Origin of the sequence: Pseudomonas sp. ICMP 10191, from assembly GCF_001467335.1 — a bacterium.
GTDB lineage: Bacteria > Pseudomonadota > Gammaproteobacteria > Pseudomonadales > Pseudomonadaceae > Aquipseudomonas > Aquipseudomonas cerasi.
The window spans coordinates 1-46,200 of sequence record NZ_LKGW01000120.1 but is presented as its reverse complement, the minus strand read 5'-3'; the positions used below and the strand labels follow the sequence as shown (position 1 = coordinate 46,200).

Genomic DNA, 46,200 nt, shown 5'->3' with positions numbered 1-46,200 from the left:
TTCATCGTTGCGCAATCTCGTAAAACAATAGAGCCAGCTACGCTAGATGAGTTGCCCGGACGGTTACGACACTTCCACCTTATCAGCCGCATTAGCGACAGCCATGCTGGCCAAGGTAAGCACCCCAAGGTTCGGGTACCATTTCATAAGTTGCTCCCTTATTGTCGTGTGATAACTTCGATCAATCCTGACAACGGTTTTATACCGTCGCTTAGCATGAATATCTTGTCGGGCTCGCTCAAAAACCAAGCGAATGAGCCCCAAGCAAGACCGCTAATGGTCTTCTTAAAACCTGGTGACTGACGGTCCGCATAGGCCGTGACGAATGCTACGCTCGATCGTTTGAACCCACCTTTATCCGTGAGCGAGAATAAAGCCTCTTGTCTGCGTTCTGTAATAGCACCGTCGGTGGCCACTACCTCAACGAACACGATGAGCGGATGAACAGGTCCCAAGTCAACCAGGATCAAGTCAGGTAAGTTTTTTTGCGCTTCAATATCCAGGCCTATGCTGGAAGCCATGCGCAAATCCTGCATAGCCACCTTGTTGCTGGACTCGCTCAGCCAGAGAACAACAGGTTTCGCCAGAAACTGCTTTGCGAAGACCTCTACCACCGCCCGGGATATTTCCGAACTGGGGCCAGGGGCTAACGTACGGGTCTCACCGTTGGGGAAACTGACCAGAACCCCTTCCTTGTCAGTTCCTCCAAGGCGCATCAGAGAAATCCTAGCCAGCGCTCCTTTGTTCAGGTGCTCCTTCTGCCAACCCAGGATGGCGGATGCCAATTCGTCCCCATTCAAGGATGGGGCAAATAGCGCAGCGAGCCCATTTCTGAGCGCATAACGCGGAGCGCCCGCAGTCGTGGAAACGGTTCTGTCCTCAATGACTGCACCAACGGCGATCAGCCCCTCGCGCAAGGTTTCATCGCGAATGGGTTCGCGTGTGTTGTCGGCGTACCATCGCTTACCAGGAATGGTAAAATTGCGCTTTCGCAAATTGGACCTGTAGTTATGACGCGCTTCGTCACTGCCGTCCGCTGCTTGCTGATCCGTCATGCGATAAACGTGCACCGGCCCCAATAAAACGCCAGATCCCTCGACTGCTCCGATATAGAGCATTGTGAATACAGTGCTGGCTGCCAGCTCGCGCGTGCAATACGTTCTATTGGGCGTCCCTTCCGGGAAAATTAGCGGTAGGCGTTCGGCGACTAAGTCCCTTGCTACATAAGGTGGCAGCACTACCTATCCCCTTCAAACAATTTAGTGCAAGCGGCTTCGATTATCTGACGATCAGCCCCTGCATTTACCAAACGAGTCAGTTCGCCTAGGTCGTCTGGTGCGGGCAACGGTAGCGATTCCAGCTCGTAGGCCGAAACGGCAACCGAGCCGCTGACACAGCGAAATGCGCGATCTGCAGCCCCACTATTAATAAAGGCAGCCAGTACCTCTGCACTGACCTCCGGCACCTCGCTGATCGGCCGGATCATATTGATATGATTTTCGATAACGACACCTCCGTGTGTCTTCAAGAACTCGGCAGGTAACGCGGCAGCGATTAGTCGCCGGCTCTGCTCTTTGGCGGTGGTTCGCTGCAAGAGCACGCATGGTTTGGTCGTGACCATCCACCCGTCACTGGCTTGCAGCTCGAAGTAGGGCGCGTGGTTACGCTTTTCCGCACGAAATATGAAATGGCCATCCGTAGTAATGGCTTCGGCCCAAATGAGCGGTAACCGCTTGCTGCTTGGACGGTGTGCCAGTTGGCTCTTGTATCGATTCCATACAAGCGGACCGGTGCTCACCGTATAGCCCCAATCGGCCAGGCGGTGCGGCATTTGCGTCAAACGCTTCACCAATGCGCCTTGTTGGGCAGTACGGGGCAAAAGCCATGGCAACGAAGGATCAGCAGGAAACTCAATCACACCGGTTTGGTGGATCGCCAGGCCATCTGTTATCGGTGAAATTTCTGCCACCACCACCGGTGCACCAGCGGCACCGCGCCGGTAAGTGGCCAATGCAGTTTCCTGCAGCACATCATCGAACATGCCTTTGCGCACAGTGACAAAATCGATGGATAGCGGTGGTGCTGATCGCCCAAGCAAAGCCCGTAGGTTTTTAAAATAGACACCAGCAAGAAAGGAGGTCGGCGTAACGTAGGCGATCACCCCACCCAGTTTGGTATGACGCAACGCTAAATCAGTAAACAGTCCGTAAAGGTTAGCGTGGCCATAGAGCGAACGTTTGTAACGATCCCGTGTTTCTGTATCGAGTTTTGCTCGGCCATAGGGAGGATTCCCTATTACCAAATCGAAACGATCTCTCCCAGGGCTTCGACGCAACGAATCACAGACGGTAACCATCACCGGCAGCCGTCTGCCTGCGATGCGGCTCACTGGGAGTACCACCGCATCCAAAGTAACCTGCGTAAGCCAAGCGCCGAAGGGATCGATCTCGTACCCGCGTAGACGGTTACCGATGCTTTGCATCAGCAGCTTTGAACTACAGCCCTTCGCTTCATTGATGATTCGCTGGGCGATAGGCACAAGAAAAGCGCCTCCCCCGCAGGCAGGATCCAACACACGGCATGTTGCCCAGTCTATGCCCGCTGTTGTCACTTGTTCGATCAATCGGGCAGTCAAAACAGGGGGCGTGTAAAAAACTCCATAGGTCCCGCGGTGCCCTGCAGGAAGCATCCCCGTGTAGGTGAGTCCTATTTGATAGGCGGCTGTCTCAGCATCAAAGCTCGCGGCAATGCGACCAATAGTCTCCGCCAGCGCAGCAGCGGATTGGGGGAGAACCTCTACAGTAAAAGGCTGTAGCGGCACTCTTAGCTCTGGAGGTACGATGTCAATGCCGGTCAGCTCATCCCACCAACTCTCGATCAGACGAACACCGAAAGCTCGTGCCAAAGCTAACTGGTGCTCGATCGGAAAAGTATTGGCTAAAGCACGGGCCATGGCGCGTGCGGAGGCCAGCATTTGAGTCGGAGACTCCGTCGTCGTAAGACCTACCTGGCGTATGAGTTTTGCCTGTGCCATTTGAGCGATGTCTCCCTTATCTACGCGGCAAATATTCTACAGTAGATAGCTTTGTCTACGTTGGATAAAACCTAGATCACTTAGCCTTTACAACCCACAGGTGATCGAGGCGTGTCGTGTAGCTCTGGCTCATTTGTTCACGGCGCATCCCCCAATCCGGAACGACTGGTACTGATCCTGTACGCAGCGTCCCGCGTCCCCACTTGCCGTTGATCATGTCCAAAGTAGCCATCAGTCGATCTGAACTCGCCGGCTGATTGATGGTGAACAGATCGTCGGTGAATTCGCCTGGCTGGCAGATATCCATCAGCAAGACTTCGGCTTTGCTGTACCTGAAGCCTGGTCGAAAAATCCGCGAAACCGCCTCTGTCGCGAACTGGGTCATCACCCTCACATCGTTGGTGGGGTAGGGCAGCTGGACCAGAGCGCCGTTTGCATACTTGGCTTCGTCAGGATTGAACATGCCGGTGCGAATGCTCACCCGGATCTTTTTACACACCGATCCCTGAGCGCGTAATTTTTCAGAGGCACGCATCATGTAGGTGGCCACCGCCTCTTTGATCGGCCCCAGCTCGGTCAGCCGCTTACCAAACATTCTGCTGCAGCAGATCTCCTGACGTGGAGGTTCGAATTCGTCCAACTCCAGGCACGCGGTGCCCGCCAACTCGCGTGCCGTTTTCTCGATCACAACACTGAATGTTTTGCGCAGCATCGAAGGATCGGCCATGGCCAAGTCCTTGGCCGACAGAATCTGCATGCCCTCCAGGTGCGCTTTCATCTTTCGACCTATGCCCCAGACCTCTCCGACAGAAGTATTACGCAGTACCCAATCGCGTTTTACAGGGTCACAGATGTCAACGACCCCGCCGGTGTGCGCCTGAAGACGCTTTGCCATGTGGTTGGCCAGCTTGGCCAGTGTCTTAGTCGGTGCAATCCCCACCCCCACGGGAATGCCGGTACAGCGGTAGACTTTGGATCGAATTGACCTTCCCAACTCGGTCAGATTGCCAGGCATGCCGGTCAGGTCTGCAAACGCCTCATCGATGCTATAAACCTCAACAGCAGGGACCATGGATTCAATGATGGCCATCACGCGCTGGCTTAAGTCGCCATAGAGCGAAAAATTACTGCTGAACGCCTGGATTCCGTGCCGGCGCAAAATATCTTTGATCTGAAAATAAGGCGCGCCCATTTTCACGTAGGGTTTTGCATCGTAGCTGCGGGCAATAACGCAGCCATCGTTATTGCTGAGCACCACAATGGGGATCTTGGCCAAGTCAGGTCGGAAAACGCGCTCACAGCTGGCGTAGAACGAATTGCAATCGACCAGGCCAAAGACCGGCGCTGGCTTGTTACTCAAAGCTTGTGACGCCATGTCGCACAACGCCCCATATCGACAGCTCTTCACCTTCCAGGATATGCCGAGGCGGATAGGCGGGGTTGGCTGACTTCAACACCACATGATCGCCCTGCAGGATGAGGATTTTGCACATCGGCTCATTGTTCAGTGCCGCAATCACGATGCTGCCACTGGACGGTTTTCGCGAACGATCTACGACCACCAAGCTGTCATGAAAAATCTTCGCACCTTCCATGCTGTCACCATCGATCTTGGCCACGTAGATGTGAGGCGCACGCAAGTCCATCAGCCGGTCGAATGAAAAGTCCTGCTCGATGTGATCCGCTGCTGGATTAGGAAAACCGGCAGGGATTTTAAAGGTGTAGAGCGGGATGACCTTTCCGGACTCGCACAACCGACCGAGTATTTTGACGTTCATGACGCGAACCTGACTGAAAACAGAGTTAACTGTATGGACGTACAGTTAACGGCGCGGTGCGGTTTCCCGTCAACTCAAGCCGACCAACAGCACATAAGCCGTTCTCTGATCGCACTGAACTCATTCAACCACGCCCTATCATGAACAATCGTCATGTTCTGTTTTTAAGGGCTCTCCAGCTTGCGGCCCCTGCGTGACCGCAGATATCTGATGTACACCGGACTGCACACCCGTAGCGCAGCGATTTGCAGCCCGGGCCGGAGCGGGTTTGGGGGTAGTTGAATCGACTTGGCCATGTGCACCAGAGACAGCCATAGCAGGCTGACGGGTGACCCTGAGAACGCTCACAGTGGATGGTTGAGAGACTTCAGTGAGAATGTGCATGTAGCAGGCCACCGTTCTCACCGAAACGCCGGCGAGTGTCGCAATGGCAGAACGTACCAATGCCTTGCCCTGGTCTTGAAGCTGCCTGCACGCGGCACGGATCTTCGATTCTGTGGCTTTGTGCCGCAGCTCATTGGTGCGCTTCGCAGCCAGGCTCTGCCGCTCGGTGAGCGACAAGCTGCCATCGAGCTGCATTGCGCCTCGATGGCAACGACGATCACCGGTGTACCGATCCCACGTCCAGCGACCTACGGATTTGACCGTGGCGCGTATCGAAGACAGCGGCAGGTTTTCCGAAAAGCCCTGTTTTTGAAAGCTGTTGTGGTTGTACGCATACGCATCGAGCGAGCGCATGAAAGACTCAAACGACCCCAGCTCGCGCTCGCGATTGACGATGCTGTACGCAAAATAACGCAGCTGCTCGAACAGGATGCAGTGCCGCGAATGGCTGACCTGGTCAAGTTTGGGACCAGTGGCCCATGGCTTGACGGTCAGCTCTACCGCGCTCGCCAGTTCGCCCAGTTCATAGACGTGGCTGTGGAATTCAGTCGTCTCCCACCAGGGGTGACCAGGTGTTTTGGCCACAGGGCCACCGTGGTAGTCCACGTCCGCGTCGAGGCGAGCGGCAAACGCGGCATAGATCGCTTTCATGTACTGAATCGGCTTGGCTCGGGCGTTCTCGGTGGTGCACACGGACGGCACGGCATAGAACAATTGGGAATGGCCGCTTTTTCGGTTACGCACCATCAGGTTCGGCGCGGGCAACCCGGCATCGTCCCAGGCCAGGGCATTGGCGTGGTCCAGGTCGAACACCAGCCAGGACACCATGCCGGGGCGATTGACCTGCATATAGGGATAACGAAGCGCGTACTCACGAGGGCGAACGCGGGACGCGGTTTTATCGTCACTGCATCGCGCCATGTACGGCGCTTCCAGCAATAACCGATTGAGCGCTGTGCCGTCTTCGAAGAAACGGGTCGGTGGCATGTGGGTGCTGGTGGCCAGCGGATCGGCGTTGGCCGTGGGTGAGGTCGCAAGGACAAGACTGATCGCGTTGTCGTGGCTCATGCTTCACCGCCTTGGCCAGCAGGTTGGCCGACGGCGTGAAAGGGTGTGACGCAAGGGATCAACCGGGGGGGCAGGGTGCTGTCATCGAGGACGCGCAGCCGCTGAAAAATCTTTTCCATAAGTCCACCGTTCAGCGGTGAACTGAAGGCTTCACTTTTGACGGCTTGCACAAAGCCGCAGTGAACGCCATAATCAGCTCACGTTATGTGTGTTGGACAGGTCTCCTTCTCTCGAAAAAAGCAAGGCCTGTTCAAGTTTTTCCAAAAAGCCCCGCCGGCAAGCGGGGCTTTTTGGTTTCTGCTATTTGGCTAAATCGTTAGAAATTTTCCCGTCTACGCTCATTCGAGCATGAAAAATATGGCATCCCAGCAACTGTGGGCAGGCAAAGTGCGTGAACACTACCACCCGAGTTCCCCATCCGCAATGAAAATGCCATTTTTTACAGCTGATATTGCACAGATTTTTGTCATATTGCGAATGGCCATAGGCCTTGCAGTACGTGGCTCTCAGCAATATAAGTGAAGTAATTTATGCAACTGAAATAACTTACGTAAGTTAGGCCACTTACTCGTCTTCCGTAAAATCGGTGATGGGTTCAGCATTCGATGCATTCTCTAGCAACGCAATCAGATCGGCCTTATCCAGCTCCTGGAGGGCCATAATCCCAGCCCGAATCACATCGGATCGAGATATGCGGAAGGTCCGTGGCAATAGAGAAATCTTATCTATCTGCCTGTTGACGTCTTTGGACAGGGAAAAAGTAGTACGTACGAATGTAGAAGCTTTTTTACGCTTGCGCTTAGGCTCGGGCGTGGCACTAACGGGCGCTGCAGATATGAAAGCCAGCGCTGCTTCGTCGTTGGCCTCCGAAGACGGGGAGACCTGCTCAGGCTTACGAATCAAATCTTTCAATCCCATTTTGCAGCCCCCCAAAGCTCTGCTGCCAACGTCTCTATCTCTTCTTTAGCACGTGCGTCAGAGTTGCTCTCCAAGACCGAACAACCGTCTTCATCCGCATCGTCGTAGACATTGCGAGCTGTAGTAATCGCGTCAAGAGGTTGAATGCCGAAGGAGCGGCATGCTTCTTTGGCATCCAATATCCGCTGTATCTGGCTAGGAAGGGCAGGGCATTGGGTTATCACTGCACGCACGTTCAATGCTGGGTTCACTGCAGTAGCCAGTCGTGCCAGGTTATCGACCTTTGGAAGGGTCTTGAGATCTCGCCGCTTGGGCCGGAAAGGGATCAACATATGAGTTGCTACCGTCATAGCTGACCGCAGTGCCTCCGAATCAGATCCTCCAGCATCGACCACAATTTGCCTGTACCGGCCCCGAAGGTCTGTCAGCGTTTGACGAATATTGCCGTGTGCTTGCACAACAGGAATCGCAGGGAGGTCTCCCTGTGCAGAGCGTTCAGCAGCCCAGTCTGCGGTTGTGCCCTGAGGGTCGGCATCTAGAAGCAGGACGTCACCTCCGCGAGCCTGCAGCCAGACGGCCAGGTTTTGAGCCAGACAGCTTTTACCGCTACCGCCTTTTTCACCACCTAAAAGTAAGATCATGAACTGCCCTTGATACTGATTATTGAAGTGACATAACTTACATAAGTTATGGAAAATTTGCTACGAGGAATCTACTGAGTCGCCTGGAAGGGACCCACCTCCACACAAGGAGGTGGGTTCTCTCTCGGTTCAATCCACACTCATACCATCATCTTCATCCGGGGATGACAGATCCGGAGTGCCGGCGGCCATGGCCTGGCCCTTGGGCGTGGTCTCGGCCACTTCCCGTTCAGGCGCGACCGGCTGCGCTGACCATTCGCGGCGGTTGACCGTTTTGTCCGTGACAGTGCCGTCCTCTTCGATGACCTGCACCACTACAGGCTGGGTGCCCAGGTCTTGCAAACGTACCTGGTCGCCTTGCTTCAGATCTGCGTCGCTCATGGCCTCTTCCAGCCCTACGCCCCACACCGTGCGGGGCTTACCGCCCTCGGGCTTGAGCGTCACGAAGTAACTCATCTGGTTGTCGTCATTGTGCTGATAAGGTGCTTCCCCATGCTCGATAAGCGTGCCCTCGATGACTTTGCTCCTGGACGGGGCTGTCTGGCCCGTTGCTGCTTGAGGTGTCGGAAACAGACGCTCTTCCACCTCATTGACTATCTGGGCAGCCATCGCCGTGAGGTGGTCCAGGTCATCGACCGACTGAGGCGAGTTTTCGACTTGCTTGTAAGCGGCGACGATGCTGGCTTTGAACGCTTCGCGGTAGCTGTCGTTTTCCATGTAAGCCGTCAGCAGGGCAGCCGCTTCTGGGGTCTTGTCATCCGTCGCAATGACCCAGATGGCATGGTCTTCACCTCGCAAGCCCATGACCGTATCAGAGGCCCTGACATCCGCTTCGGACATCGGAAAATCACGACGCCATTGCGCTTCAAGCCGGACCAGCTCGCTTGGGCTCTGCAGGTCAGGGTCGTTGGCCAGCGCAGGCTTCGCGGCTTCTGGGCTCACCGGTTCAGGCACGGCGTCTGAAGGCGTCGGCACATTGGCCTGCGCTTCAGACGTTGCTGGTGCTGCGGAATTCGCAGCCGGTTGCGCACGCTGCGCCTGCCATTGTGCAAATGCCTGGTCGCCCTTGGGCTGGCCGCGTTCTGGAATGCCCAGGGTGATCGCCACCGTCTCCACGAACGCAATGCGCTCCGGCTCGGGAACACTATCGAGCTGGGTGGCCAGCGCCTGGCTAACCTGGTCAGCCGTTTTTCCTTGGCCATACAGCGCTTCGATAGGCACGGTAACGCCTAGGCGATCCGCCTGGTCCCGCACGTCCCGTGTGGCGTCATCAACGTGCCTAGGCAAGTCGGTGGCAGGACCAATGCTCTGGCCATCACGTTCGATGTCCAGCTCTGCACGGCGGTCAGCCAGGCTTTGATTCATGGCCTTGTCGGTGAAATGCACGTCCAGGCCATTCTTGGCCACCGCCTCGATCACCAGCTTTTTGAATTCGGCAGTGCCGTTGATCGTCAGTGTGCTGCCAAACCTTTCCCGGGCCAGCTGGAGGGCTACGGACACCCCGGCTTCGGTGATGCCCGTGCGGCGCATGGAAATGGTGGTACCCGTGTCGACAAACAAAGTCTTGTCGGTCTGTTTGTCCAGGTAATGCACGTTCTGACTGAACTTGGCCTTGCGCGTGTAAAGATCCTTGGCGCTGAGGTCGCGGGCCCGCTCACTGGCGGCGACTGGATCAACCTGTTTGGCGAAGCGATCCATGACCCGCTTCACCCGTTCGCGCACGCCTTCGGGGGCAGGTCCCCTCGCGCCGCTAATGCTGAAGCCTGGGTCTTCTTTTTCAACGTCTAAGAGATTGCGTATAGCTGCACTGCCCATGAGATTTACCTCGATGTTGGGTTTCGGGTTGTGGAACTGTTCACGCGCTTTGAGCCGCTCGAACGTCAGCACGGAAACCAGCTGCGCCTTGTCCTGGCGGGTTAAGCGTTGATCGGAGAACACGGCGCGCCTGAGCGCGAAATACTGCTGATCAATCCGGCGTATGGCCCGGCGGTGGGCCGGAGCGATCTGGTTGTGCTGCGCCTGCCGCGTGAAATACGCGGCCACCGTGGAGGCGTGTTTGTTAACGGTCAGGGCCTTGATCGAAGCACGCTTGAACACCAGCGCCTTGTCTGCAGGTCGCTTGAGCGGATCGAACAGCATCCGGGCGCGCTGCTCGATGTCAGCCACCGTCGCGACCCGGTGCGGGTTCTTGGCGTAAGGCGGGACAGCACCAGGCCTCCATTGACGGGGAGGGTGGGGCTTGCCTGAACTCCGGGGCCTGCGTCCGGCAGTAGATTGGACAGGCGTTGTCGTCGCAGCCCTCGCCTGGGGCAACTGGTCGGCCACCTGTAGGTGGCTGGATGATCGATAGAACACCAGCGCGTTGTCAGAAGGCCGCTTGAGCGGGTCAAACAGGCGTCGGCCCCGCTCCTCGATGTCAGCGATGGTGGCGACACGGTGGGGGTTCTGGGCATAAGGCGGGACTACACGTCCAGCTCGTACTCGGGTGTTTCGGGGTTTTCCAGCTCCGGCTCGTCGTCGGCCTGTTGCGCCTGCAGGCGTTGCTGTTCCCTTTGTTTCCTGAGAAACGGCGGCAGGTTGGCTTCCTCCTCTTCCTCGCTCAGCTGTGGACCCGGCCCGCCTTCCTCGTCCTCCTCCTGGTACAGATGATCGCAATCCAGAATCTCCTCCTGGTTGCGACTGTCCCACGTGAACGTGTGCATCACTGGGCAGTAACACCGCACCGTCACGGCTTCGGGTCGGTCCGGCTTGCCGGTGATCTGCCACATGGCTGACGGACAGGTCTTGCACGCCATCGGCAGATGCCGCAATGCGTCGCCCTGTAGTTTCAGCAGGACTTCGCTGGTGATCTCTCTGTCGTTGCCCGGTGTGTACGGTTTCATAATCTTCTCCATGTGCTCGGTAGAAATTGGCTTCGCGCTCAGCGAGTAGCCGAACACGGTCTTCAGGGGATGCTTCGGAATAGGTTTTGCGAAACTTGGGAGTGGCCTTGTTGACGTATTTGATTTCCCTTGCACGCTGCGGCCAGGCGAGCAAGCGTTCCTGGATGACGCTGGCTTCAAGCGGTGGTTTTTTCAGTTCACGCCGGACAATAAAGTCATCCTGAAAGATGGTGTCTTTAAGGTTCGTGCCCTTTGCGTCACCCGGCAATTTGACCGAAATGTATTCGTTGTCCTTGCCTTCATTACGGATGCGTGTTTCACCGTGCTCAGCTACCAGGGCATAAAAATCGGCGCGTGAATTTACGCCGCGCTCAATGACCTGCTTAACCAGCTGCTGTTTGAACTGGCGGTTCTTGCCGTAAAAGTCGTCGCCCTTGTAACGTGACAAAACACTGGCCGCATCGGTAATGTCCGCACGCACATTCTCACGCGGTGAAGACAGACCGTACTTCTGGTTAATGTGCTCCTGAAAAGCTTCAAAATACTTCTCATGATTCTTATAAACATCGACCGGATTGGCCTCGTTGCCGCTCAGCAGGTTGATACGCGGAATGATGATATGAATGTGAGGCTTGCGGTCAATCACCTCGCCGGTTTTCCTATCAGTGACCGTCTTCATTTTTGGCAAGTGCGCTTCGGCATACAGATTGAACTCTTCAGGCTTGTACGCATGCATAAAGAAGTTCTTGAAGTCGGTCGTCACTGCCTTGAGCAATTCAGGTGACACTGTGTCCTCTTTGAAGCTTAGCGTGAACGTAAGGTAGCGATCTTGGCCATGGTCCGGGATACTTTCATAGATAGCTCTAGTAACACTGAGCTGCCCCTCAATGATCAAACGATGGTCCAATTCATCACGTGTAAACTCTCGGCCCGACTTGTTACCTTGTTCTAAATACTCCTGCGCCCCGGTGTTATAGCCACTGACTCTAATCAGCATATTCAATACCTGCTAATAAAATCGTTTCGATGACCACCAGCGCTTCATACCATTTGTCTCTCACACTGTCGGTAATGAGGCCCCTGTCACTGGCTGATTTAGCGATATAAGCCAACTGCGAAATGTTATTACCGGCTTTATTGACGATGAATACTATTCTTCTCCTAAACCCGGTAAACTCTCTGAATACTGGAGTTGGATTTAAAATCAGCTCTCTAAAAAAGGTTGATGCAGAACAGCCCGCCCGTTTGATCATGTCATCGAACTGGGTCATTTCGTCTTGGGTGAGTCGAAACCGGATGATATGAACTTTTTTGCCAGATACGTTAGGTGAACCACGGTTGCCGTTATGGACTGGCCTTGCCGGTTTTGGCGGGTCAGTCTCGGACAACACGGTGAGCAACAGTTGTTGAATAGCATTCAGCTTATTAAGCCAGTGGAGATACTGCTTTTGATAAACGGTGCCGTTGTAAGGTGCCGAGTTTGCGGAATAGGCAACTCGGTTTAGAGCATGTCCGGACTTTTCGAATACCTGCTGCATCCGCTTTTTATCGATTGCGGACCGCTCGAAGGTAGGCGAACGGCTGATCACCAGGTCACGAAAGAATCGGGCTGGCTTCAGGCCGGATTGAGCTATGTCCTCGGCAAACCGAGCGAACTGTTCGTCCGTGAAACGGCATGACACTGGGCACGACTTGTTCACTTTTTCGGCCACAAGATCACCTCCTGGGGGCACCTGGAATGACGACAACCAACAACGACAACAACAACGCTTTCCCGCTCTGCGGGGTTTCAAAGGGGTATCCCCTTTGGCACGTCGATTGGCTACGAAAAAGGCGAAGCTCTTTTTTGTAGACAATCGGTAACGTGCCTGTTTAGCGAATTCGAGATAGGGGGTCAGCAGGGCGAACCCACGGGTTACATCAGAATTGCATCAAAAATGCTTGGTATTACGTCAAGAATGCTTGGCATTGCGTTTTTCTACATCAGTGTTACGCTCGAATACGACAGATTTACATCAGAATTACATCACTTTGTACGCAGCAAGGGGCAAATCGTGGCTCAAGAAACCGAAAACCGGCGTGAGGCGTTGGCAGAATTGGCCCAGGACAGCAAAGCCAGGTCCTACACTGCGCAAATCCGCGACCTGTATGACGTGATCGAAAACGCCCTCGACTCAGGTGTAAGCAGGACGGTGATCCACCAAAAACTGGTTGATACCGGACTTGCAGTCAGCCTTCGTCACTTCGACCAGGCGCTGTACCGAATCCGTAAGAGTCATAAACGAGCCGGACAGGTTAAACACCCCCTACCTGAAAAGAGCGATAGCGCAGCGGTCGAAAAACCCGCATTGCTGGATGGCGAAAAAACCACGCCAAGAGCCAACATCAGGCAAAGCATGAAGCAGATCAGGGAGGAGGTGGAAAACACGAACTGGGCTCAAGTCATCAGTGACGCGAACAGAACTTCCAAGCCATGACAGTGGTATGGTTATTGGCTCGGTAGTTACTGCGCGAACTGTTTTTTGATGGCAGACGGTAGCGTATCAATGACCGCCTGCTGTTTTTTGTATTCGTGGTAGAACCATCGATTGGTTTCATTAACGTCCTGAGCCTTAATCGCTACCCAACCCATTGCACACACTACCGCGATGCTCACGGCCACAAATCCCGACAAGACGATGTAATTGAACCGTGAAGCCTGTGTGTCACGGAAGTTACCGGATAAAACACTTACTCGCTTTTCCAAGTCATCGATTTTGATTGCTGCGCGCTGCAAAGCAGGTTCGAACACTCGCTCTAAACTCTGGTGAATGGCCGTGGACATTTCCAAAGCAACGTCCACACCTGCTTTGGCGGCAGTCGCTTGAATGACTTCCTTTGTCGTTTCTTGCAAAAGCAAGGCGGTATCTTCCGCATCCTCTACAGCGTCGGCCACAATATCCAGAGAATCCCTCATCGATAGCTCAAGCAACTGCGGTATGCGTTTTACATCATCGTGCAAACGACCGACATCGCTCAGAAGCTCAATGATCAGAGCATCACGCGCAGTAGTTGGGACAGCTTCATGTTCACTCATTTGATCACCTCAATGCCAAACAGCGCTGTGAACACCGCATCAAGCTTGCGATTGACGCCTTTACACAAGAGCTTCAGTCCGTACATGTCAGACCAACGATCACGCTCTTGTGCGCTAGCGTCTTTGTCCTTAAGAAGTGCTTTGTAGTCGATGTCATCGTCCATGACGCTTTGCATTGAAATGCGGTGGATAGACAGAGCGTCAAATAATTCTGATTCGAACACGGCACATTCTGGATTCAACGTGAATGCACCGGCGCGCTGGTGATAAGCAAAGATAATCGGAAACTCTGCATTAACATCCTTTTTGACACGATTGAACAATACAAGAATCTTTTCAGGAGGTACGCCCAGAGAGGCCAGGCTGCCGATCATGCTGACTGTTTCTTTTTGCTCCTTGGTGCCCGAGGTGACTGGAATCACGAAGTAGTCGACTTCTTCATGAGCCTCGTCAAACTCCTCCAGGTTGGCCATGAAGTCTTCCACATTGGACGCTCCGACATCAATGATGGCCTGATCCTCAAGCATGAGTCGTTTGAACAGCTCACGGAATGCGTTGCCGCGCAGCTTCTCTACATCCAGGCCAAGGTTCTCGGCCGTTTCGTTGATGGACTCGATGGCATAGAGCGGAGCGCCGCCCATACGTGGCCACAGCAGGTTGGCAGCGATGGTAGTTTTGCCTACGGTGCCGGTGTAGTTAATGACGACGACTTTCTTTTTAAACCAACTGATCGCTTTCATTTGGGTATTCCTTGAATAGAGGGGTTAGCACCGGGTAATTACTACCTGGTGTGCTTGATCTGAAATGTGAGTTGGCCGGGAGGTTTGAACACCAAGGGCGCGGCCCTTGTCATCTCGCAACGGCCGCGTTGACCTCGGGAGCGCGGGGTGGTGAAGCTACCCCACACTCCCAAGGTGAGCCTTTTCTGTACAGGGGTTCGTCAAGTGTTCGCTGCGCCCGTGCTTCCGTTCGCCGCGACGATAAAGCGCGTCACGACGAGCCGGGAGCGCGGCACCTGACGTGGGCAAGATCGCTGTATGGGTGGTTCAGACCAGCATCCAGTTGAACCGGTAGGGGTCCATGAAGGGGATCTTGTCATCACCGCCGTCAAAATCCCCAGCGGGTTGCGGTTCGGGCGCTTTGGCCTGTGCCTGCTTACCTGATGCACGTGGCGGTTTCGGTGCGGCTTTGCCCCTGCCGGACGGTTTTTCTGGTGCCGTCTGCTGGGGAGCTTGCTGCCGAGAGGGTTCCTGGTGATCACTGCCACCGCTGCCGTGGCCGATCTGCTCTTGCGAGGAATCGCCCTGTGGACGGCCACCCAGCAACTGCATCGTGCCCTGCATGTCCACGACGATTTCCGTGGTGTAGCGCTTAATACCGTCTTTCTCCCATTCGCGGGTTTGCAGCTTGCCCTCGATGTAGACCTGCGAGCCCTTACGCAGGTATTCACCAGCGATTTCAGCCACCTTGCCAAACAGCGACACGCGGTGCCATTCGGTCTTTTCGACCTTCTGCCCGCTCTGCTTGTCAGTCCACTGCTCGCTGGTGGCCAGGCTCAGGTTGGTCACCGCAGTGCCGTTGGGCAGGTAACGACAGTCAGGGTCTTGTCCGCAGGTGCCTACCAGGATCACTTTATTGATGCCACGCGCCATGATTGCGCTCCTTCTTCAATGAGTGCTTAAAGGGATGTGAGGGAGTGTTACGAGACCTATGGACTTACCAAAAGGCGTCCATGGCGATACGTTCGAAGCCTGCCAATTGCGCTTCGTGTTCCTCATGAAAACGCTCGTAGCGATCCATGTGTTCTTCGCAGAACCGCTCCAGGGCGTCGGGTTGAAGGCGTGGCGAATAGATCAGCGCCGGTTCGGCGTCATCGTCCACGAACTGCTCGGTGCCATCGGGAAACATCAGACGGCCCACACCACCAAGCAAGATTTCAACGGCAGTGGTGTAGGGGGCGTTTTTGCTGGCGTCGGGATCAAAATGGATTGTCGTGTTCAACAGCTCGCGGCCCCGGGCCGAAGACTGCGCAGCAGGGGCCAATATCAAGGCTGTTGTGCCGTCTGCCGACAACTCAAACTCGGCGAAACAGGTGTCGCAATCCACTGGACGCCAAGTCATTTCCCACTTCCTGACGTTGACGATATCGACAGTTGCGGGGGTCTCGCAGTTGGGGCAGTGCGCAGTCATCGTGTCACCAGGTGGCCACTGAGCAACACGTTCGGTAAAGGTCTGTGCAAGCCAATCAGCGTCTGCGGTCAGGATGGTGACTTCGTCGAATGGGGCTATCAGCAGCGCCTTGATGATCTTGGCCACCCAATTCGGATGTTTCGCCATTTGTGCCTGAGCGTCTGCAAGTGCCTTGCGGCCCAATGCCACCGCTTCAAGGTCGTTGCTTGGAATCGAAGCTGTTACGGCTACAGCCTGGGCCTGAAGCGCTTCAAGGGCGGCATACGCTCCCTTGGGTAATTTCTCGTCTGACATAGCAAATGCCTCCGTTGAGGAGAGGGGTCATGCGCGCGTGGGTTTGCGGCTGAATACGAATTCCAGCTTGGCTTCGTGATTGAGCTTCAGGGCCGCTTCAAAGGACTTGCCGGTTTTCTTGCTGTGAAAACCCTTCAGTACGCCGGTCTTGCCATTCGTCAGCAGCGCCTCGATCTGGCCAGGCGACAGCATCTTGCCGCTGACTTCCGGATGGAACTTGAAGGCGCAGGCGCGACAGCCGATCACTCGCGGGGTAACAGCCAGTTCACCCCCACACATGGGGCACTGGGCGTTCAGGCTGTCCAGCACCGGCTTACCGTCGCCTTGCACGTTGCCCAGGTCGATGTTCTGCACCTGGTCTGCAATGAAGGACTCCAGCTCGTCCAGGAACGCGTCGACGGTCAGTTCACCGGCCTCGATCATCTGCTGCTGTTCATGCCAGAGCGCGGTCATGTCCGGCGTCGTCGCAATCGCTGGCAACGCGGCGATGAACTCCAGACCCAACGGGGTGGGGATCAGTTTTTTCTTCTCTACCGCGTAGAAACCCCGCTCCTGCAGCTTGGCCAGCATCGCGGCGCGAGTCGCCGGGGTGCCGATGCCGCCGTTCTCGCCTTTCTTGCCCTGGTCGCGGTCGATCAGCAGCTGCTTGATGCGCGGGTCTTTCACATACTTGGCCACGCGCTGCAGATCCTTGAGCAACGTTGCTTCGGTGTAGAGCGGCAGGGGCTTGGTCTTTTCCTTGGCCACCGTAATGCCGTCGCATACCCCGGCGTCACCGACTTTCATATCCGCCAGCGCATCGAAGGGGCTCGCAACCTCGGCCGCGTCCGATGCGTCTTCGTCTTGCTCGTTTTCTTCAGTGACCTGCGCCGTCCAACCGGGCTGCGTCACTTTGGTGGAGCGCGCAACGAAGGTGTGGCCGTTCACGCCAAAACGTACTTCGGCACTGAGGTAACGTTTTTCGGGCAAGAACTGCGCGACGTAGCGTTTGACGATGGCCAGGTACACGGCGCGTTCTTCGTCACTCAGCTGGGCAATGTCGATCTTCACTGCCGTTGGGATGATCGCGGTGTGCGCCGAAACCTTGCTGTCGTCGAAAGCCCGGCTTTTGCGTTCCGAATTTACTTCGGTGAACATCCCGGCTAGATCCGGCAGTGCCTGGCTAAGCAGGCTCAAGGTCTCCGGAGCCTCGGCAAATTGTTCGTCGGACAGGTAACTGCAATCGGAACGGTTGTAGGTGATGGCCTTGTACTTCTCGCGCAGTGCCTGGGTCAGTGCCAGAGTCTTTTCAGCATCGATGCTATGGGTCTTGCTCATAAACACCTGCAGGTCGAGCAACGCGAACGGCAAGGGTGCCGGGGTTTGCTTCTCCTCCACACGGGCCTCGATCACGTTCGCTGGTTTCTGCCGGCACGCGTCGGCTACCTGCGTTGCATACGCCTCGTCGATGATGCGGTTCTTGTCATCAATCGGGGCATCCGCAGCCACCACGAGGCGAGCCTGGGGACGACTGCCACCAACGGCCAGGCTTGCCGCAATCGTGTAGTAAAACGCACTGGCGTGACTCTTGTTGGCCAGATAGCGATTCACGATCAGCCCCAGGATCGGGGTCTGCACGCGGCCCACTGACAACACGCTTTTGACGCCCTTGGCCCTACCGGCCAGGGTGCAGGCTCGGGTCATATTGAACCCGTAGAGCTGGTCACCAATGCTGCGGGCCAGTGCCTTCTGGAACAGGCCGTAAAACTCGGTGTTGTCGCGCAGGCCGTCCAACGCTTTGCGGGCAGCATTAGCGTTCATGTCGTTGATCAGGATGCGTTTGACCGGCGCGGTGTTGCCGAAATGCACCAGGACCTCGTCGACCAGCAGTTGGCCTTCGTCGTCCGGATCTCCGGCGTGAACGATTTCCGAAGCGCGACCGATCAGCTGCTGGACGATGCTCAGCTGGTCCTTGGTGCGTGCGATGGGCTGGTACTTGGCCGGACGCAGCTTCAGGGGCAGGTCGGCCTGAACCCAGTTTTTATAATCGGGGTTGTGAGCCTCGGGCGGGACCAGTTCGAGCAGGTGGCCCACGCACCAGGTGACGATATCGTTGCTGCCGCACTCGAAATAGCCGTCCTTGCGTATGACGGTGCCCAGCGCTTCGGCAATGACTTGGCCTAAGGCAGGCTTTTCCGCAATGAATACTCGCATGGTGTTCTCCTTGTCAGGATCTGGGGCTTAGCCCCGGACCTTGCCGAACTTGTCGTTGATTTTTTGGGTGTAGCTCTGATCAGCACCAGGGCAGCTGTTGAGGTAGTCCTGGCGCGCCGTGGCGGTCTGGCTCCATTTGATGTTCCCGTGCTTCTTGACCAGGATGCTGAAGTAGTCCTGTTCGGCGCTGCGGCATTCGCTGCCACCGCTGTTGCCGGTGAACTTGCCGTAGAGGCAAAGCACGGACTTGCACGGGTCACCGGCGAAGGCTGAGCCACTGCCCATCAGGCACACTGCGAACAGCGCGCAGACCCGCGTTTTGCCGCGACCAGGCACGGCGTTGCCAGCGGCCTGACCCTTGCGGTCAGCCGTTTTGCTGTAGGTATTCATGTTTTGCTCCTGCAGACGCTTGGGTGCGCCGGTGGGGGGACTACATCGGTTCGGAGGTGTCGTCAGCCTGCACAGGCTCTGGATCTGGCTCGACCTCAACTGGCTGTGCCTTGTCCGCTTCGGCCTGAGCCACTTCGGACGCTTTGTCTTTGGGATTCCAGCGCTGCCGTTGTTCGGCCTGCATGGGCTTGGTGTCGGCCACCGCGACCTTGGCTTCGACGGTGCGCACCGGCACGGTGAGCGCGTCGATCTTGGAGGCATCCCCCACGGGCAAGGGCGGCGGCGGCAGCTTTTCTCGCGACCTGAACACCTCTTCCTCGTAGTAAAAAATCTTGCGAGCCAAAATCTTCAGGGCGGGCGTGGTTTTGGTTCCCTGTACGAAGATCAACTCCTTGTCATAAGGCAGCTCGTTGATGTCTTGGGGCAGCATCAAGGGCCGGGGCTGTTCGCTGTAGCTGTCTGTTTGCCCTTGAGCCCCAACCTGATGCTTCTGCCTGTTCAATGACTGGTTATGGACGCGCACGGTGGTATTACCCAAGCGCCTGCTGTACTCCTCGGCCAGCTTAATATCACCAGGGGCGAACACGATTTCATTGTGAATCGCCTTCATGATGGCGTTGGCAGCTTCCTCACCATAGATAGCCCGCAGCTGATCCTTACCCTGGAAAATGAAGAAGAACCTCAGCCCCGCGCCTCGGGTCAAGGCGGGCGCAGTCTCCAAGATTTCAATACGGCCCATGATGGCCAGCTCATCCATCAAAAGGGCCAGCTGGTACTTGTACCGAAGCGTGCCGTCTGCACAGTGCCCGCCTTGCTCCGGTATGACTTTGGAATTGAGCCGTATGGCCTGAGTGAAAAACAGGTTCATCAGCGGGCCATACTTCTTCAGCGAACCCTCGGTGACACTGAAGTACGCAGTCATCTTTTCTTCACGGGCTTTGGACAGGTCGATATCATCCCCTGACACGGCCCAGGCCACCGTCTTCTCGGCATACACCGACAACACGTCGCGCACGATGTCCACGGTGGTGGACCAACCGCTGCTCTTGTTTTTCGAGGCCTCGAATACACCATTAAGCTCGCGAAGGGCTTCAAAGGAGAGCGCATTAGGGCCGGTGCTGCGCAGCTCGATGATCTGCTGAGCCCACGTCCCCATCCCTGTCCCCAATGAGCCAATTTCGTAAGCCTGGGGCAACGTGAAGGGCATGTCCGGCGTTTCCATCAAGTACAGCAGCATGGCGGTGAAGACGTTGCCCGCCTTGTTGTACCACTCCTGGTTCTTGGGGTTGTCGGAGACGAACAGCACCCTGGCGATGGTGCGAATCTCCCCCAGCCGGTAGAGCGGATCGCGGTTGATTGCGCTCAGGGGGTTCCAGCGGTGCGTCTCCAGACGCTCAGGTGAAAAGCGGTAGACCTTGTGACCAGCTGATGCACGAAACCCCGAGGTGATTTCCCAGTTTTCAAATTTCGGATCGTTGACCACCATGGAATCGGGGTAGCTGAGCAGGTTGGGGATCACAGCCCCGACCCCTTTCCCGGTGCCAGGTGGTGCGGCCAGCATCACGAACTGTTGCCCGTAGCTGGCCAGAAAAGAATCCTCCGTGGGGTGCTTGCCAAGCAGGAACGCGGGGTGTTCATCGATCCGTTTTTGGGGATTGCTTGGGCTGATGCGCTTGGATTTAGCTCGGGCCATCAGCGGACACCTGCTCGACGCTCAATCGCCTGGGCGTCGAGGCTTTGTTGCAGGGCGATGGCCACCTGCTGATTGGCCTGGATCTGCCTGAGCGATGCACTGATCTGATCGAGCTGGGCGAGTGCGATACAAATGCCCAGCCAAGCTGCAATGACAAAGACGACGCCCAGCGCAATGGGCAAGGGCAAACCCAGAAAGAGAAGGGGTTTCGATTCTTTTGATTGTTCCATTGGGAATCTCCTGCAAGGTGCTTCCGGACACAGCTCGGCCCCAGGCGGCTGATAGCCGTCTGCGTGGCAGTGCATGGAAAGGGTTGGTAAGGGCGGGTGTATCAGGCGGTGATGTGGGTGCAATGCCCTACTTGCTGGTGTTCTTGTATTCGCCTTGGTACTCGAACTGACGCAGCTCGCGGTTGTTGGCAAAGCGGGCATCACCGTGCAGCGAGGTCTTGGGCTTCAAACGCACGAAAAGGGCCATAAGCGTGATGCCGACCGGCAGGAAGGTGAGGGCAGCGGTCACACACCATGACCACGGCACGTACAGCATCCGCCGGTCGTTCCAGGCCAGCTTGCGGGCTTCCCATAGTGTGTCCCAAGCCAAGCCAGCGAAGTGACCTTGGGTCAGGTGCAGATACATAGCACCCCCTGCGTACAGCCCGATCACGAAGCACACAGCCATCATGAACACGATTGATAACGAGACTTTCCACCACATGGCGTTCTCCTAGGCTGCGCGTTGACGCTGGCCATTGAGCAGGGCCAGCTTGTGTTCAGGCTCGTAATGCACTTCCTCGATGTAGGTGTTTTCCATGTACACCACCACGTCGAATGAGGTGCGCACCAGGCGCTCGATGTACGCGTAATCCAGGCCGAGTCCGATTGGTGACTGCTTCACCAGGCCGCACACACGTGCATAGCCCGCTTCACTGTCATTGGCGTGCGCAGTGGTCACGGTGCCCTTGGTGCCGGTGTTCAGAATCTCGATGTAGTGCCACACCTCATCACCAGTCAGCTCGGCCAAAAACAGGTGGTCAGGCTTCATCCGCATCGCGCTGGCCACCAGGGCTTTGGGCGTCACCACATGGCCATAGAGCAAATGCACATGGTTAGGGTGGAAGGGCATGGGGTCCTCCAGTATTTCCTGGATCGTGATCATGCGGCGGTTAACCGGAAACATGTCGATCAGCGACTTGCCGTAAGTGGTTTTACCCGAGCCCGGCCCGCCAAAAATGATGATGTTCTGGCGATTAGCGATGGCGATTTCCATGAATCGGTGCCACTCGCCGGCTGCGTGGGCTTCCTGCATGTCGCGCTGCCAGGCTTTCAGGGTCAGTATCGGTGAAGCGATGGCCTTGGCCCGGTCATAGCGACCGCTGTTGACGTAATCCATATGGGTGAAGCGATCCAAAGAGGGTTTTCGAAACGTCATCGACAGGGTGCCCTCTTCGCACGCCGGGGCCATGACGATCTGGCCCCGCTCCCCGCCAGGTAATTTCACAGTGTGAATAGGTGAGTGAGGAGCCAGTACGCGGTATCTCAGCGCACAGAGCGCATTGGCCAGCCGCCAGCACAGGTTGTAGGTGAGCCAAGGCGCTTCTTCGTGTTCCCAGCCGTTTGGACCGTCCACCCACAACTCGTAAGGCCGGTTGATGGCCACGTCCTTGGTGCCCTGACGATTTAGGCGCTCGGTGGCACCTGCCTGGTCGAGGAAGTCCAGAACCAGGGTGTCTTCGGTGAGTCCTTGCTCTTCAGTCATGAATACTCCTTAGCGGTTCTCGAAAACCGATGAAAAGTCGATGTCTCGGGCCACGATGACGGTGATGACCGTACCTGGCAGCAGATGCGCGGTGTCCGGAATGTTGATGGTGCTGTCCAGCGCCTTGTTGGCCATGCTCTCCACGTTCTGCTCGCTGTTGTTCACCGTGTAACCTCCAGACCCCGAGCTTTTCTGCGTCGTGTTGGACGCTGCCTGGAGCGCGTCCTGGATGAACGACAACATCACTGCACCGCCAAAGCGCTGCATGTAGTGACGATCAATCCAGGCTTCGGTCCCGCTGGCTCCCATGGGGCCTGCACCCAGGCTGTCAATCTTGGCCCGCACACCCGCTTGGGTTTCTATTTCGGTCCAGGTAGTGAACACGCTGGTTTCGCCTGGCCCAACCTCAACCGTCTGTTCACCGGTGAGCTTGTCACCCGCTGCCGCTATCACCGTGGAGCCATCAGCGGAATACAACGGATCGGTAAGACGACAATCCACCATCCCTGGGTGGGTACTGATGATTTCGGTATACAGCGCGCAGCGCGTGTAGGTGTTGTGGCTGACCAGGTACTTGCGGTTCGGTGCCAGGTACGCCTTGGCCGGGACAAAGGTGGTACCGCCCAGATTGCTCAGGCTGCTGCGTTTTCTGCTGGACGATTCACCACCCAGACCGCTGCTCGATCCGCCCTGAATGTCGGCCAGCATTGAAGGCGGCAGGTATGGCTGCTCGCCGGACGGCTGTTGCGGCTGAGGATTCCCAGCACCAGTACCCTGCGCGTCTTCCGAGGTCACCAACATTTCACGTCCCAGTTTGCGTTGCCGGGGGGTCTGTTCCACGGGCGTGTTCTGGCCGGACGCGCCGGGCGGTGGCGGCGCACTACCGGCATGGTCCTGACCGGTTTTTCCGCGCTCGGCATCCTCCTTATCCTTTTGCTCCTTGGCCAATCGCTCTCTTTCCGCTCGGGCTCGCCTTTCCTCTTCGGCTTTGTCAGCGGCCAGTTTGGCTTCCCGTGCCTTTTTCATGCTGTCGTCACTGCCCAGATTCACGTCCAGGGTCGCGTCCTTCTTGACGTTGGTTTCATCGACCTCGGAGCCGGTGGTTTTCATCTGGGAAATGGTGAAGTACCAGAGCCCGCCTATGCCCAGAAGACCAACCAACACGAGCCCAGCCAGGCCAAGGTAGAGTGTCTTCTTGTTCTGGGCATCGCCTGTGCGTTTGGCCCGCACGTCAAAAGCCCCACGGGCCTGGGTGCTGGCAGGCTCGGAGGCCGGTTTCTGTTCCGGGGCGGCTGCTGATTCGGGCGGCCCGATGCTATCCGGCCCTTGAGTGTTCTCCGGAGCCTGGTCGTTGTCATTGTTCTGCATGCTTAAGCTCCCGAATCTCGCCGGTGGTGGTTCCGTTGAAGTTGTACCCCGTGTTCACCTGGGCAGTAGGCCGGGCCTCTACAAGCAGACCGTTCAGGCGAAACCGAAACAATCGGCTGACCCCATGCACCACGATCACGTTCTGTTCGTTGTGCATGTCGGCCACGGTTTCGGTGCCATCGGGCAGTACCTGGTACAGCACCGGGCGCGGTCCGTTGCCGGTGAAGCGGAAGCAGGTCAGCATGCCGTTGTCCCAGCCCTCATACGGCCCTATGGACTTGCTATCTGCGTTCGAGCGCTTTTGATAGGGGCCGTTTTGCACCGGGCCGTCGCATGGGTTGCCGGGATCACGGCGAGCCGCAACAGCCTTTTTCGGCGGCTCGGGGTAGGTGAAGCGCAGCAGATACGTCGAGTCCTGGGTGCGCTCGACCAGCTTCAGCTCAATCAAATAGGTACGCCGATTGGTGTTAATGGTCAGGTTCGTATCAGGTTCCTGATCGGTGATCGGCTTGAGCGAGACCATGTTGCCCGCCTTGTTGGGGCCAATTGACCAGGCTTTCGGATCGCCCGAGACCATCAGCCCGGTGTCCTGATTGATCGTCTCGTTGGATTGGAGCTGGACGAGCGCTCCACGGCCAACCGTCGCTTGCACCCTGTACACCTCGTCAGGCGAATAAATGGCCGTCTGTACACGGCGGTCCAGTGCCGAGCCAGTGCCCATGCTCTCAGCAGAGGCGTGCAGGCCTGACGTCAGAAGCAACAAGGCGGTGAAGCCTGAAGCGGCTTTATTTACCATTGGACACCCCCACTTCTTGGGTCATTGTGTAGGCCTTGATCCCGAAGCCACGGGGGTTCAGCCACTGATCACCGGCTTTTTTCGCAGGGTTTTTGTAGTCGTAGGTCACTGTGGCCACCCAGGTGACCGGGTGCAGCTGGGGATCGGGGACGCCATTGCGGTCCAGCACGGTTTTAGTAATCCGCACCTGGGCGGTGCCTTCCCGATCTTTACGATCAAGGAAATTGATATTGTTGATATCCGTGCGTATTTGCCGGTTGGTCCCCAGCACTTCCAGATAGCCCTTGGAGGACAATTGGAAGTTGCGGTACTCGGTAAAGGTCTCGTCATAGGACATCAACTTGACCATGGCGTAATTGGCATCGTTACTCGAAAAGTTGTAGCTCTCGCGGAAACGCGTGTACGCGGAAAGCCAGAACTCGTCATCGATCTGCTCCTGTGGCTTGCCTTTGTCGTCGGCCCACACCACATCCGTGTAACCGGAATTTCTGTCGACCCGTACCAGGCCAAGTTGCACGGTCTTGAGCGGGGTCAAGCCCATCACGGCAGCAACTGACATGACGGCAATAGCCCCGAACACATAATTCAACCGCGTTGCTCGTTTGGTCTTGGCCTTTTCATCGGCGGCGATGCTCTTTTCAAAGTACCGAGCTGCATGAATCCAAGCCTGTTCAACCAGGCTGATTTCTTGTGCGGTGGCCGCGTCGATGCTGGTACGGGCGGCCAGTTGCCGCTCCTGCTCGATAACATCCTCTTTGGATTTGCGAAGCTTCTTCATAAGTCACCTAAACCTGGACAAACACGTGCTGCGCGGATCAGTTCGCGGAGCATTTGGAATCGTTGGGCGGGGCCTCGCCAGGCTTTGCCGGGGAGGCGTTTGCCGGACGCTTTGGAGGGGTGGTCTTGAGCGACTGGGCCTTGGGCGCAGGGCTCGCTTCTGGCAGCACCCGGCCAGGCACGGGAGCAGGCTTTGCCACGGGGGCAGCGCGAGGCGCAGGGGCATGGGTGAAGGGCATGTCTTCCCATTGCCCTTCCGGTTCGGACAGTTTGGGTGCAGAGCCACACCCTGACAGCAGGGCAGCCGAAAGCAGCCCGCTCAAAGCAAGTTTGAAATTCATATTGGAGTACCTGAGAGAAGCGAGGGTGTTGCGATTAGTGAGAGGGCGTAGCCGGTAAAGCGATGTGTTATTTGATGTTGTTGCGTCCCCTCCGCAGTCTGGAAATGCCAGCGGCGACACCGCGTGTCATACCCTTGGCTGCACCAAACCCTGAAATGCGGCTGACCATTCCGCCTCCGGAGGGGCCGCCACCCATGATGGAAGCCGCTTGCCCAGGCAGTTCGATGACAAGTGCTGTAAACGTGCCAAAGACAAGCAAGATGATGAAATTACCCGCCAGAGAGGTATTTAAAGAACCATCTTTGATCATCGCAGTGTTGATAAAGCCAATCTCGATAGCAAGTACGACCGTAATTAGTACCTGAGCCAACATAAAGCCTCCAATGGCTGATGCCCAACCCCAGAAATACTGCTTGGTCTGATCAAACAACAGAAATGCAATGAATAGAGGCCCTACGGACACAATAGCTGTTGTCGACACCTTCAGCACAAAAAGCGTGGCAACGGCGGCGAGCAAGAACGGGATACCTCCGAGCACATAAAAAACCACTCCTTGAATACCCAACCAAATATTAGCAACACTGGTAGTTATGATATTGAAGTTCATGGCACTTATAAGCGCTTGCAGGTTTTCTATATACGCAACAATCAAACTGTCGATCTGGTTGGTTTGCACACCCTCCTGGCCGGACATGATTCCCCCCATCCAATTAGGGAGGCCAGTGACAAAGGGCACGATTGTCTTCACGTACCACTCCAAGTTGAATGCACACGCGGTGATAAACGCCATTTTTGCAATTTCTTTCGCCACGTCTTCAAAGGCGACGTTCATTCCTCGGTACAACCATTGAATGTTTCGAAGCGTGAAGTCGATCAACCACATGGTTCCGAAGAGCGCTCCAAGCCCCAGCATTACCTTTGCCATGCCGGTGACCAAAGCGCTTTGCAGAGCGGCATCAACGAATTCGAACAACGTCTGGGCTATTTTTGTTACGTCCATGCCGCCTCCGTTATTTTGATCGTGTATAGGTTGTGTTGTCGAAATAGATGACGTTGCCTTCCATACGCATGGTTGCAAGACCACCAGCCATGCTTAGAACACTCTCCGATTCTGCCTTAGCTTCCAGTCGCTGCAGGTTTTTTTCCATTTTTCCATACCCCACAACATCGGCCGTGGTTTCAAGGTTTACGTGGAAGACTTCTCCATCCTTTGATATATCCATCACATAGGTTGGCTTGCCCATTCTGGTTTTGTTTTCTCCGGTCCATCGACCAACAAATCCTTGTCCTTTGTCATCACCGCAACCAGACAGTGCAAATGCAAACAGCACCAAACAAATCACAGCACTCATTTTTTTAAACATAGGTCATATTCCCTTGTGAACTGAGTTGTTAATCATTCGTAGCTAGGCCGCACGCTCGTTTTACCCTTCATGTAATCGCTGAACGCTTGTGCCCGCTTTTCATTTTCCATTTTCTCTTGCTGCTGCTGAAGTATCTGCATATTGGCCAGCCGCATCTGCTGGTTTTGTTGCTCGATCAGCTCCTGCTGGTAACGCAGTTGTAAATCCTCCTTCTGCTGTGGGGTCGTCACCTCGTTCAACCGAGCCCGTAGCAGCTCAGCGTTCTTGACCCGTTCAGTGCTGGCGTTGTAATTGCGCTCCAGCGCATCGGCAACCGACATCATCTGGTCGAATTTCGCCTGCACGCTGGCATTATCCGAGGTTAAGCCGTAGCGGTCACGCAAACTGGCGATGTCCCGGCCCGTGCTGTAAACATCAGCCCAATCCCCCATGGGCATGACTTTGTTCAAGGCGGGGTCATTCAGGAACCCACCCAACATGTCGTTGCCGGTGACGATGCTTTTGTAGTGGTTGTATTCCTGAGCGGCCTGGGCGATGCCTTCCTTGGCTGTGGTCAACGCGTCCATTGCCTGCTTAGCCTGAGCCATCGCATTCGCTTTAAGCACAAGCAGGTTTGAAGGATCTAGCACCGGAACGCCTGGTACTGCCGCATGCGCAGCAGGCAGGGTGGTGGTCAATATAAGCGCGCTCAGCGCACAAACCATCACGTGTTTTTTCATGACGAAACCTCGATTTCATTCTGTTCCTGAAGGGCTTTCCAGGCTTTTTGAAAGGCTGGCATCCAGCGCTGTGCATCCCGCGTGTTCATGGACTGGCGCAAGCCCTCGGCATAGTCGAACGCAGGCAGCCACACGGCGGGATCGTCAGTGTTCAACCATTGGCGCACGGCCTCGGCCACCAGAAACGCATCGACCCACACCGTGGGATCAGTTGTGCCCAGGTGCTGCCGGATACGCTCGGCCACCGCCAGGTTCTTTTGGGTGGCGGATAACAGCGGCAACCAATACTTGAGCGGGCCGTCCAGCTCCATTTTCAGCTTCACCGTCTGGTGACCCTGTTGCACCACCATTTCCCGGCTCAGCGGCCCCATATCACGCACGGCCTCAAACACCTTGCCGGTGACGCCGAACTTGGCGTAGCTCTCGGCCTGGGCTTTCTTGTTTGGGAGCCAGATAGGCGTTGTCACTTGCTGAATGACGGCTGCTGCGTAAGGCGTCGCCAGTGCTTGCTCGGGGTACTGGGTGTCCATGATCAGGATTTCCCCGCGCATGCGTCCGCTCTGCAGGACCTCTTTGATTGCGTCCGCCGTGCTTTTGAACGACAGCGGTGCCCAATACTCGGCCACCACGTTCAACAGCAGATTGCCGGGGCGGGCTTCGTGCATTTCGCGTTTCATGTAGAACAACGTGTTCAGAAACGCTTCCATGACTTCTGGGTGCTTCTCGGCGTAGTCGTTTTTGAGCAACTGCGTGCAGTCAAAGGCCAGACGCCGGTAGGTCTGCGCATTGAACTGGTTGATCGGCGAGTCCAGAACCCAGGCGTACTGACCTTCGCGGCCTTCACCGGCCAAACGGCACCATTTCGACAGCCGGGTGTGCAGGCAATTGCCACCCCGATGGGGGATGTTTTGCAGCAGCAGCGACATGCCCCGAAGTCGCACATTGGTATGCGCCATGACCGCTTCGACCGAATCCTTGATCGTGCGCTGGTCGGCTTCATCGGTCTTCGCTGGACCACCGGCGCAGCACAGCACCAGATCATTCAGCATTTGCCTCAACCCAGGACGGTCGTGAAACTGAAACGGGTTGACGCCGGTGAAGTGCCCAGGCTGCACGGTGTAATACTCAGCACCCAACCCACACAGCAGATGTCTCAAAGACTCGTTGTAGTCGATGCCGAAAATCAGCGGATCGAAGCGGCTGAGAAAGGTCAGCAGGATGGCCTCAGCGGTGGTTTTACCTACCCCCGTTTGGCCTGTGTAAACCGCATGACCTGGCAGCATTTCACCGAGGTTGTTCTGGCCGGGTGGGCTGTCATGCACGTTGAGCATATATAAGGCCTTGTTGACCGTCAGCACCGGCATCACGCCCGTTCCATCACCGATGGGGTTGCCCTTGACCTTGCCCGTGGGAGTAGAGTGCAGGGAAAAGCTGCACGCCAGGTTCTCGGTCGACTTCATCATGGGGTACATGGCCTCGGTCACACCGGGGAACTGCGTGTACCAGGTGTCGATGTTGCTCATGGTCGAACGCACAAAGGTCGCGTCACGCACCGTAAACACCGACGCCATTTTCGTGCCGTTCTCGATGGCCTGGTCCGGGGTGTTGCCATAGACGATCAGCGAGGCGTGATAACGACCGAAAGCCTTGTCGCCCAGGGTGATGGCATCGATGGCATTTTCCAGTTCCTCGGTTTGCTTTGAATCGCGCTCGACCGAGCCCAGATCCGCCACGTGCTTTTTGAATTTGTCCTTGGCCTTGTTACGGTCTTCGAACAGAAACGTTTGCACCAGGGTGAACTCGAACTGCTGCTCGATGGCCTCGTCCCACATACCGGGGTAGGTCCCGCCACTGGGGTAGTCGCGCAGGTCAAAGGTGGTCGCGAAACGCTGGCCACCCCGATTGGGCCGGTTCTCGACAAAATCGTAGTTTTCGAAGTTGGTGACGCTATCAATGATCGCGTCACCCAAGCGGGTGTCGCTGACCAGCACGTCTTTTTCGTGCCCGTTGATCAACAGGCTGAAGTAGCGCCCGATCTGTGAGAACAATGCACCGTGTTCGTTTTCCTCAAGGCCCATGATGACCGGGTCATATTCGGCCAGCAACGTAGAGGAAAGTGACAACAGGTCGCTCATGCGCTCGATCCCTTCATCAACCTCGCGGTACTTGAGGATCAGGGCAATGCTGTACCCAACCTGGAAGAAGGTGCCGTTGCGAAACGGTGCGGTGTAAGCGTCCACAAAATCCTGAAGGGCGGGAAGTGGCAAGGCGTATTGCGTGTCCAGCTCGATGCCCGTCTTGGTGATGTAGGTTTGCAGCATTAGATGCTTGCCTTCCTTTTTGCCCAAGGCCAGGAAGTAGCGGTTGAGGTTGTGAAACAGTTGGATCAATTCTTCATCACTGCGGGTTTCGCTGGAAACCCCCTTCAACTGAATCAAACTCATCAGGCGATTGCCGGGCAGTGTCACCATGTGTTCGTGGACCGGATAGCGCATCAATGGCACTTTCTTTTCCGGGGGCATAACGCTTGTGTGAAAATCGTGCGCCATAGAATTCGCTCCATTGCGGATTAAAAGGGGTCAGCAACAACGGTTTGCCGTACTTGAGGTTCAGCCAGAGACGCCGCCGTGCAAAGCGGATACGGCGCAAGTACTGAGGATCGATCAGGCCCACGACCCTCAAGGCGATGAGGGCAATCAGGAATGGGGAGGCAGCAACCAGGCCCCACACCCAGGACAGCAAGAAGGTTGCGGCCACACCGAAGACCAGGCCGCCCATCAGCAATCCCACCATTGGCATGATGGGAATGTTCCAGAACATCGCAGGCCGACTCATGGCGTTGTAGCTTTCGAAGGTCAGTTTCTTGAGTACTTCGTTACTGGCCATAGGCGCTCCTGGTCAACCCGGCACGCCGGTGCCGAACACCTGCCAGGCCGCCGTGCCCAAGGCCACTGAGCCACCGACAACCAGCAGCACACCCACTTGTTGCAAGTAGTCCATGAAAGTGTGCGAACGGTCGCCTGTAGAACGCGCAATCAGCCATTGGGCACCTGACCAGATCAGGCAAACCAGGCCCAGGGTGCCCGCTAGGGTGTAGAGGCCCAGGCGGATATTGCTGCCCCACTGGTTCAACGTGCTGAGCCAGTCAGCGGAGGCGATGCCGGGCAGGCAGGCCAAGGTCACCAGCAGAATGCACAGCTCGCCTTTGTTGGGCACAAGGGTACGTTTGATCATCATTGATCCTCTTCGGGGGTGGTTGAGGGTTGTTCAGGGGGTGAAGCCGGAACAGCAGGTGCAGCGGATGGCGCAGAAACAGGCGGTGGTGCCGGTGGCAGATAGCGCGGGTACTGGCGCAGTACGTCCCAGCTTTCGTAAGTCGGCTCAATGGTGGACGCAGGGGCCTGAGCGCGCTGGAGCTTGTTCGGTTCAGGTGATCCGCCTTCCAGCGCCGGGACCGTCACGGTGGTCGTGCCTGCATTGGCCAACACACGTTGCACGTGGCTGCTGCCACCAAATTCGGCCTCGGCCTTAAAGCCACGTTTGGGGTTGCCGCTGTAGTAACAGGAAATGGCTTTGTGCAAAGCGCTTTGCACATCAGGATCGGTTTTCCTGGCCTTTACATAGCAGGCCTGTAGCTCTCGCGCTGCCATGCGCAAGTTGGTGCAGGGTTCGAACACAGGTTCGGGTCGGCTGACATCGAAATGCTGCCGGTTGATTTGGCCCAGGCCGATGCTGAAGTCAGCGCCCTCTGCGACCAGCTTTTTCACCGCCAATACGGCTTCATCCAGGCTCTGCGGTTGACGCGGCAACACTTTGCCGCTCACGCCGATGGCATAGGGATTGAAGGAGGATTCTGTCTTGACGATGGGAGTCAGCGTGTCTGGGTGTATCGAGGGAGCGCATTGCATAGCCAGGGCCAGAAAGGCACTGGTGGTGAGCATTACAGGTTCCTTTTAATCTGGGGTCGTAAGAGGTTTGCCGGGTACCGTTTTTTTGGAGTCTTCAATCAGTTGCCCAACGGCCATTTCAAGAAAATTATCGATCAGATACCGAGCGAGCTCCGAGGGTGAAATCTGCCTAGAGCTTTGGGTTTCATAGCTAACCCGTATCGCAGCTTTATTCAGCGCCTCCACCCTGATCGGTCGGATATATACGCTTGATGTCTTGGTGGTTGCTTCGTCTTCGGATGACGCCATGGGAACTCCTAAAGGCTGTGAGAACGCAAAAAAACACCGCCAGGCAAGACCAGGCGGTGAAATGGGAAATAGTGGAAAGAAGTAATGCCTAGGCGGCATTCACCGTCGAGTAGAAAACGGTCCCAGAACGCCCGACAAGGCGCTCCAGCGCGGCGTTCTGTGACAGAAGCGCGAAGAAAGCCGCCCTGCGGGCAGCTTCAGATTTCAAGTCGATGATCTGACGGAGCGTTCTTTCTAGCTCTGTCGGCACATTGCGAAACTCGATGCAGTCGAGTGCGCGGTTAGAACGAATCAGCGCAGCAGCCTTTAATTCCTCTACCGTAGAGTCCTGCAAAACACAGGTTCGACCGCCGAACTGAACGAACCCATGGGCACCGTTCAACGCAGTGATGGTTGTGGTGTGCGTTACCTCGGGGTCGAACCGTAGCAGCAGATAGCCAGGAAATAGACGAACCTCCTTTTCTATAGATGAAGGGCGATCAGTACGTTTGCGAGAGGTGATCCTGACAGGGGAATACACCTCAACGTCTAACCGCTTTATCAATGTCATAAGTGACTGATAAACGGCAGAATTGTGCATCAAAACGTGCCAGTTTTTCATATTCAAAACCTTTAGATCAGGCGCTCTTTCGAATTCCGGAACCGCTGAGCCCAGGGGAGAATCATGAGCCATATACAGCCGGCTCTATCCGCTTCTGGATCGAAGGAGCTCAATCAAGGAACGGATTTCTAGGGAACAAAATAGATGGAACAGAAAAAAAAGTAAACACCTTTGTACCTAATAAACACATTTGTGGCTTTGTGAAGGCGCAAGCAGATGAAATTATTGGTTTTTTTGGAGACACTGTGGACACTCTCAGGAGCGTGGTAGGAGCAAAAATCAAAGCCCTTCGGAAGTCTTCTACGTTGAGCCAAGCGGACTTGGCGGAAAAGATTGGCTGCGACGCTCCGCTGATAGGACGTTACGAACGAGGCATAAACCTGCCTGGCATCGAGCAGTTGATAAGAATCGCAACCGTGTTCAACGTCGCTCCAGGAGAGCTGCTACCTGGTGGCCAAGATATTCTCCGCACGCGATTGATATCGCTCCGACAAGAACTTTCAGAAAAAATCAACCAGGTCGATTCTCCTGAAAGCCTTGAGGAAATAATCCGTCTCACAGATAAATTCATCGCATACAATAACCCGTCCAAAAAGACACAGTCTGAATAGATGAAAACTCGTTAAATCAGGCCATATTTTTGAGATAACTCCTCTATACGGCTTTTTCTCTGGAAGTTATATATACTCGATTGCATATCTAGAGGTAAGAAACCGTCTGCAACCAACGCAGCATATTTCTCATCCATTCGAACAAGTTGCACCAGCTCTTTGATTTCATCCCGGTGTGGTTTTTCTAGTACAGCGACTGGAGTAGTCATAGCCGATTCTGTCCTCAGATCTATACCATCACTAGAGCACTTCTACATAGACAAATCTACGCAAAACGCACTCAATATTCACGGCAACAATTTCCGAATTAAATACCACTTTTCACTTTTACCCAAACGCGTGTACGAATTCGCTCTAGTTTCAACGGAAGGGGCTCTAAAGGAAAAAGCCTACTAATAGTATCTTTGTCCAAATAAACCGAAGCGTTATCTCTAAGCTTTGGCTCCACAAACTGCTTTGCATCTTTATTAGCACTAGGGTAAAGGGTGTGATTTGAAGTTTTAGCAATCACTTCAGGGCGCAACATGTAGTTTATAAACGCCATGCCATTTTGAGGATGAGGGGCATCCTTCAACAACACCATATTCTCTGACCATACCAAAGCGCCTTCGCGAGGGATGGAGTATGCTATTCGACGTCCAGTTTTGTTTTTCTCATTCAACTCTTGCGCTGCAAGCGCACCATTTGCCCATCCTACAACCATACAAATATTACCATCAGCCAGATCAGCATCAATTTTAGATGAGTCAAAATAGCGTACATAAGGACGAATCTTGAGCAATAAGTCTTGAGCTTTCTGATAGTCGTCTGGGTTTTTGCTGTTGTGAGGCAGACCAAGGTAGTGCAAGGCTATCGAAATAATTTCACTCGGAGAGTCGAGCATTGCTACACCGCACTGCTGGAGCTTACTAATATTTTCTTCCTTGAACACCAAATCCCAACTATTTACCGGAGCGTCATCACCTAGTGCGGACTTTATCTTATCGACATCATATCCGATTCCGGTAGTCCCCCAAAGGTAGGGTACTGCGTACCGGTTTCCAGGGTCATTAATAGAAACCTTAGCCAGTATTTCGGAATCAAGGTGCGACCAGTTGCTGAGCTGGCTGCGATCCAGAGGTTGGAGCACTCCTGCAGTAATCAAGCTCGGCAACACGTTTGAGGTAGCTACCACTACGTCATACCCTGTGCGCCCAGCCATGACCTTGCTCTGCATGATCTCGGCGCTGTCAAAGGAATCAATGAGCAGTTGGCTGCCGGTTTCGTGCTCGAATTCTTTAGGGGTCTCAGGTGCGATGAAGGCATACCAGTTATATAGATGCACGCTGGGTTGGCTAGCGACCGCAATATTTAGCCCAGCGCTGAACAAAGAGGCAGTAATGACGGTCAACATACGAACGCTTTTCATAGGCTTACTCCGTGCCATTGGTCAGTCCCCATTGGTAGGTACCGAATCCATGAGGGCGCAATATAAACGTATCTAGTCAGGTTTTAAATAACCCAATAGGGGTAGACGATGCCAAACCAGCTTCAGGGACAAATTTGGCACAGGTCGATAGCGAAACTAATCGAAAAGCTCAACCGGCCTGAGTTTTGGAATTCGCTAGTCAGATTGCTAAAGGAATATGCACCAGTCGACAACTGGGTTGTGCTGATGTTTGGCAGCGAAGGGGTACAGGCAATTTGCTATCCTGATACTGCTGACGATGAAGAGATCGATGGGCTGCTCAACCGATATGTCAAAGGGCTATACATGCTTGATCCCTTCTACATAGCTAATCGAGAAAATCAGCAAAGCGGTTTTTTCCATCTCTTGGATATCGCACCGACTCACTTTTTGGAAACAGAGTACTATCATCTTTATTTTGAGCAATTTGTATCAGTAGATGAAGTTCAGTATAACGTTCAGCTTGACTCTGAAAGAACACTTTGCTTATCCATGGGTAGTAAAAGTCGGTTTACTCAGGAGCATATTGCTATATTCGAATTAATCAAACCATGGGTATTGGCTTTGATGAAGCAACGTATAGCTTCTGATATTGAAGAAAAAGAAAGCTCTGGCCCCCAGCAATGGCAGGACAAGATTATAGAGCTTGCTCCACAACTCACAGGTCGTGAGATTGATGTTCTAAAACTCGCCTTAAGTGGTTTTTCAAACAGCGAAATTGCTGGAAAGCTATCAGTATCTCCAGAGACAGTTAAAGTACATCGAAGAAACTTTTACAGTAAACTCAATATCAAATCGCAATCAGAACTTTTTGCTTACTTCTTCCAAAGCACCATAAGCTAACATAAAAGAAGTTATCATAAAGGGAGTGCGACTTTCTCGCATTCCCTTTCATGACTTGACGCTGTCAGAGACTAGACTGGATGGGATAGCACAAGCGTGTTTTGTCCATCCAGCCACTACATAGGCTGTAGCAGACAATAGCGGATCAGTGCCTGTTCAACACTCTGTTTACTAGCCAATACGAGCAATACGCTGATGTCGGTAATACCATCAGAATCCATCACCTCGTAAAAGATCCGGTATCCGTCAGTATTCAACTCACGATAGTGCAGTACGCCCAGCTCACTCAATTGAGGACTGACCGGATAGCCCAACGGGGTGGACATGAGCTTGTCCTGGATGGCATCGATAAGGGAATCTATGCGTTGAGCAGCTGATGAGAATCCCTGATAGACAGCCAGATGTTCAACCTGATCTTCGAGGCTTTGCTGGGCAACATCGGTAAAGCGTAGTGCAAACGTATTCATTTATGCTCCTATTTATTTTTGGGCGAACCTCCTGCTCAATCGGGCTTTGAGTTCGTCAGTGGAACAGTGCTTGCCTTGGGAGTACTCGCGGGAGCTGATTGCCAGGAGCTTCACCAAGGCAATTGACTCATCGCGGCGCTTACGATCAGCGTAAGACTCCACCACGTAGGCTGGGACACCGTTTTGCGTGACGACCAATGGCTCTTCAAGAGGCAGGTCGGCTGCGTTGCGTTTTAGATAACTTATTGTTTCAACTCGCATGAGTTGATATCTCCTTCATAGTGGCACCGAGAAACACATGCCTAACTTGGCTGCTTTGACTGCGCTTCTTGCCTAAGCTTCATACTACAGGTCTAAATATAGACCAAATACGATCCATTTGCAATCTTTATATTTTTCTCAGTGTCAAGGCCCTTCATAGACTTGGCGCAATAAAATTCACCTCCTAACTTTTATCTGTAAAAGTGGTGATAAAATACGTTATCACCACTTATCGCCGTTTATCGGTTTTAGCCGCAACCCTGCAGTCCACGTTGCTTTTATGACTGAAAAGGAAGCATACGATTGCGGCGTGGCCAGCTGGGAGAGAGAAATGCAGGAATTGACGAAAGCGGCTCAACTCGATCAGCGTCGCCTCACCGCAGTCGAATTTCAGACTCTGGCTCGCGTTCCGGCGGCAGTCGAGTGGTTTGCCAACCTGGACAACCCGCGGACCCGACGCGCCTACCAAAATGACTTGGAAGATTTCTGCGGGTTTGTCGGCCTGGCGTCGGCCGATGAGTTTCGCGTGGTGACCCGCTCGCACGTCTTGGCCTGGCGCGCCGATCTGGAACAACGCGGCCTAGCCGGGGCCACGATCCGGCGCAAACTGGCCGCGCTGGCCAGCCTCTTCGATCACCTCTTAGAAAACAATGCCGTCGCCGGCGGCAACCCGGTGCACGGCGTCAAACGGCCCAGGATTGATACCAACGAGGGCAAGACCCCGGCCCTGGGCGATCACCAGGCCAAGCAGCTGCTCGATGCTCCGGACACCGAAACGCTCAAGGGGTTGCGTGATCGGGCGATTCTGGCCGTGCTGCTGTACCACGGCCTGCGCCGCGAAGAAGCGGCGCAGCTGCACACCCACGACCTGCAGGAACGACGCGGCATCAAGCACCTGCGGGTCCACGGCAAAGGCAGCAAGATCCGCTTTTTGCCCCTGCATCCCGTGGCCGCCGAGCGCATCTACGCGTACCTGGAGCAGGACAGTGAGCGCGCAAGGAAGCCCGGTCCGCTGTTTCGCTCGCTGCGCGGCACCACCACCGGCGCTGGCATAACGACCAACGGCATCTACACCGTAGTGACGGCCTGGGCGAAAAAAGCCGGGATCGAGGTTGACGGCCTGGGGGTCCATGGGCTCAGAGCGACCGCTGCCACCAATGCCCTGGAGCATGAGGCCGACATCGCCAAGGTCCAGACTTGGCTGGGTCACGCCAACATCAGCACGACCAAGATCTACGATCGGCGAGAGTACCGGCCGGAGGATTCGCCGACTTACAAGGTAAGGTACTGAACATGTCTCATTAATCTTCCAACAGTTGAACAGAGGCGTAACAATCCATTGAGAAAAATATTATTACTGTCACAGTGTTCAACACTAGTAGAAATGATATGATTGACAACCCACAAAATGTAACAAGGATTGTTATGAAAAACCTCTTAATAACCGATGTTGATAACACGCTTTTTGACTGGCAACACATGTGGTACAAAAGTTTTTTGGCAATGAGCATGAAAGCTATTGATATATCAGGGATTGATCCAAACCGCTATTATGAAGAATGCAAAATACTGCACCAAAAACACGGAACAAGTGAATACTCTTTTGTACTAAGCGAACTGCCGTCGTTAAAAAAAATGTATGGAGATAATGTTAGAGACATTATGCAACCGGCAATTCAGGAATTTAGAGACTCGCAAAATAGCACTCTTGTTCTGTATCCGGGCGTAAGAGATACATTAAAGTCCTTAAAAAAAGAAGGCGTTACTATCGCAGCATTTACTGAGTCCAAAGCTTTTTACACTCACACTCGATTTAAAAAACTAGGACTGGATGAGATTGTGGATTTTATATACTCACCAAAAGATCATGTTCTGCCAGACGACCGAAATCCCACAGCAGGTTTGCTGACACATACAGAGCACAGATATACACCCGAGGGTGAAATGAAACCGAATCCGCATATTCTGCTAAGCATTATCGAGGAATTAAGTTTTAAACCTAACGACACCTTGTATGTAGGAGACAACCTGTTCAAAGATGTTTTCATGGCACAACAGGCTGGCGTCACCGACGTTTATGCTAGTTACGGTGCAGCACAGCACAGGACTGAAGAATACGACCTATTGAAAAAAGTAACACACTGGACTAATGACATGATTGAGAAAGAAAAAAAAGCTCTGCATCCCGGCGCAATTACACCTACACACTCAGCCACAAAATCATTTAATGAAATCCTAAAATTAATGAGATTGTAAATGGACGAGTTATCAGCGAAAGTTGAGATATGGAAGAAAATTGTTGACGTTCAACAGCATTTCAATGACTTAGAACTTCGAATAAGGAACTTCGCGCTAATTGTAACTGGTGCTTTTTTGGGATTGGGTGGCTACGCTATAAAAGATGGCGGCTTTGTAACAGTTGTTAATTTTAATATCTCAAGCGCTTCATTAATCGTGGCGGCAGCGCTCGTACCCCTTATAGCGTTTTATCTGATGGATAGACTTTGGTATCACCGATTACTCGAGGGATCTGTGACAGCGGGTATTAGCGCTGAGGAGGAGCTTAACAAATCCAATATACTTGTAAGCTTGGGGACTTGTGTTTCAACCCGTAGCCCATTCGTCATTCCACTCCTAAAATTGAAAGTACATTCGAGACATAAAATGGATGGGTTTTACGGCCTTTTATGTTTAGCAATAATTGTACTGACACTCACTCTAGGAATAGGAATCAGACCGTCCACTGGTCAATCAGAATATCTTTTATCAAACACATCGCATCGGCTATTCTTAAATGAAGATAACCTTGAGGCACGAAAAATATGTGAGAACCATGTTCAATACATGCTGATTAAAACGATGGGAGTTCCAGGCTCTGTTGTTACAGATCCTTACACCGGACGGCAAGCAGTGCTAGTTGCCGGCCATTGGAGTATCTTACCTCGTTGCTAAACATCAAAATCGGAAATCAAATGAGTCATGGCTAGCCGTAAAAGGCGTCGAGATACTCGCCGCCTTTTAGCTTATGTTTAGTGATATCTGTCGCTGTTTTCACAGATTTAATATAGGTAATATAGGACAATGCTAACGCGCCTAATGCTTGGGGTAGACCCAACAGTCGCGTCACCAACCGCCATTTGGGATTACGGCAGATCGAGCTAAGTATGCACGCTCGGAATGGCATTAGTGAGCTTAGCACCGGCGCAATGGTCCGCCCTCTGGATGGTTGCCGCGCCAGCGGACTCGGGGCATTATCCAGTGACGGCTGGCTTGGCTGTTTGGAAGACGCTCAGAGGGAGCTACGATATGCGCTTGGAAGCAATCAGCATCACCAACTTCCGCTGCTACAGAGAAGAACTCCGGGTTGAGCTGGACGACTTGACGACCTTTGTCGGCCGGAATGACATCGGCAAATCCGCCATCCTAGAAGCTCTGGAGATTTTCTTCAACGCAGACGTCGTGTCCATGGAGCAAGGGGATGCTCATGTCCACAGCGCAGACAAGACCGTTTCGATCACGTGCGAGTTCTCGGATCTGCCGTTGACGCTGACGTTGGACGCGGGTGCAGAGACCACGTTGGCCGATGAATACCTTTTGACCCAGAATGGTCGGCTGAAAATTCGAAAGTCCTACGACTGCTCAAGCAAGAAGCCATCTGCAGACATATTGGTGCTTGCCTTCCACCCCACCACTGCTGACTGCGACAACCTGCTGGAGCTGAAGGAGAAGGAGCTTCAAAAGAAGGTGAAGGACCTTGGCTTGGCGGTTGCACTGAAGGGCAACCCCGGCATGCGTCGCGCACTTTGGGCGGCTGCTGGCGACCTCAAACGTCAAGAGGTCGCGATCACGGTGGGCAAGCCCAAGGAGGACGTCAAGCGTATCTGGGACCAGATTGAGCCCCACCTGCCGATGTTCGCGCTCTTCCAAAGCGACCGGAGCAGTCGTGACTCGGACAACGAAGTTCAAAGCCCGATGAAGGCAGCCGTGGCTGCGGCTATTGCAGAGGTCCAAGACGACATCGCTCGAATCCAAACCAAAGTTCGCGAGAAGGCCGAAGAGATTGCGAAGAACACGCATACAGCCTTGGCCATGATTGATCCCAACCTGGCCAGCGAACTGACGCCCGAGTTCAGTCCTCCTACCGCCGCCAAGTGGCAGGGCCTGTTTTCCCTCGGCTTGAACACCGACGACGGCATCCCGTTGAACAAGCGGGGCAGCGGCGTCAGGCGGCTTGTGCTGGTGAGCTTCTTCAAAGCCGAAGCCGAGCGCCGACTCAAAACGAGCACAAAGCGTAGCATCATCTACGCGATCGAGGAGCCAGAGACGGCCCAGCACCCCAACAACCAGCGGATTCTCATCGACTCGTTCAAGATGCTGTCCGAAGATCCGGGCTGCCAGGTAGTGTTGACCACGCACAGTCCTGGATTTGCTTCGGCGCTGCCCCAAGAGGGCATTCGCTACGTTTCTCGCCACAACGACACCAAAAAGCCGCAGGTTGAGTCGGGCGTCGATGTGTTCGGCCAAGTGGCAGAGGCGCTGGGCGTGACGCCTGACAGCCGGGTTCAGGTGCTGGTGTGTGTCGAGGGCCCCACCGATGTCCTCGCATTGAAGTCCCTCTCCAAAGCGCTCCATGAGGCTGACTCCACCCTGCCGAACCTTGCTTCCGATGAGCGGCTGGCGTTTGTTGTCCTCGGCGGAGGAACGCTGGAGCACTGGGTCAACCAACACTACCTAAGGATATTAAAGAAGCGGGAAGTGCATATCTACGATGGCGATGTCCCGGCATATGCGGTAAGCGCGCAGCAGGTGAACGACCGAGAGGACGGTTCATGGGCCGTTGTCACCACCAAGCATGAAATGGAGAGCTACCTGCACAAGGACGCCATCAAGCAGGCGTTTGGGTTTGACATGGAGATCTCCGATCATCCAGTGGACGGCAAAGCTGTGCCAAAAGTCTTTGGAGAGGAATTTGTTGCCCATGCCGGCGTGGGTAGTCCACTCAAAGATTCCAACGCCAAGAAAAAGTTGGCTCAGCATGCTTTCCCGTGCATGACAGCGTCCATGCTGGACGAGCGCGATCCAGACGGCGAAGTTCGTGGTTGGATGCGTCGGCTTGGCGAGATGTTGGCTTAGAGGAATCAAACGCGCCTCTCCAAGGCTATCTCGCGGAACATGCGGAGCCTGCCGTAGCGAAGGCCCGCGATGCCACCAACCAAGCATAAGGGAGGGAGAGCGAGTCGTATGGGGCGATTCGGCCTCGACATGAATACTTGGCTCGATCTACCGTGATCCGAAATGGCGGCTGGTGACACGACTGTTGGGTCTAACCCGGCTTGGTGACTGGTGACAGCCAGCGCGATAGGTCACCCTGTCCATCACCAGCTCCAGGGAAGACTGATCACATGACCACGGCCAGCCGATCTGCCGGGTACTGGTTCATGAATGCTGCGCTCTGCTCTGGCCGCGCCGTCAACCAGTCCATATACGAACCCTTCGGCAAAATCACTACCATGCGCTTTTCGTCCTGGGGCTTGTGGTACGCCTTCATGAAGTCGTGATCATCTGCATTCACGGTCAGCATGGTGTAGCTGTGCAGGACCTGGTCGGTGGCCGGATCGCGCCACTGCTCCCACAGGCCCGCAATGCCCAGCAACTCGCCGTCTGCACGGGCTATCCGCGTGGCGATTGCCTTGCCTGATCGCCAGTCCGGCTCGTAGATGGCCACCGCAGGGATAATGCAGTGTTGTGCCTGGCGCCATGCATGTCGAAACGACGGTTTCTCGGCCACTGTCTCTGATCGAGCATTGTACGTGCGCCTGGCAATTTTACTGTCCTTGCTCCAGGACGGGATCAGCCCAAAGGAGCCAGTCAGCACTTCCATGGCTGCGGGAGACTCGTCGTCTTCGCCGCGTCCGTCAGGCCTGCGCAGGTATGGGCCGATGTAGCCAGGCCACAGATCGAGCCTGCCCTGGTCGAACAGTGCGACCCCGAACACTTCAGCAACCTGATGGGGTGACGGTGCTTCATAATGGCTACACATAGTGGCTCACGGGGGCATGTGGATGTACTAATGTGAGACGCCGCCCTGCCCTGCCGTTCCATTTAATCGACTGGTTACACCCTACTGCGACCATGCGCACAGGCAGAAACGAAAAAGGGTGCCTTAGGCACCCTCTTCGTATTAGATCCGGAAACCACTTGGCTTTCGCGAGCAAACTTTAATAGTTCATATTTAACAATTATTAATTGCTAAAATTTGGTTAATCCAACGTGTACCCTTGAGCTTCCAACGCATGCCTGACAATAGCGCTGACCGTCCTGTGTGCTTTCCCGGAACGCTTATTTTCACGCACATCGTCCTCAATTTTTTCCAGTATGCCTGGAGGCAAGCTGATAGAGACTGGAACGGGCTTCCTCATATCGGGAGCTTTTGCCAGCGGGGCGGAATCATAAGGCTTGCCAGCAAGCTCTTGGGCCAGGCGCTCAGATGCTTCCTCGCTGACCTGCCCCCGCCTATTTGCAGTCTCACTCGCCTTTTTAACTGCCATGGAACACCTCATCCAACAAACTCTTTATCTCGTTGGCTGCTTCTCGGTTTTTCCCTTCTAAAACTGACATTCCCGAAGGAATCGAGTCTTTGTAAGCCTTTCGATAGAAGCCGACCGAATCCAAAGGCTTGATCTCAGGATACTCGGAAAGAAATTCCAGGAATTCGCGCCTCTCAGTGATACGAACTGCAGGGTTTGGGGAAGCCATGGATTGATAGGCATATGCCTGCAGGTTTGGGTTTAGATCTCTGCAGCGCAAGACTTGCTCTTGCAGCTCCCCAAGGGTGTCCAGATCGAGCTGGCTGCACTGGTTTGGAGCAATGATGATGTCGGCCACTACTGCTCCGGTGATCAATTCACGCGAGTTTCTACCAGCGACGTCGACAATCACATAATCAAATTTCTCGCTCAGTGTTCGCAGCGTAACCGTGATGTTGTCGCGTTTTTCAATCAGGGTGATCTTCGGTTCCAGTTGTGCCGCTTCGCGCTCTGCGTACCATTTCGAGGCGCTGCGTTGCGCATCCGCGTCTACCAGGCAGACATCGTGGCCTTCCATTGCCAACCCAGTTGATACGTTTACGGCAGTGGTAGTTTTGCCTACGCCGCCTTTGTTCCCTCCAACGATCACGATTGTGCCCATGGGGTCTCCTAAATTAATTCGCAATTAATAATTCGCAAATAACAATTAATAATCAGCTCTGCGGCGCTTCTAGTCAAGCCAGATCCAGTGCTGATTGGTCCATGCCCCTTCTCAACGATCTAGAACAACCCGGCGCTTGGCTTTGCTACCGTCGATGTCAGTCGTTATAAGGATCAACGTGCCGGTAAAGCCGTTGCTTGTGTAGAAGCGGATCCACTCAGCTGCACGTGCTGCGCTGGTGGTGAATTCGTTGATGATCGTAGTAACACCTTCTGCATCAATGACCGCTCCATTTAGCGCATAAGAGGTCATATGCCATTCCCTTAGCCGAGATTGGACGGCACAGCTCCCTGCGTGCCCAAGCGGACAAGCAGAGGCCATTCGCTGAAGCCAAAAACAGCTTTCAGGTGATAAGGGAATGCTTACTAAGGAACGACATGAGCGACTCGGCGATGCAGGGTGCTGCAACCTCACCGGCAAACTGTTTTATCCAATAGCGATACTTAGGGTCTGCAAGGTCACGTAACAGCAAAGGACGAGCTGTGATACATTTCATGTTGAGCATGATTTTCCACCAGGTTGATTGTGTTCACGCTGGGGGTGGTTGCACCCATCCCCAGCACCTTCTTTAACTACCTTCTCCTTCTATTAGCCCATGAATGCCAGAATCGGCACGATATCCTGTGGCACACGACCTGTGAGGATTAGAAAATTTCGCCAGATCTCGTAAGGCACGTCTTGGCTCCCCTCCTTGAACTTCCTAATCCGTCTGTCTGATGCGATGCGAAGCAATCCCGCCAGCTTTTTATCCGTCGCATACGCGTCGAAATGGTCCTGGAAGTGCCGGAAATAGGACCTGACTATTTCAGCGTGAGGTGCTTCCCATCCTTCGTGCTTACGCAACAGGTGAGTACGCGGAAACAAAGCCTCGTCTAGATCCTTCGGACCAGGAATGCTAGGTGCGTACAGGTTTGCTTCGAGCTGCTTTATCGCCTCGCGAGTAGCCTTCTCGAAAATCAATCTCTGCTGTTCAGGGATACCAGGTAGCTCAATCTTCATTGTCATCCCACTAATTAATAAATCATAATTATTAATTGCCAATTAATAAATCATACGAAGGAACGTAAAGACTGGGGCCTTGCGGCCCCTTCTTTACCGTGGTGACAGTTCGATACGCTGAACGTCTGAAACACGGATGTTGACCAGGTTCAGCGACCCTGTTGCCAACCTTTCCCAGTAACCTTGCTGATGCACATGCATCAACGCGTAGAAAAGGTAGTCAGGTAGAACGATGTCTGTTCGGTTCACCAAGACACCTATGTGTTCAGGATTGAACACTCGCCCTGGTGCACCGCATCGATCAGCTGAACCCCGACGAATTATCCAAAAGTGAGCCTCTGGAAAATTCGTTCGGATAGTCGCTACATCTGAAAGTCTCATCTCGTTCCTCGTAGGTGGCAACGACTAGCCCCCTCAGGATCGAGTGGCTCTCTGCGTGCCACCAACAAGGACATAATAGGCCCAAATGGGCCTAGGATCAACAAAATTATTAATTAATAATTACTAAATAACAAGGCTATTCCATCTCTCGGCTAGGGAGCAGACTGTCCTGAGCAGCAGCGCATAATTGAGGACCTGCAACCAGGTGAAGTCGCCATAGCGGAGAAGATCGGCCGAATCAGCCCTCTTAACCTAGTCGAACCGGAAAAGCTTGTGGGCACTATCAGAGCGTAGGGCGCACGCCTGGCGGTGCCCGGCATTGTCGATCTATCGGAATTGGCAAAGACATCCAGTGGCGTAGCCGAGGTAGTGTTGCAAGGCGTGCAGGCCATGCTATTTGCGTGTGGCCCTACAATAAGACAAGGGAGAGCGACAGCGTATTAACCCTGGTGACACCCGCCATCGTACTGTGGAACACGGTCTCCCTGGATCGGGCCACCCTAGGGCTGACTGAAGCCGGAAAGCCGGTTAATACCGATCTGTATCAGTACCTGTCGCCATTGGGCTGGGAGCACATCAACCTGACCGGCGATTACGTCTGGCGGCAGGGCCGCAAGCTGGAAGACGGTAGATTCAGGCCGTTACGACAGCTCTGAAAACCTTAGCGCTCGATTTTTTTCCTAATTCTCTAGGCTCTACTACGAGACGGCCTAAAGCTGAAGCTACCTTGATTCTGATCTGGTGACCAACGAGCGCCGCCGCTTATGAGTGATGGCCGGGCCTTGCTTGCGATCGCTCACTTCGCGGACCTCAACGAAATCCGGAGCGTCAATCTGGATACGCACAGCCCCCTCTGAAACGCTTAGGACTTGGACCTGAATTGCATCGCCGATCCTAATGTTTTCACCTTCGCGGCGAGTGAGAAGGAGCATACGATTTTTTCCTTTTTACTAGGACCACTGGGCCAGCACCCTTTTACATTGGTTGCTCATGACTCACTTCATGAACGGCCGCAGTACCCGTCATTGTCACATAGAGAAATCCACCGTTGCCAAAGACGCCAATAGCGGTGGTCACCTGCACACCAAAAAGGATTGTTGTCCTACGTGGAGCACTGGCCATGAATGACTCATAAGCTTCCGACCACTCATTACGGTTTCGATCCATGAATGATTGGATCAACCCTTTTTGAGTGATCTGGATCGTGCTAGTCACGGAAAAGACGCCAAGATTTTCGACAAGCCTGTAACCCGATGGGAGGGGGGTAGTCAGTAATTCCATGCTAATTCTCTTCAGTTTATAATGAAGCAACGGTCACTGTGTCTCAATAGAGCTGAGCTCAACACGCGAGAACTCCAGAGTGGTGCCGGTTGAAAAGTTGTAGGATGCGGTGTCAGTCACTGTGAGGTTGGACACTTCGTAACCGTCCGGGCAACACACCTTCCTGACACCGTCGCTTGAGGCGATGGTGTCCACCCAAATATA

Annotated in this window: 52 protein-coding genes and 2 pseudogenes; 10 read left to right on the top strand and 44 right to left on the bottom strand. The window is 54.4% G+C overall.

All coding sequences use genetic code 11. From position 1 onward, the window contains the following. Nucleotides 1-158: 158 nt before the first annotated feature. The 9 genes from AO388_RS17795 to AO388_RS30050 all read right to left on the bottom strand — a co-directional run bounded on the left by AO388_RS17795 (nt 159) and on the right by AO388_RS30050 (nt 10,705). The gene (locus AO388_RS17795; protein WP_058416855.1) at nt 159-1,238 is read right to left on the bottom strand and encodes a BsuBI/PstI family type II restriction endonuclease; all 1,080 of its coding nucleotides are present in this window, start codon (nt 1,236-1,238) and stop codon (nt 159-161) included. Beyond that, nucleotides 1,238-2,974, bottom strand: coding sequence for an Eco57I restriction-modification methylase domain-containing protein (locus tag AO388_RS17790; protein WP_236713919.1), 1,737 nt, complete (start codon nt 2,972-2,974; stop codon nt 1,238-1,240). Before AO388_RS17790 ends, AO388_RS17795 begins: the two co-directional genes overlap by 1 nt. Nucleotides 2,975-3,110: 136 nt before the next feature. Next, entirely contained in the window at nt 3,111-4,409 is a 1,299-nt protein-coding gene (locus AO388_RS17785; protein WP_058416853.1) for a Y-family DNA polymerase, read from the bottom strand. After that, nucleotides 4,387-4,812, bottom strand: coding sequence for a LexA family protein (locus tag AO388_RS17780; protein WP_057434162.1), 426 nt, complete (start codon nt 4,810-4,812; stop codon nt 4,387-4,389). Before AO388_RS17780 ends, AO388_RS17785 begins: the two co-directional genes overlap by 23 nt. Nucleotides 4,813-4,950: 138 nt before the next feature. Continuing rightward, nucleotides 4,951-6,264, bottom strand: coding sequence for a replication initiation protein (locus tag AO388_RS17775; RefSeq protein WP_058416852.1), 1,314 nt, complete (start codon nt 6,262-6,264; stop codon nt 4,951-4,953). A 564-nt stretch (nt 6,265-6,828) separates the two neighbouring features. Then, a complete protein-coding gene (locus tag AO388_RS17770) occupies nt 6,829-7,182 on the bottom strand; it encodes a hypothetical protein (RefSeq protein WP_046235789.1) in 354 nt (117 codons plus the stop codon). Then, nucleotides 7,173-7,823 (bottom strand): AAA family ATPase, encoded by a 651-nt coding sequence (locus AO388_RS17765; RefSeq protein ID WP_003407061.1) that lies wholly within the window; start codon nt 7,821-7,823, stop codon nt 7,173-7,175. The genes AO388_RS17770 and AO388_RS17765 overlap by 10 nt, the downstream gene beginning before the upstream one ends. A 129-nt stretch (nt 7,824-7,952) precedes the next feature. Further along, complete coding sequence (locus tag AO388_RS30055; protein ID WP_330219499.1) at nt 7,953-9,521, bottom strand: LPD7 domain-containing protein; 1,569 nt, start codon at nt 9,519-9,521, stop codon at nt 7,953-7,955. 764 nt (nt 9,522-10,285) lie between these two features. After that, on the bottom strand, nt 10,286-10,705 hold the full coding sequence (locus tag AO388_RS30050) for a hypothetical protein (RefSeq protein ID WP_058416851.1): 420 nt from the start codon (nt 10,703-10,705) through the stop codon (nt 10,286-10,288). Between the two features lie 550 nt (nt 10,706-11,255). Between AO388_RS30050 and AO388_RS30365 the strand changes: the two genes are divergently transcribed. Further along, nucleotides 11,256-11,489, top strand: a complete 234-nt coding sequence (locus AO388_RS30365) for a hypothetical protein (protein ID WP_058416850.1) — start codon at nt 11,256-11,258, stop codon at nt 11,487-11,489. A gap of 202 nt (nt 11,490-11,691) precedes the next feature. Here AO388_RS30365 and AO388_RS17745 read toward each other — a convergent pair whose 3' ends face one another. Continuing rightward, complete coding sequence (locus AO388_RS17745; RefSeq protein WP_058416849.1) at nt 11,692-12,417, bottom strand: plasmid mobilization protein; 726 nt, start codon at nt 12,415-12,417, stop codon at nt 11,692-11,694. A 225-nt stretch (nt 12,418-12,642) separates the two neighbouring features. On the opposite strand from AO388_RS17745, the gene AO388_RS17740 reads away from it, so the two are divergent. Beyond that, nucleotides 12,643-13,182 carry a hypothetical protein gene (locus AO388_RS17740; RefSeq protein WP_058416848.1) on the top strand — a complete coding sequence of 180 codons (540 nt, stop codon included), beginning with the start codon at nt 12,643-12,645 and terminating at the stop codon, nt 13,180-13,182. A 26-nt stretch (nt 13,183-13,208) separates the two neighbouring features. Here the strand turns inward: AO388_RS17740 and AO388_RS17735 are convergent, their stop codons facing one another. From AO388_RS17735 to AO388_RS17630, 23 genes are all read right to left on the bottom strand, one after another. After that, the gene (locus AO388_RS17735) at nt 13,209-13,781 is read right to left on the bottom strand and encodes a hypothetical protein (protein WP_058416847.1); all 573 of its coding nucleotides are present in this window, start codon (nt 13,779-13,781) and stop codon (nt 13,209-13,211) included. Then, the gene (gene stbB, locus AO388_RS17730; RefSeq protein ID WP_055010220.1) at nt 13,778-14,521 is read right to left on the bottom strand and encodes a StbB family protein; all 744 of its coding nucleotides are present in this window, start codon (nt 14,519-14,521) and stop codon (nt 13,778-13,780) included. Before stbB ends, AO388_RS17735 begins: the two co-directional genes overlap by 4 nt. A gap of 306 nt (nt 14,522-14,827) precedes the next feature. After that, a complete protein-coding gene (locus tag AO388_RS17725; protein WP_058416846.1) occupies nt 14,828-15,433 on the bottom strand; it encodes a single-stranded DNA-binding protein in 606 nt (201 codons plus the stop codon). A 64-nt stretch (nt 15,434-15,497) separates the two neighbouring features. Further along, nucleotides 15,498-16,265: a hypothetical protein gene (locus AO388_RS17720; RefSeq protein WP_058416845.1), complete on the bottom strand. Its 768-nt coding sequence runs from the start codon at nt 16,263-16,265 to the stop codon at nt 15,498-15,500. Between the two features lie 27 nt (nt 16,266-16,292). Continuing rightward, nucleotides 16,293-18,458, bottom strand: coding sequence for a type IA DNA topoisomerase (locus AO388_RS17715; protein ID WP_058416844.1), 2,166 nt, complete (start codon nt 18,456-18,458; stop codon nt 16,293-16,295). A 27-nt stretch (nt 18,459-18,485) separates the two neighbouring features. Continuing rightward, a complete protein-coding gene (locus AO388_RS17710) occupies nt 18,486-18,848 on the bottom strand; it encodes a TrbM/KikA/MpfK family conjugal transfer protein (protein ID WP_058416843.1) in 363 nt (120 codons plus the stop codon). Between the two features lie 40 nt (nt 18,849-18,888). After that, complete coding sequence (locus AO388_RS17705) at nt 18,889-20,541, bottom strand: type IV secretory system conjugative DNA transfer family protein (RefSeq protein ID WP_058416842.1); 1,653 nt, start codon at nt 20,539-20,541, stop codon at nt 18,889-18,891. Next, the gene (locus AO388_RS17700) at nt 20,541-20,771 is read right to left on the bottom strand and encodes a hypothetical protein (RefSeq protein ID WP_058416841.1); all 231 of its coding nucleotides are present in this window, start codon (nt 20,769-20,771) and stop codon (nt 20,541-20,543) included. The genes AO388_RS17705 and AO388_RS17700 overlap by 1 nt, the downstream gene beginning before the upstream one ends. A 127-nt stretch (nt 20,772-20,898) precedes the next feature. Continuing rightward, nucleotides 20,899-21,255: a hypothetical protein gene (locus tag AO388_RS17695; RefSeq protein ID WP_016569416.1), complete on the bottom strand. Its 357-nt coding sequence runs from the start codon at nt 21,253-21,255 to the stop codon at nt 20,899-20,901. A 9-nt stretch (nt 21,256-21,264) separates the two neighbouring features. Then, complete coding sequence (gene virB11 / locus AO388_RS17690; protein WP_003407093.1) at nt 21,265-22,296, bottom strand: P-type DNA transfer ATPase VirB11; 1,032 nt, start codon at nt 22,294-22,296, stop codon at nt 21,265-21,267. A 9-nt stretch (nt 22,297-22,305) separates the two neighbouring features. Beyond that, on the bottom strand, nt 22,306-23,664 hold the full coding sequence (locus tag AO388_RS17685) for a TrbI/VirB10 family protein (RefSeq protein WP_058416840.1): 1,359 nt from the start codon (nt 23,662-23,664) through the stop codon (nt 22,306-22,308). Continuing rightward, nucleotides 23,651-24,460 carry a P-type conjugative transfer protein VirB9 gene (locus tag AO388_RS17680; protein ID WP_058416839.1) on the bottom strand — a complete coding sequence of 270 codons (810 nt, stop codon included), beginning with the start codon at nt 24,458-24,460 and terminating at the stop codon, nt 23,651-23,653. Before AO388_RS17680 ends, AO388_RS17685 begins: the two co-directional genes overlap by 14 nt. Further along, the gene (locus tag AO388_RS17675) at nt 24,450-25,238 is read right to left on the bottom strand and encodes a virB8 family protein (RefSeq protein WP_003436826.1); all 789 of its coding nucleotides are present in this window, start codon (nt 25,236-25,238) and stop codon (nt 24,450-24,452) included. The genes AO388_RS17680 and AO388_RS17675 overlap by 11 nt, the downstream gene beginning before the upstream one ends. Nucleotides 25,239-25,275: 37 nt before the next feature. Then, nucleotides 25,276-25,578 (bottom strand): conjugal transfer protein, encoded by a 303-nt coding sequence (locus tag AO388_RS27760; RefSeq protein ID WP_083515833.1) that lies wholly within the window; start codon nt 25,576-25,578, stop codon nt 25,276-25,278. A 67-nt stretch (nt 25,579-25,645) separates the two neighbouring features. After that, complete coding sequence (locus tag AO388_RS17670; protein WP_058416838.1) at nt 25,646-26,578, bottom strand: type IV secretion system protein; 933 nt, start codon at nt 26,576-26,578, stop codon at nt 25,646-25,648. A gap of 10 nt (nt 26,579-26,588) precedes the next feature. Further along, nucleotides 26,589-26,942, bottom strand: a complete 354-nt coding sequence (locus AO388_RS17665) for a hypothetical protein (RefSeq protein WP_058416837.1) — start codon at nt 26,940-26,942, stop codon at nt 26,589-26,591. A gap of 32 nt (nt 26,943-26,974) precedes the next feature. Continuing rightward, nucleotides 26,975-27,661, bottom strand: coding sequence for a P-type DNA transfer protein VirB5 (gene virB5 / locus AO388_RS17660; protein WP_058416836.1), 687 nt, complete (start codon nt 27,659-27,661; stop codon nt 26,975-26,977). Continuing rightward, complete coding sequence (locus tag AO388_RS17655) at nt 27,658-30,156, bottom strand: VirB4 family type IV secretion system protein (RefSeq protein WP_236713918.1); 2,499 nt, start codon at nt 30,154-30,156, stop codon at nt 27,658-27,660. Before AO388_RS17655 ends, virB5 begins: the two co-directional genes overlap by 4 nt. After that, nucleotides 30,059-30,547: a VirB3 family type IV secretion system protein gene (locus tag AO388_RS17650; RefSeq protein WP_058416834.1), complete on the bottom strand. Its 489-nt coding sequence runs from the start codon at nt 30,545-30,547 to the stop codon at nt 30,059-30,061. Before AO388_RS17650 ends, AO388_RS17655 begins: the two co-directional genes overlap by 98 nt. 12 nt (nt 30,548-30,559) lie before the next feature. Next, nucleotides 30,560-30,895, bottom strand: a complete 336-nt coding sequence (locus AO388_RS17645) for a hypothetical protein (RefSeq protein WP_058416833.1) — start codon at nt 30,893-30,895, stop codon at nt 30,560-30,562. After that, nucleotides 30,895-31,602, bottom strand: a complete 708-nt coding sequence (locus tag AO388_RS17640) for a lytic transglycosylase domain-containing protein (protein ID WP_058416832.1) — start codon at nt 31,600-31,602, stop codon at nt 30,895-30,897. Before AO388_RS17640 ends, AO388_RS17645 begins: the two co-directional genes overlap by 1 nt. 12 nt (nt 31,603-31,614) lie before the next feature. Further along, nucleotides 31,615-31,857 (bottom strand): hypothetical protein, encoded by a 243-nt coding sequence (locus AO388_RS17635; RefSeq protein ID WP_058416831.1) that lies wholly within the window; start codon nt 31,855-31,857, stop codon nt 31,615-31,617. Between the two features lie 88 nt (nt 31,858-31,945). Beyond that, entirely contained in the window at nt 31,946-32,458 is a 513-nt protein-coding gene (locus tag AO388_RS17630; protein WP_058416857.1) for a transcription termination/antitermination NusG family protein, read from the bottom strand. Nucleotides 32,459-32,658: 200 nt separating this feature from the next. On the opposite strand from AO388_RS17630, the gene AO388_RS17625 reads away from it, so the two are divergent. Continuing rightward, nucleotides 32,659-33,069 carry a helix-turn-helix domain-containing protein gene (locus AO388_RS17625; RefSeq protein ID WP_083515831.1) on the top strand — a complete coding sequence of 137 codons (411 nt, stop codon included), beginning with the start codon at nt 32,659-32,661 and terminating at the stop codon, nt 33,067-33,069. 11 nt (nt 33,070-33,080) lie between these two features. On the opposite strand, the gene AO388_RS17620 is transcribed toward AO388_RS17625, so the two are convergent. Together AO388_RS17620 and AO388_RS17615 are read right to left on the bottom strand one after the other, a co-directional pair. Continuing rightward, nucleotides 33,081-33,278 carry a hypothetical protein gene (locus AO388_RS17620; protein ID WP_058416829.1) on the bottom strand — a complete coding sequence of 66 codons (198 nt, stop codon included), beginning with the start codon at nt 33,276-33,278 and terminating at the stop codon, nt 33,081-33,083. A 98-nt stretch (nt 33,279-33,376) separates the two neighbouring features. After that, nucleotides 33,377-34,477, bottom strand: a complete 1,101-nt coding sequence (locus AO388_RS17615; protein WP_058416828.1) for a polyamine ABC transporter substrate-binding protein — start codon at nt 34,475-34,477, stop codon at nt 33,377-33,379. A gap of 108 nt (nt 34,478-34,585) precedes the next feature. Between AO388_RS17615 and AO388_RS17610 the strand changes: the two genes are divergently transcribed. Next, nucleotides 34,586-35,359 carry a helix-turn-helix domain-containing protein gene (locus tag AO388_RS17610; RefSeq protein WP_058416827.1) on the top strand — a complete coding sequence of 258 codons (774 nt, stop codon included), beginning with the start codon at nt 34,586-34,588 and terminating at the stop codon, nt 35,357-35,359. Between the two features lie 116 nt (nt 35,360-35,475). On the opposite strand, the gene AO388_RS17605 is transcribed toward AO388_RS17610, so the two are convergent. Continuing rightward, complete coding sequence (locus AO388_RS17605) at nt 35,476-35,826, bottom strand: type II toxin-antitoxin system RelE/ParE family toxin (RefSeq protein WP_058416826.1); 351 nt, start codon at nt 35,824-35,826, stop codon at nt 35,476-35,478. A gap of 12 nt (nt 35,827-35,838) precedes the next feature. Next, nucleotides 35,839-36,087, bottom strand: coding sequence for a type II toxin-antitoxin system prevent-host-death family antitoxin (locus AO388_RS17600; RefSeq protein WP_020304268.1), 249 nt, complete (start codon nt 36,085-36,087; stop codon nt 35,839-35,841). A 331-nt stretch (nt 36,088-36,418) separates the two neighbouring features. On the opposite strand from AO388_RS17600, the gene AO388_RS17595 reads away from it, so the two are divergent. The 4 genes from AO388_RS17595 (at nt 36,419) to AO388_RS17585 (ending at nt 41,220) form a co-directional block, all read left to right on the top strand. Next, entirely contained in the window at nt 36,419-37,378 is a 960-nt protein-coding gene (locus AO388_RS17595) for a tyrosine-type recombinase/integrase (protein ID WP_058416825.1), read from the top strand. Nucleotides 37,379-37,476: 98 nt separating this feature from the next. Then, on the top strand, nt 37,477-38,343 hold the full coding sequence (locus tag AO388_RS17590; protein WP_236713916.1) for an HAD family hydrolase: 867 nt from the start codon (nt 37,477-37,479) through the stop codon (nt 38,341-38,343). Continuing rightward, the gene (locus AO388_RS28875) at nt 38,344-39,039 is read left to right on the top strand and encodes a hypothetical protein (RefSeq protein WP_153003995.1); all 696 of its coding nucleotides are present in this window, start codon (nt 38,344-38,346) and stop codon (nt 39,037-39,039) included. Nucleotides 39,040-39,393: 354 nt separating this feature from the next. After that, entirely contained in the window at nt 39,394-41,220 is a 1,827-nt protein-coding gene (locus AO388_RS17585) for an ATP-binding protein (protein ID WP_058416823.1), read from the top strand. A gap of 265 nt (nt 41,221-41,485) precedes the next feature. Here AO388_RS17585 and AO388_RS17580 read toward each other — a convergent pair whose 3' ends face one another. From AO388_RS17580 to AO388_RS17560, 5 genes are all read right to left on the bottom strand, one after another. Beyond that, nucleotides 41,486-42,127, bottom strand: a complete 642-nt coding sequence (locus AO388_RS17580) for an SOS response-associated peptidase (RefSeq protein WP_058416822.1) — start codon at nt 42,125-42,127, stop codon at nt 41,486-41,488. Nucleotides 42,128-42,347: 220 nt separating this feature from the next. Next, nucleotides 42,348-42,635 (bottom strand): hypothetical protein, encoded by a 288-nt coding sequence (locus AO388_RS17575; protein WP_058416821.1) that lies wholly within the window; start codon nt 42,633-42,635, stop codon nt 42,348-42,350. Then, complete coding sequence (locus AO388_RS17570; protein WP_058416820.1) at nt 42,625-43,275, bottom strand: AAA family ATPase; 651 nt, start codon at nt 43,273-43,275, stop codon at nt 42,625-42,627. Before AO388_RS17570 ends, AO388_RS17575 begins: the two co-directional genes overlap by 11 nt. A 111-nt stretch (nt 43,276-43,386) precedes the next feature. Continuing rightward, nucleotides 43,387-43,587 carry a hypothetical protein gene (locus tag AO388_RS17565; protein ID WP_058416819.1) on the bottom strand — a complete coding sequence of 67 codons (201 nt, stop codon included), beginning with the start codon at nt 43,585-43,587 and terminating at the stop codon, nt 43,387-43,389. 336 nt (nt 43,588-43,923) lie between these two features. Next, complete coding sequence (locus AO388_RS17560) at nt 43,924-44,334, bottom strand: hypothetical protein (protein WP_015061791.1); 411 nt, start codon at nt 44,332-44,334, stop codon at nt 43,924-43,926. 540 nt (nt 44,335-44,874) lie between these two features. Between AO388_RS17560 and AO388_RS29685 the strand changes: the two are divergent. Further along, nucleotides 44,875-45,130, top strand: a pseudogene (locus tag AO388_RS29685) (recombinase family protein); the annotation flags it as partial. A gap of 19 nt (nt 45,131-45,149) precedes the next feature. After that, a pseudogene (locus tag AO388_RS17555) lies at nt 45,150-45,371 on the top strand (Tn3 family transposase); the annotation flags it as partial. A gap of 66 nt (nt 45,372-45,437) precedes the next feature. Here AO388_RS17555 and AO388_RS17550 read toward each other — a convergent pair. Further along, complete coding sequence (locus AO388_RS17550) at nt 45,438-45,647, bottom strand: carbon storage regulator (protein ID WP_058416818.1); 210 nt, start codon at nt 45,645-45,647, stop codon at nt 45,438-45,440. A gap of 43 nt (nt 45,648-45,690) precedes the next feature. Further along, a complete protein-coding gene (locus AO388_RS17545) occupies nt 45,691-45,996 on the bottom strand; it encodes a hypothetical protein (protein ID WP_058416817.1) in 306 nt (101 codons plus the stop codon). Nucleotides 45,997-46,200 lie beyond the last annotated feature (204 nt).

Coding starts and splice junctions, on each gene's coding strand:
- AO388_RS17585 (WP_058416823.1), top strand. CDS start 39,394: ATGCGCTTGGAAGCAATCAGCATCACCAACTTCCGCTGCTACAGAGAA.
- AO388_RS28875 (WP_153003995.1), top strand. CDS start 38,344: ATGGACGAGTTATCAGCGAAAGTTGAGATATGGAAGAAAATTGTTGAC.
- AO388_RS17615 (WP_058416828.1), bottom strand. CDS start 34,477: ATGAAAAGCGTTCGTATGTTGACCGTCATTACTGCCTCTTTGTTCAGC.
- AO388_RS30365 (WP_058416850.1), top strand. CDS start 11,256: ATGATTCTTATAAACATCGACCGGATTGGCCTCGTTGCCGCTCAGCAG.
- AO388_RS17695 (WP_016569416.1), bottom strand. CDS start 21,255: ATGTGGTGGAAAGTCTCGTTATCAATCGTGTTCATGATGGCTGTGTGC.
- AO388_RS17685 (WP_058416840.1), bottom strand. CDS start 23,664: ATGCAGAACAATGACAACGACCAGGCTCCGGAGAACACTCAAGGGCCG.
- AO388_RS17735 (WP_058416847.1), bottom strand. CDS start 13,781: ATGAGTGAACATGAAGCTGTCCCAACTACTGCGCGTGATGCTCTGATC.
- AO388_RS17560 (WP_015061791.1), bottom strand. CDS start 44,334: ATGAAGATTGAGCTACCTGGTATCCCTGAACAGCAGAGATTGATTTTC.
- AO388_RS17600 (WP_020304268.1), bottom strand. CDS start 36,087: ATGCGAGTTGAAACAATAAGTTATCTAAAACGCAACGCAGCCGACCTG.
- stbB (WP_055010220.1), bottom strand. CDS start 14,521: ATGAAAGCGATCAGTTGGTTTAAAAAGAAAGTCGTCGTCATTAACTAC.
- AO388_RS17620 (WP_058416829.1), bottom strand. CDS start 33,278: ATGACTACTCCAGTCGCTGTACTAGAAAAACCACACCGGGATGAAATC.
- AO388_RS17550 (WP_058416818.1), bottom strand. CDS start 45,647: ATGCTCCTTCTCACTCGCCGCGAAGGTGAAAACATTAGGATCGGCGAT.
- AO388_RS17605 (WP_058416826.1), bottom strand. CDS start 35,826: ATGAATACGTTTGCACTACGCTTTACCGATGTTGCCCAGCAAAGCCTC.
- AO388_RS17580 (WP_058416822.1), bottom strand. CDS start 42,127: ATGTGTAGCCATTATGAAGCACCGTCACCCCATCAGGTTGCTGAAGTG.
- AO388_RS27760 (WP_083515833.1), bottom strand. CDS start 25,578: ATGAATTTCAAACTTGCTTTGAGCGGGCTGCTTTCGGCTGCCCTGCTG.
- AO388_RS17610 (WP_058416827.1), top strand. CDS start 34,586: ATGCCAAACCAGCTTCAGGGACAAATTTGGCACAGGTCGATAGCGAAA.
- AO388_RS17775 (WP_058416852.1), bottom strand. CDS start 6,264: ATGAGCCACGACAACGCGATCAGTCTTGTCCTTGCGACCTCACCCACG.
- AO388_RS17675 (WP_003436826.1), bottom strand. CDS start 25,238: ATGAAGAAGCTTCGCAAATCCAAAGAGGATGTTATCGAGCAGGAGCGG.
- AO388_RS17700 (WP_058416841.1), bottom strand. CDS start 20,771: ATGGAACAATCAAAAGAATCGAAACCCCTTCTCTTTCTGGGTTTGCCC.
- AO388_RS17740 (WP_058416848.1), top strand. CDS start 12,643: ATGCTTGGTATTACGTCAAGAATGCTTGGCATTGCGTTTTTCTACATC.
- AO388_RS17680 (WP_058416839.1), bottom strand. CDS start 24,460: ATGGTAAATAAAGCCGCTTCAGGCTTCACCGCCTTGTTGCTTCTGACG.
- AO388_RS30050 (WP_058416851.1), bottom strand. CDS start 10,705: ATGAAACCGTACACACCGGGCAACGACAGAGAGATCACCAGCGAAGTC.
- AO388_RS17575 (WP_058416821.1), bottom strand. CDS start 42,635: ATGGCAGTTAAAAAGGCGAGTGAGACTGCAAATAGGCGGGGGCAGGTC.
- AO388_RS17590 (WP_236713916.1), top strand. CDS start 37,477: ATGATTGACAACCCACAAAATGTAACAAGGATTGTTATGAAAAACCTC.
- AO388_RS17630 (WP_058416857.1), bottom strand. CDS start 32,458: ATGAAAAACTGGCACGTTTTGATGCACAATTCTGCCGTTTATCAGTCA.
- AO388_RS17770 (WP_046235789.1), bottom strand. CDS start 7,182: ATGGGATTGAAAGATTTGATTCGTAAGCCTGAGCAGGTCTCCCCGTCT.
- AO388_RS17545 (WP_058416817.1), bottom strand. CDS start 45,996: ATGGAATTACTGACTACCCCCCTCCCATCGGGTTACAGGCTTGTCGAA.
- AO388_RS17710 (WP_058416843.1), bottom strand. CDS start 18,848: ATGAATACCTACAGCAAAACGGCTGACCGCAAGGGTCAGGCCGCTGGC.
- virB5 (WP_058416836.1), bottom strand. CDS start 27,661: ATGAAAAAACACGTGATGGTTTGTGCGCTGAGCGCGCTTATATTGACC.
- AO388_RS17765 (WP_003407061.1), bottom strand. CDS start 7,823: ATGATCTTACTTTTAGGTGGTGAAAAAGGCGGTAGCGGTAAAAGCTGT.
- AO388_RS17665 (WP_058416837.1), bottom strand. CDS start 26,942: ATGTTTAAAAAAATGAGTGCTGTGATTTGTTTGGTGCTGTTTGCATTT.
- virB11 (WP_003407093.1), bottom strand. CDS start 22,296: ATGACTGAAGAGCAAGGACTCACCGAAGACACCCTGGTTCTGGACTTC.
- AO388_RS17640 (WP_058416832.1), bottom strand. CDS start 31,602: ATGCTCACCACCAGTGCCTTTCTGGCCCTGGCTATGCAATGCGCTCCC.
- AO388_RS17720 (WP_058416845.1), bottom strand. CDS start 16,265: ATGTCAGACGAGAAATTACCCAAGGGAGCGTATGCCGCCCTTGAAGCG.
- AO388_RS17595 (WP_058416825.1), top strand. CDS start 36,419: ATGCAGGAATTGACGAAAGCGGCTCAACTCGATCAGCGTCGCCTCACC.
- AO388_RS17715 (WP_058416844.1), bottom strand. CDS start 18,458: ATGCGAGTATTCATTGCGGAAAAGCCTGCCTTAGGCCAAGTCATTGCC.
- AO388_RS17705 (WP_058416842.1), bottom strand. CDS start 20,541: ATGGCCCGAGCTAAATCCAAGCGCATCAGCCCAAGCAATCCCCAAAAA.
- AO388_RS17570 (WP_058416820.1), bottom strand. CDS start 43,275: ATGGGCACAATCGTGATCGTTGGAGGGAACAAAGGCGGCGTAGGCAAA.
- AO388_RS17785 (WP_058416853.1), bottom strand. CDS start 4,409: ATGGCGTCACAAGCTTTGAGTAACAAGCCAGCGCCGGTCTTTGGCCTG.
- AO388_RS17790 (WP_236713919.1), bottom strand. CDS start 2,974: ATGCTGGCCTCCGCACGCGCCATGGCCCGTGCTTTAGCCAATACTTTT.
- AO388_RS17780 (WP_057434162.1), bottom strand. CDS start 4,812: ATGAACGTCAAAATACTCGGTCGGTTGTGCGAGTCCGGAAAGGTCATC.
- AO388_RS30055 (WP_330219499.1), bottom strand. CDS start 9,521: ATGGATCGCTTCGCCAAACAGGTTGATCCAGTCGCCGCCAGTGAGCGG.
- AO388_RS17655 (WP_236713918.1), bottom strand. CDS start 30,156: ATGCGCTATCCGGTCCACGAACACATGGTGACACTGCCCGGCAATCGC.
- AO388_RS17645 (WP_058416833.1), bottom strand. CDS start 30,895: ATGATCAAACGTACCCTTGTGCCCAACAAAGGCGAGCTGTGCATTCTG.
- AO388_RS17725 (WP_058416846.1), bottom strand. CDS start 15,433: ATGGCGCGTGGCATCAATAAAGTGATCCTGGTAGGCACCTGCGGACAA.
- AO388_RS17670 (WP_058416838.1), bottom strand. CDS start 26,578: ATGGACGTAACAAAAATAGCCCAGACGTTGTTCGAATTCGTTGATGCC.
- AO388_RS17635 (WP_058416831.1), bottom strand. CDS start 31,857: ATGGCGTCATCCGAAGACGAAGCAACCACCAAGACATCAAGCGTATAT.
- AO388_RS17565 (WP_058416819.1), bottom strand. CDS start 43,587: ATGACCTCTTATGCGCTAAATGGAGCGGTCATTGATGCAGAAGGTGTT.
- AO388_RS17650 (WP_058416834.1), bottom strand. CDS start 30,547: ATGGCCAGTAACGAAGTACTCAAGAAACTGACCTTCGAAAGCTACAAC.